The 55,413-nt window shown below is 69.3% G+C and carries 55 protein-coding genes (2 of these 55 running past the window's edge); 15 read left to right on the top strand and 40 right to left on the bottom strand.

The genetic code is table 11. The features are described from left to right. Positions 1-294, top strand: the final stretch of a protein-coding gene (locus E1161_RS10680) for a UbiA family prenyltransferase (RefSeq protein WP_132622166.1). The gene continues 666 nt to the left of window position 1, outside the view; the window shows 294 of its 960 coding nt (coding positions 667-960); its start codon lies off the left edge, out of view; its stop codon occupies positions 292-294. A 136-nt stretch (positions 295-430) separates the two neighbouring features. Here E1161_RS10680 and E1161_RS27560 read toward each other — a convergent pair whose 3' ends face one another. Then, positions 431-1,000, bottom strand: coding sequence for a hypothetical protein (locus E1161_RS27560; protein ID WP_207920174.1), 570 nt, complete (start codon positions 998-1,000; stop codon positions 431-433). A gap of 98 nt (positions 1,001-1,098) precedes the next feature. Here E1161_RS27560 and E1161_RS10670 point away from each other — a divergent pair, with 98 nt between their 5' ends. Both E1161_RS10670 and E1161_RS10665 read left to right on the top strand, forming a co-directional pair. After that, positions 1,099-2,049: a manganese catalase family protein gene (locus tag E1161_RS10670; protein ID WP_132622162.1), complete on the top strand. Its 951-nt coding sequence runs from the start codon at positions 1,099-1,101 to the stop codon at positions 2,047-2,049. 69 nt (positions 2,050-2,118) lie between these two features. After that, positions 2,119-2,577: an SRPBCC family protein gene (locus E1161_RS10665; protein ID WP_132622161.1), complete on the top strand. Its 459-nt coding sequence runs from the start codon at positions 2,119-2,121 to the stop codon at positions 2,575-2,577. 329 nt (positions 2,578-2,906) lie between these two features. Here the strand turns inward: E1161_RS10665 and E1161_RS10660 are convergent, their stop codons facing one another. Further along, the gene (locus E1161_RS10660; protein ID WP_132622159.1) at positions 2,907-3,365 is read right to left on the bottom strand and encodes a DUF6098 family protein; all 459 of its coding nucleotides are present in this window, start codon (positions 3,363-3,365) and stop codon (positions 2,907-2,909) included. 597 nt (positions 3,366-3,962) lie between these two features. On the opposite strand from E1161_RS10660, the gene E1161_RS10655 reads away from it, so the two are divergent. Further along, positions 3,963-4,622 (top strand): HemK2/MTQ2 family protein methyltransferase, encoded by a 660-nt coding sequence (locus E1161_RS10655; protein WP_132622279.1) that lies wholly within the window; start codon positions 3,963-3,965, stop codon positions 4,620-4,622. 90 nt (positions 4,623-4,712) lie between these two features. On the opposite strand, the gene E1161_RS10650 is transcribed toward E1161_RS10655, so the two are convergent. After that, entirely contained in the window at positions 4,713-5,528 is an 816-nt protein-coding gene (locus E1161_RS10650; RefSeq protein ID WP_132622157.1) for a cytochrome c oxidase assembly protein, read from the bottom strand. 44 nt (positions 5,529-5,572) lie between these two features. Next, entirely contained in the window at positions 5,573-6,055 is a 483-nt protein-coding gene (locus tag E1161_RS10645; RefSeq protein ID WP_132622155.1) for a DUF2243 domain-containing protein, read from the bottom strand. 319 nt (positions 6,056-6,374) lie between these two features. Here E1161_RS10645 and E1161_RS10640 point away from each other — a divergent pair, with 319 nt between their 5' ends. After that, positions 6,375-7,856 (top strand): FAD-dependent oxidoreductase, encoded by a 1,482-nt coding sequence (locus E1161_RS10640; RefSeq protein ID WP_132622153.1) that lies wholly within the window; start codon positions 6,375-6,377, stop codon positions 7,854-7,856. A gap of 301 nt (positions 7,857-8,157) precedes the next feature. On the opposite strand, the gene E1161_RS10635 is transcribed toward E1161_RS10640, so the two are convergent. From E1161_RS10635 to ilvD, 22 genes are all read right to left on the bottom strand, one after another. Next, positions 8,158-8,574: a DUF6292 family protein gene (locus E1161_RS10635; protein ID WP_132622278.1), complete on the bottom strand. Its 417-nt coding sequence runs from the start codon at positions 8,572-8,574 to the stop codon at positions 8,158-8,160. 483 nt (positions 8,575-9,057) lie between these two features. Beyond that, complete coding sequence (locus E1161_RS10630; protein ID WP_132622151.1) at positions 9,058-9,549, bottom strand: MSMEG_6728 family protein; 492 nt, start codon at positions 9,547-9,549, stop codon at positions 9,058-9,060. Positions 9,550-9,827: 278 nt separating this feature from the next. Next, complete coding sequence (locus E1161_RS10625) at positions 9,828-10,367, bottom strand: hypothetical protein (RefSeq protein ID WP_132622149.1); 540 nt, start codon at positions 10,365-10,367, stop codon at positions 9,828-9,830. Positions 10,368-10,460: 93 nt separating this feature from the next. Beyond that, positions 10,461-11,258, bottom strand: coding sequence for an SDR family NAD(P)-dependent oxidoreductase (locus E1161_RS10620; protein ID WP_132622147.1), 798 nt, complete (start codon positions 11,256-11,258; stop codon positions 10,461-10,463). Positions 11,259-11,446: 188 nt separating this feature from the next. Beyond that, complete coding sequence (locus E1161_RS10615) at positions 11,447-12,823, bottom strand: alkaline phosphatase family protein (RefSeq protein ID WP_132622145.1); 1,377 nt, start codon at positions 12,821-12,823, stop codon at positions 11,447-11,449. Further along, a complete protein-coding gene (gene eboE, locus E1161_RS10610) occupies positions 12,820-13,986 on the bottom strand; it encodes a metabolite traffic protein EboE (RefSeq protein ID WP_132622143.1) in 1,167 nt (388 codons plus the stop codon). Before eboE ends, E1161_RS10615 begins: the two co-directional genes overlap by 4 nt. 23 nt (positions 13,987-14,009) lie before the next feature. After that, positions 14,010-14,870: a TatD family hydrolase gene (locus E1161_RS10605; RefSeq protein ID WP_132622141.1), complete on the bottom strand. Its 861-nt coding sequence runs from the start codon at positions 14,868-14,870 to the stop codon at positions 14,010-14,012. After that, positions 14,870-15,550: an EboA domain-containing protein gene (locus E1161_RS10600; RefSeq protein WP_132622140.1), complete on the bottom strand. Its 681-nt coding sequence runs from the start codon at positions 15,548-15,550 to the stop codon at positions 14,870-14,872. The genes E1161_RS10605 and E1161_RS10600 overlap by 1 nt, the downstream gene beginning before the upstream one ends. Further along, on the bottom strand, positions 15,547-16,422 hold the full coding sequence (locus E1161_RS10595; RefSeq protein ID WP_132622138.1) for a sugar phosphate isomerase/epimerase family protein: 876 nt from the start codon (positions 16,420-16,422) through the stop codon (positions 15,547-15,549). The genes E1161_RS10600 and E1161_RS10595 overlap by 4 nt, the downstream gene beginning before the upstream one ends. Further along, the gene (locus E1161_RS10590; protein WP_132622136.1) at positions 16,419-17,273 is read right to left on the bottom strand and encodes an SCO3242 family prenyltransferase; all 855 of its coding nucleotides are present in this window, start codon (positions 17,271-17,273) and stop codon (positions 16,419-16,421) included. Before E1161_RS10590 ends, E1161_RS10595 begins: the two co-directional genes overlap by 4 nt. Then, positions 17,270-18,430, bottom strand: a complete 1,161-nt coding sequence (locus E1161_RS10585; RefSeq protein ID WP_132622134.1) for an inositol-3-phosphate synthase — start codon at positions 18,428-18,430, stop codon at positions 17,270-17,272. Before E1161_RS10585 ends, E1161_RS10590 begins: the two co-directional genes overlap by 4 nt. Before the next feature lie 85 nt (positions 18,431-18,515). Next, positions 18,516-20,582, bottom strand: a complete 2,067-nt coding sequence (locus tag E1161_RS10580) for a PQQ-dependent sugar dehydrogenase (RefSeq protein WP_235874927.1) — start codon at positions 20,580-20,582, stop codon at positions 18,516-18,518. A 161-nt stretch (positions 20,583-20,743) separates the two neighbouring features. After that, the gene (locus tag E1161_RS10575) at positions 20,744-21,694 is read right to left on the bottom strand and encodes a sugar phosphate isomerase/epimerase family protein (RefSeq protein WP_132622130.1); all 951 of its coding nucleotides are present in this window, start codon (positions 21,692-21,694) and stop codon (positions 20,744-20,746) included. Positions 21,695-21,713: 19 nt separating this feature from the next. Then, positions 21,714-22,724, bottom strand: coding sequence for a sugar phosphate isomerase/epimerase family protein (locus E1161_RS10570; protein WP_132622128.1), 1,011 nt, complete (start codon positions 22,722-22,724; stop codon positions 21,714-21,716). A 27-nt stretch (positions 22,725-22,751) separates the two neighbouring features. Beyond that, positions 22,752-23,510 carry a ThuA domain-containing protein gene (locus tag E1161_RS10565; RefSeq protein ID WP_132622126.1) on the bottom strand — a complete coding sequence of 253 codons (759 nt, stop codon included), beginning with the start codon at positions 23,508-23,510 and terminating at the stop codon, positions 22,752-22,754. A gap of 17 nt (positions 23,511-23,527) precedes the next feature. Then, entirely contained in the window at positions 23,528-24,580 is a 1,053-nt protein-coding gene (locus tag E1161_RS10560) for a substrate-binding domain-containing protein (protein WP_132622124.1), read from the bottom strand. Positions 24,581-24,612: 32 nt separating this feature from the next. Then, a complete protein-coding gene (locus tag E1161_RS10555) occupies positions 24,613-25,614 on the bottom strand; it encodes an ABC transporter permease (protein ID WP_132622122.1) in 1,002 nt (333 codons plus the stop codon). After that, positions 25,611-27,116, bottom strand: a complete 1,506-nt coding sequence (locus E1161_RS10550) for a sugar ABC transporter ATP-binding protein (RefSeq protein WP_132622120.1) — start codon at positions 27,114-27,116, stop codon at positions 25,611-25,613. The genes E1161_RS10555 and E1161_RS10550 overlap by 4 nt, the downstream gene beginning before the upstream one ends. Further along, the gene (locus E1161_RS10545; RefSeq protein WP_132622118.1) at positions 27,113-28,264 is read right to left on the bottom strand and encodes a Gfo/Idh/MocA family protein; all 1,152 of its coding nucleotides are present in this window, start codon (positions 28,262-28,264) and stop codon (positions 27,113-27,115) included. The genes E1161_RS10550 and E1161_RS10545 overlap by 4 nt, the downstream gene beginning before the upstream one ends. A gap of 55 nt (positions 28,265-28,319) precedes the next feature. Next, the gene (locus E1161_RS10540) at positions 28,320-29,504 is read right to left on the bottom strand and encodes an ROK family transcriptional regulator (RefSeq protein WP_132622116.1); all 1,185 of its coding nucleotides are present in this window, start codon (positions 29,502-29,504) and stop codon (positions 28,320-28,322) included. 810 nt (positions 29,505-30,314) lie between these two features. Next, on the bottom strand, positions 30,315-31,133 hold the full coding sequence (locus E1161_RS10535) for an SAM-dependent methyltransferase (protein WP_165939748.1): 819 nt from the start codon (positions 31,131-31,133) through the stop codon (positions 30,315-30,317). Between the two features lie 358 nt (positions 31,134-31,491). Further along, positions 31,492-33,165 (bottom strand): dihydroxy-acid dehydratase, encoded by a 1,674-nt coding sequence (gene ilvD, locus E1161_RS10530; RefSeq protein ID WP_132622113.1) that lies wholly within the window; start codon positions 33,163-33,165, stop codon positions 31,492-31,494. Positions 33,166-33,709: 544 nt separating this feature from the next. On the opposite strand from ilvD, the gene E1161_RS10525 reads away from it, so the two are divergent. The 5 genes from E1161_RS10525 to E1161_RS10505 all read left to right on the top strand — a co-directional run bounded on the left by E1161_RS10525 (position 33,710) and on the right by E1161_RS10505 (position 37,815). After that, the gene (locus tag E1161_RS10525; protein ID WP_132622112.1) at positions 33,710-34,441 is read left to right on the top strand and encodes a GAF and ANTAR domain-containing protein; all 732 of its coding nucleotides are present in this window, start codon (positions 33,710-33,712) and stop codon (positions 34,439-34,441) included. A 17-nt stretch (positions 34,442-34,458) separates the two neighbouring features. Continuing rightward, positions 34,459-35,211 (top strand): GAF and ANTAR domain-containing protein, encoded by a 753-nt coding sequence (locus E1161_RS10520; RefSeq protein ID WP_132622110.1) that lies wholly within the window; start codon positions 34,459-34,461, stop codon positions 35,209-35,211. Positions 35,212-35,631: 420 nt separating this feature from the next. Continuing rightward, entirely contained in the window at positions 35,632-35,997 is a 366-nt protein-coding gene (locus tag E1161_RS28015; RefSeq protein ID WP_235874937.1) for an ANTAR domain-containing protein, read from the top strand. A 182-nt stretch (positions 35,998-36,179) separates the two neighbouring features. Beyond that, on the top strand, positions 36,180-37,130 hold the full coding sequence (locus E1161_RS10510) for an acyl-CoA desaturase (protein WP_132622108.1): 951 nt from the start codon (positions 36,180-36,182) through the stop codon (positions 37,128-37,130). Between the two features lie 343 nt (positions 37,131-37,473). After that, positions 37,474-37,815: a hypothetical protein gene (locus tag E1161_RS10505; protein ID WP_132622106.1), complete on the top strand. Its 342-nt coding sequence runs from the start codon at positions 37,474-37,476 to the stop codon at positions 37,813-37,815. 95 nt (positions 37,816-37,910) lie between these two features. Here E1161_RS10505 and E1161_RS10500 read toward each other — a convergent pair whose 3' ends face one another. Further along, complete coding sequence (locus E1161_RS10500; RefSeq protein ID WP_132622104.1) at positions 37,911-38,339, bottom strand: OsmC family protein; 429 nt, start codon at positions 38,337-38,339, stop codon at positions 37,911-37,913. A gap of 594 nt (positions 38,340-38,933) precedes the next feature. On the opposite strand from E1161_RS10500, the gene E1161_RS10495 reads away from it, so the two are divergent. Then, complete coding sequence (locus tag E1161_RS10495) at positions 38,934-39,809, top strand: Rieske 2Fe-2S domain-containing protein (RefSeq protein WP_165939747.1); 876 nt, start codon at positions 38,934-38,936, stop codon at positions 39,807-39,809. Positions 39,810-39,925: 116 nt separating this feature from the next. Here E1161_RS10495 and E1161_RS10490 read toward each other — a convergent pair whose 3' ends face one another. From E1161_RS10490 to E1161_RS28010, 5 genes are all read right to left on the bottom strand, one after another. Then, on the bottom strand, positions 39,926-40,408 hold the full coding sequence (locus tag E1161_RS10490; protein ID WP_132622100.1) for a hypothetical protein: 483 nt from the start codon (positions 40,406-40,408) through the stop codon (positions 39,926-39,928). Then, a complete protein-coding gene (locus E1161_RS10485; RefSeq protein WP_132622098.1) occupies positions 40,405-42,789 on the bottom strand; it encodes a molybdopterin oxidoreductase family protein in 2,385 nt (794 codons plus the stop codon). Before E1161_RS10485 ends, E1161_RS10490 begins: the two co-directional genes overlap by 4 nt. A 185-nt stretch (positions 42,790-42,974) precedes the next feature. After that, positions 42,975-43,259, bottom strand: coding sequence for a hypothetical protein (locus E1161_RS10480; RefSeq protein WP_132622096.1), 285 nt, complete (start codon positions 43,257-43,259; stop codon positions 42,975-42,977). Positions 43,260-43,379: 120 nt separating this feature from the next. Then, on the bottom strand, positions 43,380-44,207 hold the full coding sequence (locus tag E1161_RS10475; protein WP_132622094.1) for an MBL fold metallo-hydrolase: 828 nt from the start codon (positions 44,205-44,207) through the stop codon (positions 43,380-43,382). 10 nt (positions 44,208-44,217) lie between these two features. After that, a complete protein-coding gene (locus E1161_RS28010) occupies positions 44,218-44,451 on the bottom strand; it encodes a hypothetical protein (RefSeq protein WP_132622092.1) in 234 nt (77 codons plus the stop codon). A gap of 194 nt (positions 44,452-44,645) precedes the next feature. On the opposite strand from E1161_RS28010, the gene E1161_RS10465 reads away from it, so the two are divergent. Further along, on the top strand, positions 44,646-46,139 hold the full coding sequence (locus tag E1161_RS10465; protein WP_132622090.1) for an ArnT family glycosyltransferase: 1,494 nt from the start codon (positions 44,646-44,648) through the stop codon (positions 46,137-46,139). A gap of 38 nt (positions 46,140-46,177) precedes the next feature. Then, positions 46,178-47,251: a glycoside hydrolase family 172 protein gene (locus E1161_RS10460; protein ID WP_207920172.1), complete on the top strand. Its 1,074-nt coding sequence runs from the start codon at positions 46,178-46,180 to the stop codon at positions 47,249-47,251. Between the two features lie 560 nt (positions 47,252-47,811). On the opposite strand, the gene E1161_RS10455 is transcribed toward E1161_RS10460, so the two are convergent. Beyond that, positions 47,812-47,985 (bottom strand): DUF2188 domain-containing protein, encoded by a 174-nt coding sequence (locus tag E1161_RS10455; protein WP_207920171.1) that lies wholly within the window; start codon positions 47,983-47,985, stop codon positions 47,812-47,814. A 260-nt stretch (positions 47,986-48,245) separates the two neighbouring features. On the opposite strand from E1161_RS10455, the gene E1161_RS10450 reads away from it, so the two are divergent. Then, positions 48,246-48,635 carry an ectoine synthase gene (locus E1161_RS10450; protein ID WP_132622086.1) on the top strand — a complete coding sequence of 130 codons (390 nt, stop codon included), beginning with the start codon at positions 48,246-48,248 and terminating at the stop codon, positions 48,633-48,635. Positions 48,636-48,678: 43 nt separating this feature from the next. On the opposite strand, the gene E1161_RS10445 is transcribed toward E1161_RS10450, so the two are convergent. From E1161_RS10445 to E1161_RS10420, 7 genes are all read right to left on the bottom strand, one after another. Continuing rightward, positions 48,679-49,329, bottom strand: coding sequence for a UdgX family uracil-DNA binding protein (locus tag E1161_RS10445; RefSeq protein WP_132622084.1), 651 nt, complete (start codon positions 49,327-49,329; stop codon positions 48,679-48,681). A gap of 362 nt (positions 49,330-49,691) precedes the next feature. Continuing rightward, positions 49,692-49,931 carry a DUF6480 family protein gene (locus E1161_RS10440; RefSeq protein ID WP_132622082.1) on the bottom strand — a complete coding sequence of 80 codons (240 nt, stop codon included), beginning with the start codon at positions 49,929-49,931 and terminating at the stop codon, positions 49,692-49,694. A gap of 184 nt (positions 49,932-50,115) precedes the next feature. Beyond that, positions 50,116-50,307 carry a ubiquitin-like protein Pup gene (locus tag E1161_RS10435; protein WP_132622080.1) on the bottom strand — a complete coding sequence of 64 codons (192 nt, stop codon included), beginning with the start codon at positions 50,305-50,307 and terminating at the stop codon, positions 50,116-50,118. Beyond that, positions 50,267-52,138, bottom strand: coding sequence for a phospholipase D-like domain-containing protein (locus E1161_RS10430; RefSeq protein WP_207920170.1), 1,872 nt, complete (start codon positions 52,136-52,138; stop codon positions 50,267-50,269). Before E1161_RS10430 ends, E1161_RS10435 begins: the two co-directional genes overlap by 41 nt. A gap of 89 nt (positions 52,139-52,227) precedes the next feature. Continuing rightward, the gene (locus E1161_RS27105; RefSeq protein WP_165939746.1) at positions 52,228-52,383 is read right to left on the bottom strand and encodes a DUF6131 family protein; all 156 of its coding nucleotides are present in this window, start codon (positions 52,381-52,383) and stop codon (positions 52,228-52,230) included. Between the two features lie 224 nt (positions 52,384-52,607). Further along, positions 52,608-53,696, bottom strand: coding sequence for a DUF1015 family protein (locus E1161_RS10425; protein ID WP_132622078.1), 1,089 nt, complete (start codon positions 53,694-53,696; stop codon positions 52,608-52,610). Then, positions 53,693-54,700 (bottom strand): NAD(P)-dependent oxidoreductase, encoded by a 1,008-nt coding sequence (locus tag E1161_RS10420; RefSeq protein WP_132622076.1) that lies wholly within the window; start codon positions 54,698-54,700, stop codon positions 53,693-53,695. The genes E1161_RS10425 and E1161_RS10420 overlap by 4 nt, the downstream gene beginning before the upstream one ends. 321 nt (positions 54,701-55,021) lie before the next feature. On the opposite strand from E1161_RS10420, the gene E1161_RS10415 reads away from it, so the two are divergent. Next, positions 55,022-55,413, top strand: partial view of an NAD-dependent epimerase/dehydratase family protein gene (locus E1161_RS10415; RefSeq protein ID WP_408011975.1) — the 5' end (the start) only. It continues 535 nt past the right edge of the window; only the first 392 of its 927 coding nucleotides appear in the window; the start codon lies at positions 55,022-55,024; its stop codon lies beyond the right edge, outside the window.

Here is a 55,413-nt window from a genome sequence, read left to right as displayed (position 1 = left end):
CCCGACCTGCGGGCGGATGCGAAGACCGGGGTGCGCGGGCTCCCACAGCGGCTGGGCCCACAGAACGGCGTGATCGTCATGGCCGCAGCACTGGTCGCCGCATCGGTGGTCCTCGCCACCGCACCGCAGGTCGCGCCGACCGCGTTCACTGCCACGGCTTCGTCGATCGGGATCGTCCTAGCTGTCGTGACAGCCGCGTTCGCGGTACGGTTCCCGCACAGCCCTACGGCGTTTCGGTGCACTGTGGTGATCGCGGTGCTCGACGTCGTCGTATTGCTCGCGGTCACGAATTGAGTGCTCTGCCCTGAAGCTCGGCCGAGTGTCACCGGAAGAGCATCGTTCTCGTGCCGCGGGTGGCGTTGTTCTGGCACTGCGGCGAGCCCAGACGAAGCACGGCAGTACCTGGATCAGTTTTCCGAGTTCGACGTCGTCATCCGACGCCGCAGCAAGCCGACGCGACCTGCCCGTGTCCGTGTTCCACGCGAGACCGCGGGCGGCGGTCGAGTTTAGGGTTGGTCGTGCCGGGAAAAGCAAGAGGAGAAGCAGTTTCCTTGATCTCATTGGAGGGCACCGTGTTGACCATTCTGCGGAAGAAGGGCGTCACGTCCGACCACATGTTCGCCGCGGGGCTGGCCTCAATCGCTCTGAGCGTGATCAGTTGGGCCGCATCGCTCAACGCGTCGGAGTCGACCGCCCGAGCAGACCGTTGGGGAATCTTCGTGGGTGAATGGGCTCCTAGCTTCTTCGCCTTGGGTGTGGCGCTTCGCGTGGATGAGAACCAGGACATGAAGGGTGGTCGATAGGACGGGTCGGCGTGCGCCTCGCCAGCTCTCACCCATTTCGACGACGCACGCAGCCTTGATCTGGTGCAGATCACGGGGGAGCGCAACAGTGGCATGGCGATCGCGGCCGCCCTGCGGCACGTGACCAGAACACGCGGTATCCGTTCATCCTCCAGAGCCCGGTTCGACCTCCCATGATCGTCGAGCAGGATCCGCATGCCTGAGATCGTGGTCTCTGAACGAACCTGCGGTTCGTCGTGAGCGTGTGCGCGCTACGGCTGAATTCGAGATCACCACAGAACTCATTTGGAGCACCATGTTCTACCACGTGCAAAGAATGATCAACGAGATCGTTCCGGACGAACCAGATCCGGGAGCGGCCAACGCTCTGCAGGAGGGGTTGGGCGGGCAATTCGGCGAAATGCGCACCATGATGCAGTACCTCTTCCAGAGCTTCAACTTCCGAGGCGCCCAAGCCAAACCTTATCGCGACCTGCTGCACGGGATCGGCACGGAGGAGATCAGCCATGTCGAGCTGATCGCCACCACGATCGCTCGCCTGACCGATGGCTCGCCTCGCTACAACGGAACACCCACTGACCTGGACGATCCCGCGGCAGGAGGAGCGACTCCACTGTCGAATGCGCTCTCCGACGGGAACATCCACCACTTCCTGGTTGGCGCGCAGGGCGCGATGCCCGTGGACGCGGTTGGCAACCCGTGGTCTGGTTCGTACGTCTACAACAGCGGGAACCTCGTACTCGACCTCCTGTACAACTTGATGTTGGAGTCGACCGGCCGATTGCAGAAGTGCCGGATCTACGAGATGAGCGCCAACCGCACCTTGCGGTCCACAGTGGCTTACCTGATCGTGCGCGACCAAGCGCACGAGAACGCCTACGCCAAGGCGTTGGAGAGCCTCGGGGTGGACTGGCGGAAGACGCTGCCGATTCCCAAGACATCGGCGGAGAAGTTCCCCGAGGTCGCCACGCTGCTCGAGCGCGGCTTGGAGAACAAGCAGTACACCTTCGACCTCGACCACCTCTCAGAGGCGGGCAAGGTCTTCCGCGGGGCATCGCCCTCGGACCCCGGCAAGTCGTTGGGCACCGCGCAGACGCCCGAAGGGGTGCCGATCGAGATCGCTGATCCGCGTCCAGAGGAGTTCGCCCCCGGACTCGACGGCGAGCTGCTGGAACTCGTGCAGGCCACCGCAGAGCTCGAGCTGGCCGAGGCCGACGAGCCTGTCCGGTACGGCCCCGTCAGCTGATTCGCGGACGACTTCGCAAGCTGACAGGCGGGTACCGAACCGGACCAACGAGGAGAACGAGGAGGGAAAATGGGGTCAGTAGCCCACTACCTGGAAGTGCGAGCGCCCGCCGAGCAGTGCTATCAGTGGTGGCGCCCGCTCACCCACGTTCCGGAGATCTTCCCCGACGTGCAACGGGTGGAACCGCGAAGCGCTGAAGCCGACACGACGCATTGGGTGGTTTCCGGGCCCGCGGGCAGGAAGGTCGAGTGGGACGCGCGGATCGTCGAGGACGAGCCAGGTCGCAAAATCGCGTGGAAATCAGTCGAGCAGGACACTGAGAAGTCCAACACCGTTTCCACCGCGGGGGCGGTTCGTTTCGACGACCACGGAGACAGCACCGGGGTAGAGGTGAGCTTGCAGTACGACGCGCCGGGGGGCGGAGTGGGCGAGGCGGTGGCCACGCTGTTCGCGGACCCTCAGCAGAAGGTCGAGCGGGCTCTCGACTCCTTCAAGGAACTCATGGAGAACAACAAGCAAGGGCGTTGAGGCGCGTTGAGGACTAGGGGGCGGGACCGGCCTCCGAGCGTGCTTGACGTCCAGAGCATGCCAGCTCAGGCGGCAGTGTCGAGCATGCCGTCCGCGGGGTCTTCGTGGCCGCCCGGTTGTTGATCCGGCTGCTGGCGAGCCGGCCACGCGGCCGCGGTTCGAGCAGTGGTCCAGTTTGGTGGCCCGCCCGTGGTCGTGTCGCCGCCTCTCACCGAACGGGGCAGTGAGAGGCGTTGGACGGGCGAGTCTTGGTGGCCCGGGCGCGCACCCCGGCTCCGCGAGCCGGAGGCACCACCCGGACCGTGTCGCCGCGAAGTGGACTGGTCCCCTCAGGTGTACCGGTCCAGCGGTCCCCAATCTCGGTGGTGGTTTTTGATCAAAGCCCGTGCTTCCTGCAGGGCATGTTCGGCCACCCAGGCGATCGCCCGCTCGCAGCGAACGAGTGGTTCGTTGTCAGGACCCCGTGCGACCTCCACGCCTCGCAGCAGCCATGCTCGTACGTCGGGCTCTGGGCGGCGCTCGCGCAGGTGTTCGTAGTCGTAGAGCCTTCGCGCGACCCACAGCCGCAGTGATCGGTCGCCCCACCACGACTCGACCTGCAACGGGTTCGCCGAGAGCCCCGGGAGCTCGACGCCGGTGAGCTCGTCACTGCTCGTAGAGCCCGCGTCGATCGCTGGCCCGCGCGACCAGCGCACGTAGAGCCCCATTCCCCGCGCTTCGAGCAGGACGGCCTCGACCAGTTGGTCGAGATCGCGCACCACCGGAAGCTCTTCGTGCTCGTGGTTCATCCTAGGTGGTTACCCGTCTCTGCTGCGGCACAAAGCGCCTGCTCGACGGCCAAGGCCGTGGGAGCCCGGAGGAACGTGCGGCGGGGCGAGCGCCGAACGCCCATCACAGGCGCCTCCGGCTCGTCCCGAAGGCGCATTGCTCGTCGTGCACGCGGGAGGCCCGTCCGGTGAGTTCGCGCAGCGTCCTCGACGAGTTCCTCCGCGCCGGTCCCCATCCTCATGAACTCGAGCTCGACGATCGTTTCCAGCGGCGAACTTCCGACCGATCGCCCGATCGAGCTTCATCGTCCAGTCGTTCGACTTCGATCGCGGCGGCTTTGACCGGGTAGAGCGGAAGCCCAGGACACGCGTGATGACAAAGAAAATTGCCGTGCAACACGCCCACGATGCCCTCGCAGGCCTCATTCCCGCGCGCTACGCATTTCCCCCTCATCCACCGATTCCCAAGGCGCCGGGCACGGCCCCGACTCCGGATCGGCACCACACCGGGGGCCAAGGGCTCCCACCCACGGCGACGGTGGCACTCGCCGCGCATCCTCGTGAGCACTTCGAGGAGCCCATGTTTCAAACCGGGTTCGCGGTGGGTAGTGAATGACGATGTGGCTGCTCAGTTCGCCAGGGGTGTACCGGCCGCAGGGCGACACCTACCTGCTCGAGGACGTCCTGAGGCGAACGGGTGTGTGTGCCGGTTCGCACGTGCTTGACGTAGGAACGGGCACGGGTGCGCTCGCAGTGGCCGCAGCGCGGTGCGGTGCCAGAAGCGTGACCGCGATCGATGTTTCCGCACGCGCCGTGCTCACAGCTCGGGTCAACGCGCGGATCAGGGGGCTTGCCGTCGAGGTGCAGCGGGTTGAGTCGCTCGCGGTGCTGGCCTCGCGCAAGTTCGACCTCGTGCTCTCCAATCCCCCTTACGTCCCTTCGTCAACCTCCGCTCCGCCACAACGCGGCGCTGCGCGCGCATGGGAGGCGGGACACGACGGCCGCGCGGTGTTGGACGTGTTGTGTTCCGAAGCACCAGGCATGCTCAGTGCGCGCGGCCAGTTGCTCCTCGTGCAATCGTGCTTGTCCGATGTCGACAAGACGGTGACCGGTCTACAAAGATCGGGCTTGGAAGTGTCGATCGTCGCGCGCCGGTGCCAGCCGTTCGGGCCGGTGCTGCGGCAACGAGTGCGCTACCTCGAGGAACGAGGGCTCATCGAGCTTGGCCAGCGCACCGAGGAGTTGGTGGTGGTCCGCGGTGTCAGAGCTCCATCCTGACAAGGCGGACCGTGTGCCGCGTTCGGGTGGTACCTCGACGCGCCCGCTCTACCGACGAGATGGTCGAGGTGAGAACAGCGAGTGACGGGCTCAGGGAGAGCGGAGGGTTCTGCTGCTCGCGGTCTTCTTTCCAGCTCCCAGCTCCGACCGGACAGGTCGGTGCGGGCCGGAAGCCGCTCGGGGGTTGATCCAAGCGCGGCACAGGAGCACGAGCAGCAAGATCTCCACTGGTGCGGAGCCGTAGTACATGAGCTCGCCGCCGGCCTGCGCCTGTTCGGCGCTCACGCCCTCGGGAGGCGCGGCGTAGACGGTCTTCGCCAGGACGTTGTGCGCGGCCACGGCCACCACCAACGTCGTTGCGCGCCAGGCGGCGTGAGAGCGGTGCGGCGCGGGGTCGGGGCCACCGAGGACGGCGAAGGTGAACACGAAGCCGGCCGCCAGCACGTGGAAGTGGACTGCGGCGTGCACCCACGCTTCTGCCTGCATCGCCGCGTACACGCTGGTTCGGTAGAGGACCCACAGACCGCCGATGTTGAGCAGCGCTGCGATCGCGGGTCGGGTCAGCACCCTCATCGGCGTCGAGCCCATGCAGCGGGCCAAGGGCCGAGCCGCGCTCACCGGTAGCACCCGCAAGGCGAGGGTGACGGGCGCCGCCAGAACCATCAGCAGGGGAGCGAGCATTCCGAGCAGGATGTGTCCGGTCATGTGGATGACGAAGTCGTGGTGGGCGCGCTCCGCGAACGGCCCCACCAGGGTTCCTGCGGCGCACGACCACCCAGCAGCCCACAACGCCGAGCGGTGTGTCGGCCACTGGACGCCGCGGTTCCGCAGCATCGCGGTCGCGATCGCATGTCCTAGGACGGCCGTGCCCGACACGAGCACGACCAGGTATTCGCCGATGCTCATCAGCACCGCACCGGGATGGGATGATCACGCATCGACAGCGCTTCCTAGCGTGCTGGGTCCTCGCGGTGGCGGAGCCATATCTGGACCCACCACGCGATCCCGGCCAGTAGCAGGACGGCAGCGATGGCGTTCCACGCGAGGTCGTAGGGCGTCAAGTCCACCCCGTAACGGATCTGGTGCAGGTTCAGGAGCTTGTGCTGGACGAGGCCGTCGTAGAGTTGGAAGAACCCGGCTCCGGTCAGCCAGCCAGCCGCGAAGGCCGCGAAGCGGAAGGCACGTTCGCGGCGCAGTGAGGCGACCACGAGCAGGGAGGCGACGGTCGCGAACCAGCTGAACGCGTGGAAGAGGCCGTCAGAGACCAAGCCGACGCCGCTGGTCGAACGGTCGTAGAAGTGGTGCCAATGCAGCAGCTGGTGGAAGACCACTTCGTCGATGAAAGCCACTGCGCCCAGACCCAGCAGAACTCCCGCGAGCACGTTGCGGCCGTGAGGCGTTCGCCGGATGGCGTCGGGCGCGCGTGCCTTCACGTCTCCGCCTCCTCGTCGAGCTCCGGGGCCTGCTGCAGGACCACTGGCTCAATGGTTACCCCCGTGGTTGTTCGCGTAACCGCGAGTGCTGATCGGTGGGGGTCTGTGCTCAGCGGGCGACGCGGACGGGCGCCGGCATGGAACAGCGGGAGTTCGGGGGACCGGCTAACGCGTCCACCGCAGGCTCGTGACGCCGGCCAGTTCTTCACCGGGGAAGCACCGAAGCGCCGAACGCGAGGCACCACGTGGTTTGGGAATCGGTGCGGCGGGGGAATCGACTGCTGGAGCGTCGGTGCGCGGAAGAAGGGTGCTGTGACACGTGAGTTCCCCATGGTTGCAAGCGCGGCACGCCGAGCACCCCCCGCTGCGCGAGGCGCAGTCGTTCGATGTCGCGGTGATCGGCGGTGGCATCGCGGGGATGACCACCGCCTTGCTGCTCAAGCGGACCGGGGCGACGGTCGCCGTGCTCGAGGCCGACCGCGTCGCCTCCGGTGCGACGGGCCACAACACGGCCAAGGCGACCGCGCTGCAATCGACGATGTACTCCACGATCCGACGGCACCGCGGTACCGAGGCCGCACAGGTCTACGCCGCCGCGAGCGCTGCGGGGGTCGAGGAGATCGCGAGGCTGGCCGGACCCTCCGAAGCCCAGCGCAGACCCGCCTACACCTTCGCGGTCGACGAGAGCGGTGCGCAGGCGGTGGAACAGGAGATCGACGCGGCGCGGGAAGCGGGCTTGCCTGTGGTCGCCGACGAACTCTCCGAACTCCCGTTCCCGGTCACCGCTGCTGCCAGACTCGACGACCAGATCGAGTTCGATCCAGTGCGCCACACCCGCGCCCTGGCGGGGCAGGTGGATGGCGAGGGGTGCGCCGTCTTCGAACGCACCAGAGCGCTCCGGCTGACCGAGGGTTCGCCGTGCCAGATCGACACCGACGGCGGCACGCTGACGGCCGACCGCGTCGTGGTGGCCACGCACGCTCCGGTCTGGGATCGCGGGTTGTACTTCGCGAGGCTGGAGGTGCAGCGGTCGTACTGCATCGCAGCACGGCTTCGCGAAGAGCCACCACGGGGCTTGTCGATCACCGCCGGGGAACCGATCCGCTCGCTGCGCCCGCGTGGCGACCAGCTCGTTGTCTGCGGCGAAGGGCACGAGACCGGCAAGCACGCAAGCGGCGACGACCCCTACTCGCGGCTGGAAGCATTCGCCCGCGAGCACTGGTCGGTCGCCGACATCACGCACCGGTGGTCGGCGCAGGACCTGGTTCCGACCGACCGCTTCCCGATGGTCGGTCGGTACTTGCCGCGATCGTCGCGGCTGTTCGTGGCTACGGGTTTCATGAAGTGGGGGCTCACCGGCGGGACCTTCGCCGGGAAGGTTCTCGCCGACCTGCTGAACTCCGATGAGAACCCATGGTCGGAAGCCCTCTCCCCAGCACGGCTGTCACCGGGGTCGTCGTGGCTGCACCTGGCGCGGCACAACCTCAGTGCTGGCGCGGACTTCGTCGCCGACCGGCTCGCGCCCGCGACGGCGACCGATGTGCGAGAGCTGCGGCCCGGTACCGCAGCGGTCATCCGGGAAGGCGCGGACCGCACTGGCGTCTACCGCGACGAAGAGGGCTTGCTGCACTGCGTCTCGATGCGCTGCACGCACCTCGGATGCCTGGTGCGCTTCAACAGCGCGGAGACCACCTGGGACTGCCCTTGCCACGGAAGCCGCTTCGCGGTGGATGGCACGGTCCTGGAAGGCCCCGCGGTCAGACCGCTACCGGCCAAACCGCCGCCCCGGCCACCCGGCTGAACAACCGGCGGGGTCGTGAGGAGTTAGATCTCGCGCCGGTGTTCGGTGTCGCACGACGGGTGGTCCTGCGGACGACACTGCAAGGCTGGTGTGGAACACCAGCTCGGTCCGCTTCTCCTCCGCCTCGAGGCGACCGGTGCCCGGCGCGCGGACATGCGCGCGGGCCACGCCCGGAACGGTGAACTTCTTAGCCGGGGCCACACCTGCTAACCCGGAAGCGATGCGATCGCAACGAGGGTAGGCAGAGCCTCGTCGAAGCCGACCTCACCGGCGTCGGCAGCAGGTGCACGACCGGCCGGACCTAACCCCCTTCGCAGTCGAGGAACCGCGCAAGCCGCGCTTCCAGATCGTCACTGGCGTTCGGCAGTCGAAAAGCAGGTGCCGTGAACGTGCCAGGGCTCCTGCCGCGGACCGCGTCCCGCAGGAAGGTCTGCACGGTCCGCGGGTCCGGCAGGATGTCCTCGCCCAAGTAGGCCAGCGGAGTCGTATCGCCCGTCCCGCTCGTCTCGACCCGCAGCGCCCACCCAGCCACCTCGTCCCAAGTGAGCAGGAGGGGGCAATCCACCAGCGTCGGCACACGCGAGTTCACCATGACGATTACCGTGGCCAATCCACCGTCGACATCGACGTCCACCTCGTCGACCTCGTCGGTCATGTCGTCCGCAACGCGGCGGACGTAGTTGACCAGACCGCCGACCGCAGGGCTAGCCGTATCCATCGAGTACCCCCAAACAACGAGTTCGTTCATCCACCTCGTGCCCCGTGCTCCAAAGAAGGCCGACGGACTTCATCCCGGTTACCTCGCCCGCGGAAGCGGGAAACGCCCCCTGAAGGGTGAAACCAACCATCGGTCGCCCAAGTTGCGACGTGCCCGCGGCGAAGACGGAGGCCTGCCGCTCCGCCGAGGCCAGCTACGCGGAGGAAACGGCGGTGTGGCCGTCGGTCACCGAGTGACGGTGCGGAATCGCTCGAGCGACGCGATGCCTAGCGTGGGTCGCGGACGTTGACCGCTCCTCCGACCGGGCGGTGACTCGGCGAGCTGAACGAATCCGAGCGCCACTGCGGAGGAGGGCGCTGAGCCGGCGCGGACAGCGCTCGTCCCCGACTTCGGGATCACCGCGGCCGGAAGTAGGCTCGTTCTCCGTTCCCGCTCTCGATCGAAGTTGCTCACCAGCGGAGCATGGAAGCGGTGCACGCCGTACTACGGTGGCGATCTGCGGCCGTACCTCCGAGTGCGGTCGGAGCCCGGCCACACGTAAGGCAGGTCGTCGGCAACTCCCGTGAAGAACCTGCGGTAGTGGTCGGGATCCTTGCGGAGCAGTGCTGACCGGTGGCTGCGGTGGAAATCGGGATCACCCAGCCACGGCGGTAGTTCTGCGGCTTTCGCCAGCTCTTCCTGCGATCGCACGGCGGTCAACCCGGTCGCTGTCTTCCAGTCCTCGCGTATGCTCAGTTCGCAAGTGTCGGGTCTGCCCGTTCTCGTCCAAACACCGCACATCGTGATGCCGTAGCAGCTCAACGCCTCCTCGTACCCCGCCCACATCGCCACTACCGGGTGGTGCTGCCAGCCGTAACCGACGATGGTCAGCGCACGGAGCACCTGCAATGCCTCGACGCGTTGCTTTCCGAGCCGACGAGCATCGAGCACCTCGGCCGAGTCGGCGAAATCCGGGTAGGGCAGGAACGTTTGCATACCTGCGGTGTGCCCGGTGCGCCTCGCTGACAATCCTCTGCCACCGCACGTACCCCTGGACGAATACTCCGCTGCGCGCTGCGTCTGCACGGCGGCCCACCGGAGTGGTGCGGACAGCGCTGCTCGGCAGCGGTCCTCCCGCCGAGCCAGAGGCGCTTCCATCACGTCGCACACGCGATCGTCGGCGCTCGCGGATGTCCGCTCCGTGGTGGCTGAGAGGCGAGTAGGGCACGGGGCAGCGGAACGTCCCGGCCAGGGCCTCGGCGTCGCCAGGGCGGTCAAGGCCGGCCGCTGGCGGAGGCCGGGAAGCGGGGCCACACCTGTGAGGCGACCTCGTCGTGCAGGTCTTCGAGCTCGGCGAGCTGCTGCTGGGCGCGATCGAGCAGCGTTCGCAGGTGCCGCGGGTCGAGGTCGGGTTCTCGCTCGGCAGCCGAGAGGAGGGTGCGCCAGCAGGCAATCTTGCCCTGCACTCCGATCTGGAGGGCTTCGACCTCGATCAGCGCGCTCAGCGGGGAACGCCGGAGCACCCCTGCGTTCGGCTTGAACCGGCCCGCCTTCTCGCCCAGCCACGCCGCGAAGATCTTGAAGTGCGCCCTTTTGGCACCGAGCGCGGCCATGATCTCCCGCAGGCTTCGGCGATCGGCGCGGATCTCCTCGGCCAGCGCCCTGACGCGTGCCGAGACGTCGGGCGCTCGACGCCGGTTGGCACGCGCGGCGCGAAAGGCCAGCTCGACGCCAACGGTAGCACCGGCGAGGTGGTCGTTGAGGTAGATCGACAGCAACTTCCGCCGTGAGACGTTCGCCGGGGATGCTTCCATGATCGAGCCCTTCTCAGCCGGTGCGGGTCTGACCTCGAAGAACGTGCTGTCGCGACGAGCTGGGGTGCTGGGGACGAGGCTGTGGCGGCCCGGTCATGACCGGCCCGTACCGGGAGCGCTCATCCGGCGGTGGACCGCGGCCATCAACCGCTCGGGAACCACCCGTGAGATCGCGACCTGCACCAGGTTGCTGCGCGAGCCGGCGACCACGGAGTCGCGGCCGGCGACCATCGCCGCGTAGCCCTGACGCGCGACGGTCACGGCGCTGTCCTTGGGCCCGGCTCCGATCCGGGTGTCGAGCATCCGCGCTCGGTGGAAGAACTCGGTATCGGTCGGCCCGGGTAGCAACGAGGTGACAGTCACACCGGTTCCGCGCAGCTCCTCGCGCAACGCCTGCGCGAAGGACTGCACGAACGCCTTCGAGGCGTTGTAGACGGAGAGGTAGGGCCCTGGTGCGGTCGCTGCGATCGACGAGGTGAACAGCACCCGGCCGTGGCCTCGTTCGACCATTCCGGGAACGAGCAACTTCGCCAGGTGCACCGTGGAACGCACGTTGAGGTCGACCACTCGCAGTTGGTCGTCGAGGGTGGTGTCGCCTGCGAAAGATCCGCCGGAGCCCACGCCTGCGTTGAGCACCAGCGCATCGATCGGTCGACCGGTCGATCTGGCACGCCCGGCGAGTTCCTCGACGCCGCCGCGCTCGGTGAGATCGACCTGCACGGTCTCCACGCTCGCGCCGATCCGCTCCATCTCGCGCGCGGTGTCGTGCACCTGGGAGTTCTCGGCGGTCAGCAGGAGGTCGTGGCCGTCCTGCGCGAGGCACCGCGCCAACTCCCGGCCGATACCGGTCGATGCGCCGGTCACGAGGGCCAGCGGGGTGCGGGTGTCCACGACTGTCCTCCCAGGTGTTCAGCGGCACGGGCCATACTCGGGTAGCCGAGCACGTTGCGGCTCAAACACCTCGGGACCGAGCGGCTGAGCGGAGTCCTGGGTCCGTCGAGCGGGTCGACGTCACCTCGTGGCATCCCGGGGAAGTGCGGGTGCGTGCGGGGCGGGCGGACTTCTGCTGGGTTTAGGGCTCATCTCGTCGACTGCGGAATTCCCGCCAGGTCCAGGATGAGATCGCGAACTGAGGATGCGCTCATGCGATCCCGTCTCGAGGACGGGTCGTCGCACAGCAGCACCGGGCCCTCCAGCGGGTCGTCGGTCAGTCGGCCATGTGTGCCCTCGACCCAGCGTCCGCTGGTCGGCACGACGTTCATGGCGTAGCGGAGGCCGAGCTTCTTGCGGGCGAGGCCGAGCGCGGCGCGGAGCTTCACGGTGCGGTCGGCGGGGTCGAGGAACAGTTCGGCCGGGTCGTAACCGGGTTTGCGGTGGATGTCCACGCCGCGTGCGAAGTCCGGGGCTCGTGCGTCGTCCAGCCAGTAGTAGTAGGTGAACCAGGCGCGTGGTTCGGCGACGAGGACCAGCTCGCCGGCGCGGGGGTGGTCGATGCCGAAGTCGTGTTGCGCTGCTCGGTCCAGCACCAGGTCGACCCCGGGAAGGTGCTGGCAGAGCTCGCGCACCGGTGCCAGATCGGCGTGGTCCCGAACGTAGACGTGCGCGACCTGGTGATCGGCGACCGCGAAGGCGCGCGACGTCCACGGGTCCAGGTATTCCATGCCGTGCTGGGTGTAGACCCTCAGCAGGCCCGCTTCGCGCAGCGCGCGGTTGATGTCGACGGGTTGCGAAGCGGGGGTGATGCCGTACTCGCTCACCACGACGACCGTCGCGCCCTGCTCCTGCGCGTCGTCGAGCAGCGGTGTCACGGCGCGGTCGACGTCGCGCACGGCCGCGAGTGCCTGCGGGCTGTCGGGTCCGTGTCGTTGCAGGTCGTAGTCGAGGTGCGGGATGTAGGCCAGGGTGAGATCGGCTTCGGGCAGCAGTCGGCGGGTGGCCGCGACGATCCACTCGGTGGAGCGCAGCGACGCGGTCGGGCCCCAGTAGTGGAACAGGGGGAACGGGCCGAGCGCCTGGGTGAGTCGCTCGTGCAGTTCCGGTGGCCAGGTGTAGCAGTCCGGGGACTTGCGCCCGTCGGCGTGGTAGACGGGCCTCGGGGTGATCGTCCAGTCGGTGCTGGCTCCCATCGCGTACCACCAGCACACGTTGGCGGCGCGGTAGCCGGGGCGGGCGCGTCGGGCCGTCTCCCACACCTTCTCGCCGGTGATGAGCCGGTTGTGCTGGCGCCACAGGTAGACCTCACCGAGATCGCGGAAGTACCAACCGTTGCCGACGGCGCCGTGCTCGCGCGGCGGCAACCCGGTGAGCATCGTGGACTGCACCGAGCACGTGACCGCGGGCAGCACGGTCTCCAGCGGCGCCTGCCAGCCCTGTTCGGCGAGCCGTTGCAGCCGAGGGGCGTGTTGGAGCAGGCGCGGCGTCAGCCCCACCACGTCGAGGAGCAGGACCTTGTTCACGAGGGCTCCAATCCGGCGCGTCGCATCGCCTGGGCGACCCAGCGCAGTTCACCAGCCAAGCCGGCTGTCAGTTCGGCGTCGTCGCGCGGCCGCTGGTGCTTCGGCAGCACCGACCAGGTGTAGGTCTCCACCTCGACGTGGTCGGTGAGTGCGGTCGGGCCGCCGAGCAGGGCGTTCAGGGTGCTGTCGAGGTCGTCTCGGGTGGACACCAGTGGTGGCTGCGGGTGCCGGTGGATCGGTACGTGGAAGTGCACCCGCCAAGCCCCGTCGCCGCGCAGGGCTCGATCGCCGTTCAGCGCCTCCGGGAGATCGTCGAGCGCGGTGATCCCGGCGGGCCCGCATTGCCGGATCTGGTGCATGAAGCGGTCTTCGGCGTAGCCGGAGAGCGCGTGCCGGGTGGCCTCGTCGACGGGCGCGGACGCGTGCAACGCCGTGGACGCCTGGGTTTTCACGATCGGGATCCCAGCTTCGGTGAGGCGCCGCACCGAGTCGGCGGGGTCTTCGAAGCCCACCGCGAGGTGGCAGGCGTCCAGGCACAGCCCGACGTGGTCGGCATTCACCTCGTTGAGCAGGTCGATCACCTCGTCGGTGGTTTCGACGGTGCAACCCGGCTCCGGTTCCAGCCCGACGCGGATGTGCCTGCCGGTTGCGTCTGCCAGCGCGGCGAGCCGTTCGCTGAGCTGGCGCATCAAGTCGACGGCGCGTCGTCGCCGCTCGGACGACCACGGTTCCCGCCACGCGAGTGGCAGCGTGGAGATGCTTCCGCGTGCGACGTCCTCGGGAAGCAGTCGCGCCAGCACCCGCGCGCAGTTCAGCGTGTAGTCGAGGCGACGTTCGTCCGTCCAATCTGGGTGGTAGACAGCACGTTTGACGGAGTCGGCGTGGAAGTGCTGGTACGGGAACGCGTTGAGCGTGACGACTTCGAGACCGTTGATCGCCAGGGCGTCCCGCAGCTGGTCGAGGTCGGGGTGGTCGGCCAGGTGCGCGGCCAGCGGCGCGGGCAGCCACAGGCCGACGCCGAGCCGGTCGACACCGAGTTCTGCGCGGATGCCGCCCCCGAAGACCCGCAGCTGGCGCAGCAGTCCTCCCAGTTCCTCGGCGGGGTGCACGTTCGTGCAGTAGGCGAGGTGGATCGTCGTGCCATCGCGGTGGGTGAAGCGCATGTCAGGGTCCCCCGTTGGTCCGTTCACCGCGGGCGTTGCCCGCGCAGCACCGAGTTGCCCTCGAAGGTCGCCGTGCCGTCCGCCTCGACGGGGTCGAGCAGCAACCGCCCGCTCTGGGCGTAGAACTCGACCGGGTTGCGCCACAGGACGCGGTCGACCTCGTCCTCGCCGTATCCGGCGTCGAGCATGGCTCTGCCTGTTTTGGCGGTCTTGAGCGGATCGCTGCGCCCCCAGTCCGCCGCGGAGTTGACGATCATCCGGTCCAGGCCGTGCTCGGCGAACATCCGAACCATGCGGTGTTCGTCCATCTTGGTGTCGGGGTAGATGGAGAACCCCATCCAGCAGCCGGTCCCGGCCACGAGGTCGACGGTGACCTCGTTGAGGTGGTCGATGAGCACGCGCTCGGGTGGTAGGCCAGCGGCGGCGACCAGTTCGAGGCTCCGCCGAGTACCCTCCGCCTTGTCCCGATGCGGGGTGTGCACCAGCACTGGCAGCTCGTGCTCTGCCGCCAGTCCGAGCTGCCGGGCGAACACCTCCTCCTCGTCAGAGGTCATCGAGTCGAACCCGACCTCGCCGACGGCGACCACGCCGTCCTTGGCGAGGTAGCGCGGGAGGGCGTCGAGCACTTCGCGGCAGCGCGGGTCGTTCGCTTCCTTGGGGTTGAGCGCGATCGTGCAGTGGTGGCGGATTCCGAACTGCGCCGCTCGGAACCGCTCCCAGCCCACCAGCGCGTCGAAGTAGTCGTAGAAGGACGCGGCGCCGGTGCGCGGCTGGCCACCCCAGAAAGCCGGTTCCGTGACGGCGCGAACGCCGGCGGCGTACATGGCTTCGTAGTCGTCGGTGGTGCGCGAGCTCATGTGGATGTGCGGATCGAAGATGCGCATCATTCCTCCTCGTCCTGCCCTGCCGGTGGGTCGCGGTGATCGGTCCGCGCTGTCGCGTTGCCTGCGCACAGCTGCAGCAGGCGCTCGGCGTCCTGCGGCACGGGTCGTCCGGCAGCGAGCCGTTCTGCGATGTAGGCGCTCGCCATGCGCGACAGCTCGGCGTCGCCTCGTTCGGCGACGCCGACGACCGCGTCGAGCGGCACACCGGTGAACAAGGCCTTGAGCACACCGTGGCGCCAGGTGTGGTCGTCGAGGTGCCGCATCGCGTACGTTCCCAGGGCTGCTGCGATCAAACGGGAGTCGTTGCAGCGCAACGCGTCGCGGACCAGCGGGAGCAGCACGTCGCCGAGTTCGAGGTGATCGAGCGCGCGCAGCACCGCGCGTTTCTCCTCGGCATCGCCGTGCCGGTACAGCGCGGTGATCTCGACCGTCAGCTCGGAGGGTCGCCATCGGCGCTCCGCGGCCCGCAGCAGGGCGATCCGGACCTCGTCCTCGACCCGGGGTGTGATCAGCCCGTCGGGATCGGCGGGGTCGACGGGGCCGCGGGCGATCGCTCTGGCCGCGGCGGGGAAGAGCACCGCGATCCGGGCCGGGTTCGTCGTCACCTCGGTGATCAGCTCGTCCAGTCGCGCCTGCGCGGCCGGGGCGAGCCAGTCGGTCGGGTTCTGCGCGGGTTTCATCCGGGAGCCCCCATCGCGGTCGCGCGGGCATGCTCGGCCGCGGCCGCCGCGGCGCGCAGCGCTTCGGACGAGCGCGCGGCGACCGCGGGCGCGGCGTGGGAGTGGCGGGGGAGCTCGACGCTGACCAAGCCCCGGTACTCGACGTCGAGGAGCGCGCCGAGGGTGGCCGCGAGGTCGACGTCACCGTCCCCGAACTCCAGGTGCTCGTGCACGCCGGGGCGCATGTCATCGGCCTGGACGTTGCCGAGGAGGTGGCCCACGTGGTGCACGCAGTCCTGCGGTGGCGCCGGTTCGTTGCACACGCAGTGCCCGATGTCGAGGGTCACGGCGAGGTGGGATGGATCGCCGAGCCTGCGGCGCAGTTCGTGGACACCGGCGAGCGTGTCCACGAACATCCCCGGTTCGGGTTCGAACGCGCATCGCACGCCTCGTCGTTCCGCCTCGCGCAGCACCTCGGCGACCCCGCTGCTGAGCCTGTCCCACCCCTGCTGCGCGGACACCCCCTCGGGCAGCGTGCCGGACCAGAACGACACCGCTTCCGCGCCCAGCTCTTCGGCGATCCGGACCGCGTGCCGGAGGTACTCGATGCGCCTCTCCCGGTCGGTGTCGGAGACCAGCGTCGGTTCGTGCTTGTGCCAGGGGTTCATGACGTAGCGGGCGCCGGTTTCGATCACGACGGCCAGTCCTCGTGACTCGAGCTGACGGCGGACGGCGTCGGTGCGCGTGGCGAGATCGGGTGCGAACGGGTCCAGGTGCGGTTGGTCGAGGGTGAGCGCGACCCCGTGGTAGCCGAGATCCGCCAGAACCGCCACGACGTCTTCGAAGCGGTGTCCTGCGAATCCGTTGGTGCCGTAGCCGAACCGCAGGCTCATGTCGTCGACACCACCTTCGACGCCAAGCGAGCCAGCGGACCGGCGCTGAGCAGTGCGCCGGCGACGCCGAGCGCACCGGTGCCCGCGACGAGTGCCGCTTGCAGTCCGATGACGCCGCGCACCCCGACGCCCGTCGCGGTGCGGACGGTGTCCGCGTCCGGGTGACGCGCTGCCCTGGCCTGGGCCCCACCGACCGCCACGGCGTATCCGGCAGCGCACGCGATGCCGGCGGCGTTCGCGCGGCGGGAGGAGCCGGGCAGCAGTGCGGCCGATGTCGCGGCAGCGGAGGTGGTCGCGAGCGCCGCCCAGCCCGCTCCTGGCGAGCCGCCGTGAACCTCTCCGCGGCTCAGCCAGGTGACCCCGAGGGTGTGCCCGGCGACTGCGCATGCGGGAAGGACGGCTCGCCGGTGCCCTCCGGAGCCGAGCAGGACGTCGAACCCGCGGGCCAGTGCCATGACCACCGGCCCGGCGCGGGTCGGTTTGGCCGCGAGGTCGTAGGCCCAGGCCGCGGCGGCCACCGGCACGGCGGCCCGCAGCGCGGTGCGGCCGCCTGCGACCCCGGCGATCCCCAAACCGGCCGCGGTCAGCCCGGTGGCCAGGGCAAGGGCGGTGCGGGGTCGGACCCGCCCGGACGGGATCGGTCGTTCGGGACGTTCCCTCGCGTCCAGTTCCCGGTCGGCGTAATCGTTGAGCGCCATGCCTGCGAGGTAGAAGCAGCAGGAGGTCACCGGCATGGCCCAGCTGCGCTTGCCGTGAGGCCAGCCCGCGGCCGCGGCCCCGACGAGGCTGTCGCCGGGAGCGGTGAGCACGGCGGGCAAGCGGACGAGCTCGGCGAGGTCCCGGGCCCTCATCGCTGCTCCCCGGAGCCGATCTGGCCGCACCAGTCGAGCAGCGCGCGCCATTGGCCGGCCAGGTCGTGCGGGGCGTCCCCGGCGGGATCCTTGAAGAAGAAGCCGAGCGCCTCGACGCTGCCGACGACGCCTGCTTGGTGAGCCCGCGCCATCAGTCTGGCCAAGTCGAGCACCAACGGGGCTGCGAGTGCCGAGTCGCACCCCTGCCAGGTGAACTGCATCGACATCTTGGTGCCGAGGAATCCTTCGAAGGACACGAGATCCCAGGCCGTCTTCCACTCGCCGAGGTCGGGGAGGTAGTCGATGTGCATCGGCCCGTCGATCGGATGTCCGAGGATGGATCCCAACCCCTTGTTCTTGGAGCGGGTCTTGCTCTCCGCTGTGACCGGGTCGGCGAGGGATCGACCGTCCCCACCTCCGAGCAGGTTGTACGACGCCCAGGAACGGACGCGCAGCGCGCGGGTGGCGAACATCGGCGCCAGCGCCGATTTGATCAGCGTCTCGCCTGTCTTGCCGTCCGTGCCGGCCCACGGCAGCTTCGTGCGCTGCGCGAGCTGGTCGATCGCGGGCAACCGCGGCCCGGGGCTCGGGGTGAACGCGACGAACGGACAGCCGGCGCGCAGGGCCGCGTAGGCGTAGACCCCGCTGGCAGGCAGCGGCGACCCGCCCGCGGCCAGCGCTCGATCCAGTGCGTCCAGATCGCGGTGCTCCGGCGTGAGCTCCAGCGGCGGTTCGGTCGTGGACACGTCGATCACGATCACCCGGTCGAGCCCGTGCGCGGCGCGGAAACCGGCCACATCGCGGCTGACCTGCTCGATCGCGTCGCGTTGGAAGCCTGCGTTGGAGGTGATGCCCGGGCGGACCCGGGCGTCGACCTCCACCAGCCCGCTGTGCACCGCCCGGGCCAGCTCGTGACCGAACACCCCGTCGTCGGCGAGGGCCTCGGCGCGCTTGGGCAGCGCGTCGCCGACGACGTCGTGCCCGCCGATGAGCAGTTCGTCCACGCCCGGCGGTGTCGCCACCGCCACCTCGGGGAGGTCGGCGACACAACCTGTGCGCGGGGCCACCCCCGCTGTCATGGCGAGCGCGCCCACGGTGGCGGTCGTGGCCACCGAGCCGCGAGCGCCGATGAACCACAGTCCGGTCCTAGGTGCCATCTCTCCCGTGCCTCCCTCGGTGTTGCGGGGTGGTTCGGGCCCCGGATGCGGTCGCAGCGGCGACCGCATCCGGGGCAGGTGCTGATCAGCTCGTCGGCTGCAGAACGACCTCGTGCTCACCGGTCAGCGACGGCAGCCCGTCGACGCCCGGGTCGGTGTAGGTCGCCTGGAACACCCCGCGCAGGTTGTCGGTCTCGGGGTCGTGGCCTTCCGGCACCGTGGTCTGGATCGACCCGGAACAGCCGGAGGCGGTCGTCTGCGGGTGGCCGTGGTCGTCGTGCCCGAGGATGTAGGTCACCTCGACCTTCGAGCAGTCGACGGGCTGGTCATCGGTCACGGCGACCTCGTAGTCGATGACGTCGCCGAAGGAGAACTGCTGCCCGTCGACCGGCGTGACGAACTGGACGGTCGGCGCGACGTTGCCGACCACGACGTCGACCTCGGCGAGGCCCGTCTTGCCGGTGTTGGGCCCGCCCGTGTCGGTCACCCGCAACATCGCGGTGTAGACGCCGTTGTCGGTGTAGGTGTGGGTCGGGTTCGGTTCCCGCGAGTCGACCGTGCCGTTGGAGTCGAAGTCCCACTCGTAGAGCAAGCGGTCCCCGTCGGCGTCGCCGGTGCCCTCACTGGAGAACGACACCGCCAGCGGCGCTTGCCCGTTGGTCGCGCTGGCCGAGGCCTTGGCTTCCGGGGTGTGGTTGCCGCCGGGACCGATGTAGTCGATCCGCGACAGCGCCGCCTCGGGGTTCTCGCCGAAGTAGCCCTTGCCGTAGTCGAGCACGTACAGCGCCCCGTCGGGACCGAACTCCATGTCGATAGGGCCGGACAGCGGGATCGAGGGAAGCACGTCCTCGATGCCGGTGAGCGCTCCCGAGTCGTCCAGGCGGAAGCCCTTCATGTAGTCGCGGGTCCACTCGTAGAACAGCGGCATGCCGTCGTAGTGCTGCGGCCACGCGACCGTGGCGCGGCCTCGACCACCGTCGTAGTGGTAGACGGGTCCGGCCATCGGGCCGAGGCCACCTGCTCCGAGCTCCGGGAACTGCTCGGATTGGCCGTAGCCGTACCACACCTGCGGCTGCTCGACCGGTGGTAGTTGCGTGAGACCGGTGTTGTTCGGCGACTCGTTCACCGGGGCCGAGCAGTCGAACGGGGCGCCTGAGGTGCCGGTGGCGAAGTCGTAGTCGATGTAGGGGAGTTCGGCTGTCGCGCAGTAGGGCCAGCCGTAGTTGCCGGCCTCGCGGGTGGCGAACCACTTGCCGGTGCCGGCAGGGCCGCGGTTCGGGTCGGCGTTCTCGGCGTCGGGCGAGTAGTCGGCCACGTAGAGCTCGTTGGTCGTGCGGTCGACCTCGATGCGGAACGGGTTCCGCAAGCCCATCAGGTAGATCTCCGGGCGCGTGCTGGGTGTGCCCGGTGCGAACAGGTTCCCGTCCGGGACGGTGTAGGACCCGTTGTCACCGACCTTGATCCGCAGCACCTTGCCGCGCAGGTCGTTGGTGTTGGCCGACGAGCGCTGCGCGTCGTAAGCGGGGTTGTGCCCCTCCCGCTCGTCGATCGGTGCGTAGCCGCCGGATGCGAACGGGTTGGTGTCGTCGCCGGTGGACAGGTAGAGGTTGCCGTTGCCGTCGAAGACGATGTCGCCCCCGACGTGGCAGCACAGACCTCGGTCCACACCGACGTCGAGGACCTTCTGCTCGGTGGACAGGTCGAGCTGGTCGCCGTTGAGCTGGAAGCGGGACAGCTGCACGGTGCCCTCGAAGGCCTGGAACTGCTCGGGCGTGCCGAACTCAGGCGCGTCACCCTCGTTGATGTCCGGTGTGGAGGGGTCGTCGGTCGGCGTGTCCAGCGGCGGCGAGTAGTAGAGGTAGACCCACCGGTTCGTGGTGCCGTTGAACCCGGGGTCGACCGCGACGCTCTGCAGCCCTTCCTCGTCGTGCTGGTAGACCTCCAGCGTGGCCGCGACGGTGTTGCGGCCGGTGTCCGGGTGGTGCATCCGGACTTCGCCCTGTCGGGTGGTGTGCAGGACCCTGCCGTCGGGGAGGACGGCGAGGTCGATCGGTTCGCCGGGGTGGTCGTTGAGGACCACCTTCTGGAACTCGCTGTCCGGCGGCGGGCCTTCGGCGGCCACCGCGGGCGCGCATGTCAATGCGGTGGTCACGGCGGCCACCGCCGCCAGTAACGGGACACGTCGCATGGCAACCTCTCATCGGTTGGCTGATCGTGCGGGTGCGAACGCAGCCGTGCTGATGCCGCCGCCGAACCGCTTCCGCCGGCGGGATCGTCGTGCTGCAGGAGGGGAGTGCGCGGTGTCGGTGCCGCTCAGGTGCTCAGCTGGCGCAGGTAGCGGTAGCCGACGTCGGCGGTCTGCTGCGGAGTGACGTCGGGAGTGTCGTTCTCCACGATGTACTCCAGCACCGCGTGCGCGCGGAAGATCCGGGCGAAGTCGATGTGCCCGGTGCCCAGGTCGGCCATGTCGCCGTCTTCGGGGTGCCGGTCCTTGACGTGGTACTGCAGCACCGCCTGCGGTGCGGACCGGATGACGTCGATGGCGAAGCCCTCGGGGTCGTTGGCGCCTCGGCCGCTTTCGATGCCACCGCGCACGGCCCAGTAGAGGTCGAGTTCGAGGTGCACCAGCGCCGGGTCCAGCTCGGAGGTCAGCACCTGCCACGGCGTCACGCCGCCCAGGTCGGTGGTGAACTCGTGCGCGTGGTTGTGGTAGCCGTAGCGCAGCCCGGCCGACCTGGCGGCCTCGGCTTCGTGGTTCATCTGCTCGGCCCACCGCTTCCAGTCGTCCCGGTGGGGTGAGTCCAGGTACGGCACGACCAGGAACGACTGTCCGAGGGTGCGGGCGTTGTCGATCTTGGTCTGCAGCGACTCCTCGCTGTCGGCGATCCCGTCGTGGCTGGAGGTCGCCGAGACGCCGATGCTGTCGTAGAAGGCCCGCAACTCGGCGGCGGTGCGGCCGAAGTAGCCGAGCGCCTGCTCGACCTTGGGGTAGCCGATCCTGGCGAGGTGGCGCAGGGACTCGTCGAAACCAGGATCTCCGTCGAGCGCCGCGCGCATGGTCCACAGCTGGATGCTGATCTGCCCAGGGGGCACCAGTGGCGCGCCGACCGGCTTGGGAGTCGCGTGAGCGGCCGGGGCGGCTGCGCCCGCTGCGAGCACGCCGGCGCCGAGTGCGCCGGCGGTGCGCAGCGCGCTGCGCCGGGTGAGTCGTGTGGCGCCCAGGGACTGGGCTAACGCTGCTTCACCGTTGAAACCGAAACACATCGTCCTGCACTCCTTCGTCCTACTGCTGTGGAGAACTGAAGGCCGCGTCGAATGCCGCGTCCGGTGGGTCGAAGAGCTGATCGCGCACGAAGCTCAGCGCTTCCGGGGCGCCCCGCAGGCGATCCATGCCCGCGTCCTCCCACTCGATGGAGATGGGGCCCTCGTAGCCGATCGAGTTGAGCACCCGGAAGCACGCCTCCCAGGGCACGTCACCGCGCCCGGTGGACACGAAGTCCCAGCCGCGTCTGGGGTCGGCCCACGGCAGGTGCGATCCCAGCCTGCCGTTGCGGCCGTTGCCGAGGTTGCGCTTGGTGTCCTTGCAGTCGACGTGGTAGATCCGGTCGGCGAAGTCGACGAGGAAACCCACAGGATCGATGTCCTGCCAGATCATGTGGCTGGGATCCCAGTTCAGGCCGAAGCCCTCCCGGTGACCGATGGCTTCGAGCGTGCGCGCGGTCGACCAGTAGTCGTAGGCGATCTCCGAGGGGTGCACCTCGAGGGCGAACCGCACGCCTTCGGCGTCGAAGACGTCCATGATCGGATTCCACCGGTCGGCGAAGTCCTGGTAGCCGGCCTCGACCAGTTCAGCGGGCACCGGCGGGAACATCGCGACGTACTTCCAGATCGCCGAGCCGGTGAATCCGACGACCGTGCGCACGCCGAGCTTGGCGGCGACCCGCGCGGTGTGCTTCATCTCCTCTGCGGCGCGCTGCCGCACGCCTTCCGGATCGCCGTCGCCCCACACCCGGTCGGACAGGATAGCGCGGTGGCGGGCGTCGATCGGATCATCGCAGACCGCCTGCCCTTTGAGGTGGTTGGAGATCGCCCACACGCCGAGTCCGTACCGGTCGAGGACGTCCACGCGCGACTGGAGGTAGGCCTCGTCCTCCACCGCGCGCCAGACGTCGAGGTGATCGCCCCAGCAGGCGATCTCGAGGCCGTCGTAGCCCCACTCCGAGGCGAGTCGGGCCACCTCCTCGAACGGCAGGTCGGCCCATTGCCCGGTGAAGAGCGTGACCGAACGTCCCATCTGCTCACTCCTCGTCTGCGGGAATTCTCAACACGGAGCGCGGTCGAGGGCGACGCGGATGCCGCCGAGGACGTGGCGCATGAAGTCGGGCTCGGAGTACGACTCGTCGGTGTGGCCACCGCCGGTGTAGAAGGCGCGACCGGCGTCCACCGCGTGGCACCAGGCGATGGGGTGGTCTCCGCCCATGGCGGTGTCGCCGGGATCGTAGGAGCGCTCGTCCAACGCGGCCAGGACGTGCACGTCGGGGCGCGGGTTGGCGCGGAAGTTGTACCACTCGTCGGTGCGTTCCCAGCGGTTCGGCAGGTGCGCGGTGGAGTCGTTGCGGTGGTCCTCGACGCGGACCGTGGCGGGCTGGATGTGCGGGTGCCCGGCGAAGTACGCGCCGACGAGTTCGCCGTAGAACGGCCAGTCGTACTCGGTGTCCGCCGCGGCGTGCACGCCGACGTACCCGCCGCCGGTGCGGATGTAGCGTTCGAAGGCGTCCTGTTGCGGCTGGTCGAGCACGTCGCCGGTGGTGGACAGCCACACGACCGCGTCGTAGCGGGCCAGCTCCTGGTCGGTGAACCGCGCGGAGTCCTCGGTGCGCTCGACGTGGAAACCGTTCTGCCGTCCCAATTCCTGGATCGAGGCGATCCCGGGCTCGATGGAGGCGTGCCGATATCCCGCGGTCTCGGAGAAGACCAGCACGGTGGGCTGGTCGGCGGGTTCCGGCGCCACCGCCCAGGCGGGGGCGGCCATCGTGCCGGCCAGGAGGGTTCCCAGGAGGGCGAGTCTGGTGGTTCGCATGTCGAACTCCTCTCGATTCAGGAGGCGAACCCGACGTCGAGGTACTGGTCGACGTTGTCCCGGGTCACCACGGCCGAATAGGTCGTCACCGAACGCGGGACCTCGTGCTCGGCGAGGTCGGACACACCGCGCGCTTGCGCGAGCAGCCGCGCCAGCGAGATCGCCGAGGAGCACATCGACGGGCTGTAGAGCACGGTCGCGCGCACCACGCCGTTCCCAGCCCTGATCCGGTCCATCATCTGCCGCGAGCCCGCGCCACCGACCATGAAGAACTCGTCGCGCCCGGCGGCCTCGACGGCTGAGACCACCCCGATGCCCTGGTCGTCGTCGTGGTTCCACACGGCGTCCAGGTGCGAAGCGGCCTGCAGCAGGTTGGTGGCCTGCCGTTCACCGGTCTCGGCGGTGAACTCGGCGGCCACCCTGCGCGTGACCCGCAGCCCGTGCCTGGCCAGCCCGTCGCGGAATCCCGCGCTGCGCTCCTGGGTCAGCGGGAGCGAATCGGTGCCCGCGATCTCGGCGATCACCGGGTTGGTCACGTTGGCCCGCCCGAGCTCGGCGGCGATGTAGTCGGCCGCGTTGACGCCCATGCCGTAGTTGTCGCCTCCGATCCACACCCGGTAGGCCTCTGGCGAGTCGAAGACTCGGTCCACGTTGACCACCGGGATCCCCGCCCGCGTGGCGCGCAGGGCCACGTCGGTCATCGCCTTGCCGTCGGCGGGGAGCACCACGAGCACGTCCACCTTGGCGTTGATCAGCGTCTCGACCTGGGCGATCTGCTGGCTGACGTCGGAGCCGCCCTCGGTGGGGCGGAACGTGACGTCCGGCAGCTCCTCGGCCTGGGCGCGTGCGTAGGTGGTCATCGCCGCCATCCAGCCGTGGTCGGCGGCCGGCGCTGAGAACCCGATCGTCACGTGCTTCCCGGGAGCGGCGTTGTCGCCGCCCGCGGCCACGGCGGCCTGGTTCTCCTGCTGCGGCGGGGTGTTGGCCAGGCATCCGGTCAACACCGCGGACGCACCGATGGCCGTTGAGCCGAACAGGAGTCTTCGGCGGGACGTTTCGGGCACGGACATGGTTCCTCCACGACACGAGGTGGGGTGGGTTGTCAGCGGGCGTCGGCCCGGCGCCAGGATCGCGCCTGGACCAGCACGGCGAGCACGATGATCGCGCCCTTGGCGATGTTCTGGATGTCGGTTTCCAGGTTGTTGAGGGTGAAGACGTTGCTGAGCGTGGTGAAGATGAGCACGCCCAGGAGAGTTCCGCCCATGCTGCCGCGTCCGCCGGAGAGCAGGGTGCCGCCGATGACCACGGCGGCGATCGCGTCGAGCTCGTAGAAAAGACCGTTGGTCGAGGCACCGGAAGTCGTTCGGGCCACCACCATGAGCGCGGCGATGCCGCAGCACAGGCCCGCGAGCGCGAACACCAGGGCGGTGTGCCTGCGGACGTTGATCCCGGCCAGCCGGGCCGCTTCGGCGTTGCCGCCGACGGCGAGCGTGCGACGGCCGAACGTGGTGCGGTTGAGCAGGACCCAGCCCGCGACGAACACGATCGCGAAGATCCAGACCAGCACCGGCACGCCCAGCACGTGCCCCTTGAACAACGCCCCGAAGCCGGGGGCGTCGACGACCTGGGTCTGCCGTCCGCTGATGCGTTCGGCAAGGCCGCGCGCAGAGGCCATCATCGCCAGCGTGGCGATGAACGGCACCACACGCCCGTAGGCGATCAGCAGCCCGTTCACCAAGCCGCAGCCGGCGCCCACCAGCAACGCGCACAGGACCATCACGCCCGCGCCGTAGGACTGGGTCGCCCACGTCGTCATCCACACGCTGGACAGCGCCACGATCGAACCGACCGACAGGTCGATGCCGCCGGCCGAGATGACGAAGGTCATGCCCACGCTGACCACGCCGATCGCGGCGGCCAAGCGCAGGATCGTGGAGATGTTGCCTTCCGTGAGGAAGGCGTCCGGCCTGGTCGCGTAGCCGACCACGCACAGCGCGACGAGCACGAACAACAGCGCGGTCAACCGGATGTCCGCGCGCGACCACCAACGGCCGAGCCTGGACGCCGCGGTCGTGGTCGGTGCGGTGAGGGTGCGTTCGCTCATCTCGACGGTGCCTCCATGACCATGTCGAGCACGTGGGACTCGGTGATCTCACCTGCCGCGGCGGTGTGCACCACGGCGCCGTCGCTCAGCACCAGCACCCGGTCGGCCAGTGCCAGCACCTCCGGGATGTCGCTGGAGACCACCACGATCGCCAGCCCGTCGGCGGCGAGCTGCCGGATGAGCGCGTAGATCTCCGCCCTCGCGCCGACGTCAACGCCCCGGGTGGGTTCGTCGAGCAGGAGGACGCGGCACCCGCGCAGGACCCATCGTCCGATCACGGCCTTCTGCTGGTTGCCGCCGGAGAACGTGGCGATGGACCGGGCGGGGTCGGCCGGGCGGAGCTGGAGTCGCCTGGCCACCTCGGTGGTACCGGCGTGCTCGGCGCCCCGGCGGGTGAATCCCCACCTGCTGTGCCGGGCCAACGACGCCAGCGTCACGTTCGCCGCCAGCGCCATCTGCGGGAGCAGCGCTTGGCCCTTGCGTTCCTCCGGGGTCAGTCCGATACCGGCGGACACCGCCGCGCCGATGCTGCCGGTGCGAACCGGGCAGCCGTCCACGAGGACATCGCCGGAGTCGGGTGCGCGGGCGCCGAAGATCGTCTCCAGCACTTCGCTGCGACCGCAGCCGACCAGACCCGCCAAGCCGACGACCTCGCCCGCGTGGGCGGTGAAGCTCAGCTCCTCGAACTCGCCGCGCCGCCGCAGCCCCCGCACTTCCAGCACCGGCCGATCGGTCGCGGTGCTGCCCCCGGCCTCCAGCTCGGGAGGGGCCCCTCCCGTCATCAGCGCCACCAGCTCGCTGGTCGAGGTCTCCGCGACCGGTAGCCCCACTGCGACCGTGCGGCCGTCCTCGAGCACGGTGACTCGGTCCGCGATGCGCCGGATCTCCTCCATGCGGTGGGAGATGTAGACGACGGCGACACCGTCGGCGGTCAGTTCCCCGATGATCCGGAACAGGTTGTCGACCTCGCCCGCGGACAGCGCCGCCGTGGGCTCGTCCATGATGATCAGCTTCGCCTCGTGCCCCAGAGCGCGGGCCATCGACACCAGCTGCCGCGCCGCCGCCGACAGATCACCGACGGGCCCGTCGGGGTCGATCTCCGGATGCCCCAGCCGGGCCATCAACTCCGCTGCCGCGCGCCGAGCTCTGCCTCGCTGCGTGAAGCCCGCGGTGGCGGGTTCGCGGCCGAGGACGATGTTCTCCGCCACGCTCAGGTCGGGCACGAGGTCGAGCTCCTGGTACATCGCGGCGATTCCGCGCCGCAGCGCCGCAACCGGCGAGCCGAGCGCGACGGACTCACCACGCCACTCGATCGAGCCGCCGTCGGGGGGATGCGCTCCCGAGAGCACCTTGATCAAGGTGGACTTGCCGGCACCGTTCTGCCCGAGCAGGCAGTGGACCTCGCCTGATCGGACGTGCAGGTCGACGCCGTCGAGCGCGCGCACACCGGGGAATACCTTGACGATGCCGGACATCACCAGCAGATCGGTGTTCTCGGTCATCTGTCCTCCTGGAGGACCGGTGTCCACCGGCTGTGCTGCGCAGCGCTGCGTTGCACGGCGTCGAGCACCCGCTGCACCTGCAACCCGGCGGAGAAGTCCGGGCTCGGCGTCGAGCGGTCGGACACCGCGGTGATGAAGTCGCGCAGCTCGTGGACGAAGGTGTGCTCGTAGCCGAGCACGTGCCCCGGCGGGTACCACGCTTCCAGGTAGGGGTGCTGCGGTTCGGTGGCCAGGATGCGACGGAAACCCGCGACGTCCGCGGGGTCTGCGCCGTCGTAGAAGGCCAGTTCGTTCATGGACTCGAAGTCGAAGGCGAGAGTTCCCTCGCTCCCGTTCACCTCGATGCGAAGGCCGTTCTTGTGGCCGGTGGCGTACCGGGTCGCTTCGAAGGTGCCCAGCGCGCCTTCGCGGAAGCGGGTGGTGAACATCGCGGCGTCGTCGACGGTCACTGGCCCGGTTCGTGCTGGGTCCTCGGGTAGCGGCCGCTGGTCGACGAACGTCTCCACCGAGCCCGACACCGCGACGATCTCGTCAGCGACGAGGTGTTGGGCGAGGTCGACGAGGTGCGCGCCCAGGTCGCCCAAGGCCCCGGAACCGGCGCGTTCGGCGCGCAGCCGCCAGCTCAGCGGTGCCTGCGGATCGACCAGCCAGTCCTGCAAGTAGTTCGCGCGGACCTGCCGAACCTCCCCGAGTCGTCCCTGCTGCACCAGCGATCGGGCCAGGGCGAGCGCGGGCACCCGCCGGTAGTTGAACCCGACCATGGCCATGATTCCGTTGCGCCGGGCGCGGTCGGCCGCCTCGGCCATCGCCTCCGCCTCGGCGACCGAGTTGGACAGCGGTTTCTCGCACAGCACGTGCTTGCCGGCTTCCAATGCGCCGACCGCGATCTCGGCGTGGCTGTCTCCAGGCGTGCAGATGTCGACGATGTGCACGTCGTCGCGCATCAGCACCGTTTTCCAGTCATCTGTGCACTCCCGCCATCCCAGCCGCGCGGCCGCTGGCGCTGCGGTGTCCCTGCGGCGACCGCAGAGCACGACTCGTTCCGGTCGTGCGGGAAGGTCGAAGACCCGTCCCACGGTTCGCCACGCGTGGGAGTGGACCGCGCCCATGAACGCGTGACCCACCAGTGCGACTCCGAGTGTGTTCATCCGTCCTCCTGGTTCCCGCGGAGCCGCGATGCGGACGTCCGCCGAGCAAAGGCGTTCACGGCTCCGGGGAAACGCCGAGAACGTGATCGCTGATCATCGCTGCGGCGCCGAGGATTCCAGCGCTGTCACCGAGTTCGGACAGCACGATCGGAAGGCTGCTGGTCGCCAGCGGGGTCGAGCGCCGGTACAGCTCGCTGCGGACTTCGGCCAGCAGCACGTGTCCGAGCTTCGACACGCCTCCGCCGACGACGATCATCGCGGGGTTGCAGAAGTTCACCAGACCGGACAAGACACGTCCGAGTCGACGTCCGCCGTCGCGGACCAGGCCGAGAGCCTGCGGGTCCCCGGCGCGCATGGCGAAGCCCACGTCCTCGGCGGTGAGGACCTCGCGGTCGACGAGGAGGTCGCGCAGCCCGGGTGATTCCCCGCCTCGGGCGAGAGCGGTGGCGTCCCGCGACAGCGCCGCGCCGCTGAAACATGCCTCGAGGCAACCGGTTCGGCCGCACCGGCACACCGGTCCGGTGTCGTGCAGGGCGATGTGCCCGATGTCCCCGGCGCTGCCGTTGCTGCCGCGCAGCACTCGATGTCCGGTGATGATGCCGCAGCCGATGCCGGTTCCGATCTTGACGAAGAGGAAGTCCGCCACGGACTGGGCGAGGCCGCTGTACATCTCGCCGACGGCCATCAGGTTGACGTCGTTGTCGACCAGGACCGGGCAGTCGAACTGCTGCATGACGTGCTCGCGCACTGGGAAGCGGTCCCAGCCCGGCATGATCGGTGGGGAGACGGTGAAGCCGTCGCGGAAGCTGACCGGTCCTGGCACGCCGACGCCGATGCCGTCGAGCGTCGGCAGGTGCCCACCTGCGCGCAACTTCCCGATCATCTCCACGGCACGGGCCAGGATCGGCTCCGGACCGGCTTCGATGTCGATGACCTCGCTGGTCTGCGCGACGATGTCGAGCCGGCCGTCGATGACGCCGACGTCGAGCGATGTGGCACCGATGTCCACTCCGACGAACCGGAGTCGTCCGGACAGCTGCACCAGTCCCGATCTGCGACCGCCTCGTGACTCGGCCTTGCCGGCCCGTTCGACGAACCCCATCTCCTCCAACCGGGCCAACTCCTGCCCGATCTTGGAGCGCGAAAGCGAGAGTTGCGCGGCCAATTCCACGGCCGATTGTGGTCCGTTGCACCGCAACGATTTCAGAACCCTGGCTTGGTGAGCGTTTTCCGGTTGCACCGGCTACTCCACTTCTTGCACAGAGCGAATGAAGTTCGTCACAGAGTAAGGGAAATGCGGCATTTGCGGTCAAGGGTGAAGCAACGTTGTCACCCCAACGGCCGCATCGCGCCCCTCGAGCCTCCCGGGCGCCGAGTGGTCCGGCGCTGCAGGGGCAAGCGGTCCACTGCCGAAACTGCTCCGTCGCAGCGGAAATCGGCGCGACCTGGGCAAACGGCCCGAGTAGGCCTCGGAGGGGGCGTGCATGACAAGGGCCGCGAGTCCTCACCGGCGGCGCCGAACGCAGCAACGCGCCCACCGGCTGGACGGCGCTGTTGCTACTGCGCCATTCGCGCACCCGGAAGGGGGCCGTCCGGATGTCCCGCCTGGTGCTCGAGCACGAGACGGTGGGAGTCGGTCACGAGCTCGTCAACGAGTTCCCGGTTGATCGGGTCGCCTGACCCGAGGGTGTTCCAGTGCTCCTCGCGCGTGCCTGGAGCAGCACTGCGCCCTCCTTGGCGGGTCGGCCTGGGTCGGCGGGCCGGGTCTGTTCCGGGGAGGGTGGCTCGTGCGGGCTGTGGAGCCGCGGCGCCGAGAGCGGTCACATCAGCTGCGCCGTCTCGGCTGACCTCTTCCGGAGAGGCGATCGGCCGCAGCGCCGTGACGCGCGCATGCCCAACGGCGCGACCCGTCCTCGACCGACACGAGGGCGGGCATTGGGTGGTGATCGGCGAGCACGAGATCGTGCTCCGGTGGCCGGAGCGTCGGTCGACCTCCCGCTGGTCCCGTGCAGGGCTGGCATCGACCGCCGACGTCGTCCGCCGGCACCGGTCACTTGGTGTCGGTGTGTGCGATGGCGGCGTAGACGCAGGAGTGCTGCGGTTCGACGTCGCTTTCGCTCGGGCGCCAGTTCTGGGCGAAGACGAGGCCGGGGTCGACCAGGCGGGCGTTGCCGAGCAGGGCGAGGACTTCGTCGTGGTCTCGTGCGTGGGTGGGGGTGGTCATGGCCTGGCTGAGCCGGGCGGCTTCGCGTCCGTCGATGACGGGATCGTCGGCGGTGATGTGCGAGAGGACGTGCACGCTGCCAGCCGGGAGCCTCTCCCAGTACTGGCGCACGAGTTCGGCGGTGTGGGCGGTGTCCGGGAAGTACTGCAGGACGAGCAGCGTCAGCAGGGCGATCGGGCGGTCGAAGTCCAACAGGTCCGTGACCTCGGGGGCGCTGCAGACCTCGTCGACGTTGCGCAGGTCGCCTTTGAGGATCGTGGTGCGTGAATCGCCGCGCAGCAGGTTGCGGCTGTGGGCGACTGCGACCGGTTCGTTGTCGACGTAGGCCACCCGCGCGTGGGGGTTGCCCCGCTGGGCTACTTCGTGGACGTTGCCGACGGTGGGGATGCCGGACCCGAGGTCGAGGAACTGGTCGATCCCGTTGGCCGCGCACCACAGGACCGCGCGGCGCAGGAAGGAGCGGTTGGCGCGGGCAGCGGCGGGAACCCCGGGTACGGCACCGACGATCTTCTCACCGACCTCGCGGTCCACGGCGAAGTTGTTCGCTCCACCCAGCCAGTAGTCGTACACCCTGGCCGCGCTGGCGCTCGACAGGTCCAGCTCGGCGAGCTCCCCGGGATCCATCGATGGGTCATCCAGCGCCACGGCTCTCTCCCTCGCGCGAGTGGGTCGTCGCGGCTGATCATCCGCGACGAACCCGGGATTGCACAACGACACGCGCGGGAACTCGGTAAATCGGGATCTAGTCGTCCGGATCGCGGTGCGGCGGTGGTCGAACATCAGGTCTTCGGCGGCAGAGGTGCCGGCTCGAACCGGGCGGTTCCCGTCCCCTCGAACCCGTCCCGGGGTGGTGGGGCGTTGCCTGGATGACGTGTGCGCGGCTGCGGCTGCACGCGCCTACCGGGTGCACCGCGGGCGGCACGTGCTCTGGGCACGTCCGCCTCCGCGCAGCACCTGATCCAGTCGTGCGGAGCGGTCGCCGAACGTCCATGTGGACGGACGCTCAGGAGCAGACCGCTCCCGTGGCCGCGGAGCCGACCAGCTTCGAGTACTTCGCCAGCACGCCCGTGCGGTGCCCCGGGGTGGGCGGCGTCCAGTCGTTCCGCCGCTTCTCCAGCTCTTCCTGCGGGACGTCGAGGTCGAGGGTCTTGGTGGCCATGTTGAGCACGATCGGGTCGCCGTCTTGCACCAGCGCGATCGTGCCGCCGTCGGTCGCTTCGGGCGCGACGTGCCCGATGCACAAGCCGGTCGTCGCTCCGGAGAAGCGGCCGTCGGTGATGAGCAGCACGTCCCTGCCCAGCCCGGCGCCTTTGATCATCCCGGTCACGGCGAGCATCTCCCGCATCCCGGGTCCGCCGCGCGGACCTTCGTACCGGATCACCACGACGTCGCCGGCGACGACGGTGCCGTTGGTGACGGCGTCGAGGGCGCCCTGCTCGCCGTCGAACACCCGGGCGCGCCCGCGGAATTCGGCGGCGTCGAAACCCGCGGACTTGACCACGGCACCGTCCGGGGCCAGCGAGCCGCGCAGGATGGTGATTCCGCCCGTCGGGTGGATGGGGTCGCTCATCGCGTGGATGACGGTCCCGTCGAGGTCTGGCGGGTCGATCTCGGCGAGGTTCTCCGCGACGGTGCGGCCTGTGCAGGTGAGGGCGTCACCGTGCAGCAGGCCGGCGTCGAGCAGGGCCTTCATCACCACGGGCACCCCGCCGACCTGGTCGACCGTGCTCATCACGTGCGCGCCGAAGGGCTTGACGTCGGCCAGGTGCGGGACGCGGTCGCCGATGCGGTTGAAGTCGTCGAGCGTCAGCGGCACCTCCGCCTCGGCGGCGATCGCGAGCAGGTGCAGCACGGCGTTGGTCGACCCGCCGAACGCGAGGACGACGGCGATCGCGTTCTCGAACGCCTCCCTGGTCAAGATCTGCCGGGCGGTGATCCCCTCTTCCAGCAGCCGGATCACCGCCTCGCCCGAGGCGCGAGCGATGCCGTCGCGCCGCCGGTCGACGGCGGGTGGGCTGGCCGAGCCCGGCAGGGCCATGCCCAGCGCCTCGGCCGCGCTGGCCATCGTGTTCGCCGTGTACATGCCGGCGCACGCACCCTCGCCTGGGCAGATGGCGCGCTCGATCTCGGTGAGCTCCTCGCGGGTGATCAGGCCGCGGGCGCAGGCCCCGACGGCCTCGAACGCATCGGCGATGTTGACCTCGCGACCGTCGATGTGCCCGGGAAGGATCGTCCCGGCGTAGACGAAGACCCCCGCCAGGTCGAGCCGGGCAGCGGCCATCAGCATGCCGGGCAGGGACTTGTCGCAGCCGGCGAGCAGGACCGTGCCGTCGAGCCGCTCGGCCTCGACGACCGTCTCCACCGAGTCGGCGATGATCTCGCGACTGACCAGTGAGTAGTGCATGCCGACGTGGCCCATGGAGATGCCGTCGGAAACCGAGATCGTGCCGAACTCCATGGGGTAGCCGCCCGCGTGGTGCACGCCCTCCTTCGCCGCCTGTGCCAGGCGCTGCAGTGACAGGTTGCAAGGGGTGATCTCGTTCCAACTCGACGCGATCCCGATCTGCGGCTTGACCAGGTCGGCGTCGCGCATCCCGACGGCGCGGAGCATGCCGCGTGCGGCCGTGCGCTCGATGCCGTCGGTGACCTGGCGGGAGCGAAGCCGGGAATCGGACATCATGCCTCCTCGGTGGGGGAGAACGGGACGACAAGGCCTACGATCGCAGTCCGCAGACGCGCGGGCACGCCTCCCCCCGAGTTCGCACCGGGTCCCGGTCGAGGTCGTGGAACAGTTCCTCAGGACCAAGCCGGAGCGCACGTTGAGCAGGTCCCCCGCACCAGGCACTCGGAGCCACGACCGAGTGCTCACTGACCAGGCAGAATGGCACACGCGGAGTCTGAGGTCGGGGTTTGCCGATCGAGGTGGTGTTGACGGCCGCCGACTGGCTGTTTCGGGTGTGGGAGCACGCTGACCGATTACCGGATCACCGTCCGTCACCGATCGGGCGGCCAGCGTAGGGTGGGGTACTGCGGGTGCTCGAGCGCCGCGTGTTCACGCCGCTTCGGGCGGACACGGGTCCGACCCGGCGACGAGCAGGAGGCGCAAGCCGGTGGCTCTTCCGGCCGCGGAATCGGTCGTCAGCAACGAGTCTTCCCGCAGCGGTGGGGAAGTCATGCAGGTGCGGGCTCGAGCCTGACCTACCCGACCATGGAGTTCCGCAATGGCGCAAGGCAGGCGACGCCAGTTGGAGGCCGCGCTGGTCGCACACGGATCCTCAGTCGACGTGGACGCCGTGTGCGCTTTGTGCGTGTCGCACCTGTCGGTCTCCGGCGCGGGGGCAACGGTGCTCACGCGGATCGGTGAAGCAAGCGGGGACGGACTTCGACGTGGATTGGTGCACGCCACCAACGAGATCAGCAGTGGGCTCGAGGACCTGCAACTGACGGTGGGGGAGGGGCCTTGCCTGGATGCGTTCGCCAGCGGCGGACCGGTGCTGATCTCCGACCTGGCGGCGGAGACGACCCGGTGGCCCGGGTTCAGCCCAGGCGCGTTGAAGCTGGGCGCGGCGGCGTTGTTCTCCTTCCCGCTCGAAGTCGGCGTGGTGCGGCTGGGTTCGCTGGATCTGTACCGCGATGTGCCCGGGCCGCTGTCGGGCGAGCTCTTGTCCGATGCGCTGATCTTGGCCGATCTGGTCACCCAAGCGATAGTTCATGAGCTCGACGGCCACGCGATCGAGGACCTGAGCTGGCTCGACGACCCGCACGCTGAGGTGCACCAGGCCTCGGGAATGCTGCAAGTGCAGCTGGACAGCAGCACGGAGGTGGCTTTGCTGCGCCTGCGTTCCTACGCCTACACCCACGAGCTGCCGATCACCGAGGTGGCTCGCCAGGTCGTGAGCCGGAAGCTGCGGTTCAGGCCCGACGACGATCCCACCTCATCGGCCGGCATGTGAGGAGAACAACGAAACCGATGGCTACCGAACGAGAACAGCGACTTGCCCAGACCTTCGTGGCGCTGTCGGACACGCTCGTCGACGACTTCGACGTGATGGACTTCCTGAGCCTGCTGGCCGAGAGGTCTGCGGAGCTGCTGGACGTCACCGCGGTAGGGGTGATCCTCTCCGACCAGCGCGGCGGATGGCGCCCCATGGCGGCGACGAACGAAGACGCGCGGTTGCTGGAGCTGTTCGCGATGCAGACCCGCGAGGGCCCATGCCAGGACTGCATCCGCGACTCAGCGGTGGTCACCAGCTCCGACCTCGCGAGCGAGCGCAGTCGCTGGCCCGAGTTCGCCGAGGCCGCCGTGGCGAGCGGTTTCCGCGCTGCCGCTGCGGTGCCCATGCGGTTGCGCCGCGAGACCATCGGAGCGCTGACCCTGCTCAACCGCGAGGCGGTCGGTGTGAGCGGAGCCGATGCCCAACTCGGTCAGGCGCTCGCCGATGTGGCCACCGTGGGCATCCTGCACCAGCGGGCGGCGCTCAGGAAGGAGACGGTGTCCGAGCAGCTGCAAGCCACACTGCACCACCGCGTGGTGATCGAACAGGCCAAAGGGGTGCTCGCGGAGAGCGGTGACCTGTCGATGCAGCACGCGTTCGAGCTGCTGCGCGACTACGCGCGGGCCAACGGCCAAGGCCTGACCGATCTGGCACGCAGCGTCGCCGACCGGACCATCCAGCCGAGCAACCTGCTCGCCACCCACCACGAGCAGCGGCTGTCGCGATGAAGGGCGTCCTCGCCGAGGAGCAGTGCGGCCACATGCACTCGAAGAGGTGACTGGCGCCGCACCCGAGGACCTGGGCCAAGCCTTCGTCGAACTGGCGGACAGCTTGGTCACCGACTTCGACAGCGCGGACCTCATGCACCGGCTCACCGAGCACTGCGTGGAACTGCTCACCGTGGACGCAGCAGGTCTGCTGCTGGCGGAGCCTGCCGGAGAGCGCCCCAGCTTGCGCCTGGTGGCATCGTCGACCGAACACACCCGCGTGCTGGACCTGTTCCAGTTGCAGGAGGAGCGGGGACCCTCCTTGGAGTGCTACCGCACCGGTAGGTCGTCAGCGCCCCCGTCGATGACGTTCGGCGCCGCTGGCCGCGCTTCGCCACTGCAGCGGAAGAACTGGGGTTCGCCGGGGTGCACGCGGTGCCGATGCGGCTGCGCGAGCAGGTCCTGGGTTCGCTCAACCTGTTCCGATCGACACCCGGGTTGGCCGCGACCGACCTCCGCGTCGCGCGTGCACTGGCCGACGTGGCCACCATCGGCCTGGTGCAGGAGCGCACGCTGCGGCGGCACGAGACGTTGAGCGAGCAGCTCCAGATCGCGCTGAACAGCAGGGTGAGCATTGAACAGGCCAAGGGCGTCATCGCTGAAGGCCTCGGCCCGGGCGTGGAAGAAGCCTTCGCCGCGCTCCGCGGTCACGGTCGCCGCCACGGTCGCAGGCTCAAGGACGTGGCCGAGTCCGTGGTGGACGGATCGTTGCAGCTCGACGACCTGCGGACACTCCCGCGCAGGTGACTCCCGCCAGTTCGAGCTGAGAGCGCCGATGACGCCCACGGGAACGTCCTGAAACCGACATCCGAGTGGCGGCTGAGCGGCCGGTAGGAGCGTAGGCTGGAGCATGTTCGCCCCGGTCCCCGGCGATGTCCGAAGCATGTTGCCCGCACGAGAATGTTGCCCCGTACCGGGAGAGGGTTTCCATGAGTTCAGCACTTCCGACGCGGACGTCTCGATCGGACGCCGCAACACCGATGATCGCCGGCCGCACTCCCGTCAGCCAGGTCGTGCTGATCGCGCTGTTCACGATCACGCCACTGCTCGCGCTGCTCGCAGCAGTGCCCTTCGCCTGGGGGTGGGGCCTGGGTTGGTGGGACATCGGACTGGCCCTGTTCTTCTACTACGCCAGCGGCCTCGGCGTGACGGTCGGGTTCCACCGACTGTTCACCCACCGCGCCTTCAAGGCCAAGACGCCGCTGCGAGTGGGATTGGCGATCGCGGGCAGCTTCGCCATGCAGGGCCCGGTGATCCAGTGGGTTGCCGACCACCGCCGCCACCACGCCTTCGCGGACAAGGAAGGTGATCCGCACTCGCCGTGGCTGTACGGCACCGGACCCATCGCCGTCGCGAAGGGCTTCTGGCACGCCCACATGGGCTGGCTGTTCAACCGGGACCAGACCAACCTCGCCCGGTTCGCTCCTGACATGCTCAAGGATCGCGCTCTGACCTGGGTGAACCGGATGTTCCCTGTGTGGACCCTCGCGACGCTGGTGCTGCCCGCCCTGCTGGGCGGCCTGATCACCCAGTCCTGGTGGGGTGCGCTGACGGCCTTCTTCTGGGCCGGGCTGGTGCGAGTCGGGGTCCTGCACCACGTCACGTGGGCGGTGAACTCGATCTGCCACATGGTCGGCGAACGCCCTTACGCTTCCCGCGACCGAGCGGCGAACTTCTGGCCGCTGGCGATCGCGTCCTTCGGCGAGTCTTGGCACAACTCGCACCACGCCGACCCGTCTTGTGCGCGGCACGGAGTCGGTCGCGGCCAACTCGACACCTCAGCTCGGGTCATCTGGGCCTTCGAGAAGCTCGGTTGGGTGGATGAGGTCCGCTGGCCCACCCCGCAGCGGCTCGCCAAACGCACCTTGCGCGACGCTTGATCGTTGCGTCACCGCTCCGCTCGCGCAGCTGAGGACGACGCGCGCCTCCCGTCGCCCACCGCCACCTGCGACTGGCAGCGCCGAGCGGCCAGAACTCAGTCGGTGGCAGCGGTTGAGCGACTGATCTCCCACCGGCCGAACGGAACGACCTGAGCGGGATGTTCGCGCCAGGTCTGTCGCAGTCGTTGCCTTCGTGTTGCGCGCAGGGGAGTTTCGAGAGCACGGCGCAGCGGGCACGACATGAGTGGCGTCAACGCTACCGGCGTGCGTGGTACGAATGGCGATGGTTGATGGGTTCGCGAGCCGGTTCGCACCCGTCCTTCGATCGAGAGGAACGAGCCCGATGAGCGACCAGACACCGGAACCCGACATCGAGCAGCTGACCGTCTGGCGCAGCGTGCTGGACGCTCTGGGCCAGCTCGACGCGGCCTGGGAGAGCGCCCTGGATTCCTCCGGTGAGGACAACGGTGGCGGCGGATCCCTTCCGCGCTTCCCGGACGAGCTGGTGGTCTCCCTCACGAACGCGGGGATGAAGGGTGCTCAAGCCCTGACGGGTATCGCCGGTGCCCTTGACGAGCGCTCGGCCCAGGACTTCTCGGAAGTCGTCGAGTCCCAGACCGACGTCGAAGCCCGCTGGAACGCCGCCCGCGACCAGGTCGGCGAGCCCGATCGGAACGGGAGTTGATGCGGACCGAGTTCACCACCCGGCCCGCTCGAACAGGGGTGCGGGGCTGACGGGCTGCCGCCGCGCCGCTCAGCGGACGACGGCAGCAGGCGGCTTCAGGAGGCCAGCGAAGCCGAGAGGGAGATCGTCGTGCCCGCCAGTGCCTGGCTCACCGGGCAGTTGGCCTTGGCGTCCTCGGCGGCCTTGACGAAGGCCTCCTCGTCGCCTCCGGGCACCTCGCCCCGCACCGTCAGGTGGATGCCGGTGATGCCGTCGCCAGGCTTAAAGGAGACCTCCGCGCGCGTTTCGAGCTTGGTGGGCGGAGTGCCGGCCTGGCTGAGCCCGTTCGACAGCGCCATGGAGAAGCAGCTCGAATGCGCGGCGGCGATCAGCTCCTCGGGGCTGGTCTTGCCGTTGGCATCCTCCGCGCGGGACGGCCAGGACACCGGGTACTGCCCGACACCGGAGGAGTCCAGGGCTACCTCGCCGGTGCCTTCCAGCAGGGTGCCCTGCCATACGGTGTGCGCGGTGCGTGTTGTGGCCATGCCGGTTCCTCCCTCGTCGAACGGTGAGGCTCTCCGATTGGTGAGCGCCACCCAGCATCCGACCACACCTGACGCTCGCACGCGCGGGGCGAGCTGTGCGCGGACGCGTCGGCTCGGTCGTGATCGGCGGGGGGTTCGTCGGAAACACCGGTTGGGGTGGAGTCGAGCACGCCGCTCACCGGCACCGCTCACGGAGTCGTGGCTTCCGTTCGACCGGCAAGCGCATCGTCGGTGATCCCGGCACGGCCACTCGGGCTGTCGAGGTCGTCGGCTCCGTCGCGTGGCGACCGCTCGACGCCGACGGCTGACGAGCCATGGATCCGCCAACGGTGAGGACCTGCTCGAACGTGTGCGTGAACGCGGTGTCGGGCTCGTCACGGCAGTCGCGGCTGGCTCGAGTGCTCGCAACCAGGTCCGGCGGCTCGGCGACGCCCTCGTCGTCTGCCTGATCAGCACGGCGGGCGGTTCGTCGAATGCGGGCCAGCGCCCTACGACCCACTATGGGTGGGCGCCCTGCTCGCGCAGGCGCCCACGCCAGTGTTCGCTCGATCTCGATGTGGTGAGCCGGAGCGGATGTCGAAGAGGGAGATGCCGATGCCACAGCAGGAGATGCTCGGACGACGGTTCGCACGCCGACTGACCTGGTTGGACCCGGTCGAGGACAAGATCCAACCGCTGATGCGCGGTGCGCTTCGGAAGAGCATGCCGTTGCGGAACTTCCTCGACGGGACCTGGCTGGGCGCTCCGCTGCACCCCGCGTTGACCGACGTCCCGGTGGGAGCGATGACGACGGCGCTGATCCTCGATGTCGCGGAGTCGGTTTCGGGGTCGCAACGGTGCGGCGTGGCAGCGGACGGCGCGCTGTCGGTGGGTGTGCTGGCGACCCTTCCTGCGGCGCTGACCGGTACCTCCGACTGGCGCGACCTGCTGGGCGAGTCCAGGCGGGTCGCGAGTGCGCACGCCTTGCTCAACGTCGGCGGCCTCGTGCTGAACATCGCGTCCATCGTGGGACGCGTGCAGGGGCGTCGCCGATTCGCCAAGGCGAGTGCCGGAGCAGCGTTCGCGCTGTCCTCGATCGCGGCTCACATCGGGAGTGAGTTGAGCTATGGCATGGGTGTCCGGGTCAACCAGGACTCGGCGCACGGCGGACCTGCGGAGTTCACCGAGGTCCTCGCGGAAGGAGACCTCGCATCGGACGAGCTGAAGCGGCTGGAGGTCGCCGGTGAGCCGGTGCTGCTCGCGCGCTCGCGCACGGGCACACCGATGGCGATCGCGGCGGTCTGCAGTCACGCCGGCGGCCCGCTGGAGGAGGGCGAGCGGGACGGTGATCGGGTGATATGCCCGTGGCACGGCTCCTGCTTCGAGATGGAGACCGGCGAAGTCGTCAATGGACCCGCTGTCTTCGCGCAGCCGCGGTACGAGACCCGTGTGCGAGCCGGTCGTATCGCGATCAGGCGCGCTGATCGCTGAACGTTCCGACCCGGTCGGCCGACACCGTTGACCGCGCCTCGATCGGCGCCTCTACCGCGGGAGTCGGCGCGCGACTCGCAGCGGTGGCCGTGCGTCGTCGGTGCCCGGTGAGGAAGTCAGCTCGCCAGTGCCTGCGGGGTCAGCGTTTTGAGCATCGAGTCCAGCCACTGGCGCTGGCGCACCACCTCGGATCGCGTGACCGCGGCGGTGTCGACGAGATCGGCGTCCTCGATCGCTTGCGCGCGTTGAGCCACCATCTCCCAGTACAGGTTGACCTCGGTGGCGTGCAGGTACGCGCGACGCAGGTCCGCGACGAGCTTCAAGCTCTGCGGGAGCTGACGATCCGACACGTCGGCAGCGAGTCGCGCGAGGTGGACCCGTGCCCAGGCCATCAGCCCGGGTCCGCGGGCCAGTCGCAGCCCGTGCCGTCGGGCATCGGAGCTCAGGTCCTGGAGGTGGCGACGCGACCACGGTGCGAGGTCCTTCGCCACGTGGTGGACCTCGGCCTCCGCTCGATGGCGATCGGCGAGTTGTTCGAGCGAGAGCGCGAACGTGGCCTCGGTGCGGTGCAGTCGTCGCATCGTACGTGTGAACGTCATCGGGGTTCCCGACCGATCTCCTCGTCGACCACCGTTCTCGCACCCGTGGTGCGGGTGGTGGCGGTGGCCTCGGCCCCAGTCCGGCGGACCAGCGCGATCCCGGTCTTGAACAGCGGTTGCTTCGAGGCGGGGTCCCAGTCGGTTGGGGTCAGCTCGTTCGCCGACCGGGGGTCCTGGCTGTCCCAGTTGCCGTAGTGGAAGGGCAGGAACACCACGCCGTCCCGTATCCCGCCGATCCGCGCTGCGGCGACCACCCTGCCCCGTGGTGAGGTGATCTCGACCTCGTCGTTCTCGGCGATCCCGAGATCAGCTGCGTCGGCCTCGGAAAGCTGCACCCACACCTCGGGTGCGGCGTCCTGGAGCTGCGGCGCGCGAGCTGTCTTGGTCCTCGTGTGGAAGTGGACGAGGGTCCTGCCGGTGATCAACCACAACGGGTGCTCGTTGCTCGGTACCTCGTGGGGTGGGAGGTAGGCCGCTGCTCTGATGAGCGCTTTCCCGTGGGGGTTCATGGCCTTGTACTGCTCTGGTTCGTTCGGGGCGCCGGTGAGCAGGTCCTTGCCGTAGCTCTCGCAGGTGTCCGGGTGGGCCCAGAACTTCCCGTCGGTGTAGAGGCGTTCGGTGCCGGTGGGGCTTTCGGCGGTGCACGGCCACTGGATCCCCTCGGACTCCCGCAACAGCGCGTAGCTCATGCCGCTGTAGTCGCACGGACGGCCGGCGCTGGCCCGCTTCCACGCTTCGAACGCGGATTCGGCGTCGTACCACGCGGGCAGTGGTTGGTCGCTGCGGTCGCGGAAGTCCATGCGCCTTGCGAAGTCCAGGAAGATGTCGAGATCGGGCCTCGCATCACCAGGCGGTTCGACTGCTTTCTCGGACAGGTGGACGGTGCGGTCGGCGTTGGTGAAGGTCCCGAGCTTCTCGCCCCACGCCGCGGCGGGGAGGACGACGTCGGCGTGCTCGGTCGTTTCGGTGGGGAAGATGTCCTGCACGACGAGGAAGAGGTCCGGCTGGGACAGGATCGATCGGATCCGCGCGAGATCGGGGAGCGACGCCGCGGGGTTCGTGGCGCTGACCCACAACATGCGCAGACTGCCTTGCTCGGCGTAGCGCATGATCTGCATGAGGTGGGTAGGAGGTGCGTAGTGGGGGATGTGGGTCGGCGACACGTTCCACAGCGACGCCAGTTCCTCGATGTGCTTCTCGTTGGCCCAGTTGCGGAATCCGGTGAGGTCGCCGTCGGCGCCGCATTCCCTGGTGTTCTCCGCGGTGGGTTGACCGTTCATCTGCAGGACTCCGGCACCGGGCTTGCCGATCATGCCCCGCACGAGGTGGATGTTGTTCACCTGCACCGACGCAGCTGTGGCTTGGTGCGATTGGTAGAAGCCCTGCAGCACCGTCGAGACCAGTCGGTGGGAGGTGCCGATCAGTCGAGCTGCCTCCTCGATCTCCTCCTGCGGGACGTCGCAGATCCGTCCGGCCCATGCCGGGGTGCAGTCGCGCACCTGCTCCACGAGTTCGGAGTAGCCCACCGTTCGATCGCGGACCCACTGCTCGTCCACCCACCCGTTCTGGATGATCTCGTGCAGCAGGGAGTTGACCAGAGCGACGTTGGTTCCCGGTAGCGGGGCGAGGTGCACGGTCGACGCTTCGGCAACGGGCGTTCGCCGGGGATCGACGCAGACGAGCGCCGGCGGGTCGGGTCCGGCGAGTCTGTCGAGGACCCGGGTCCAGAGCACCGGCTGCGTCTCGGCGACGTTGTGGCCGTACAACGCGATCACGTCGGCGTGATCGATGTCGGTGTAGGAGCCGGGCTGACCATCGCTGCCGAATGATTCCTTCAATGCCGTGGCAGCGGTGGACGTGCACAGTCGGGTGTTGCCGTCGAGGTGGTGGGTGCCGATCGCACCACGCGCGATCGTGGCGAGCGTGTAGTACTCCTCCAAGAACAACTGGCCGCTGGTGTAGAAGCCGAGCGCGCTGGGTCCGAAGCGGTCGAGCAGCAGCCTGGTGTGCTCGACGATCCGGCTCATCGCGTTCTCCCACGTCGTTTCGACGAGTTCCCCGCCTTCGCGGACCAGCGGCCGGGTGAGCCGGTCGGGGTGGTGGTTGGCCTGCCATCCGAAGAGGTCCTTCGGGTCCAGCCTTCCGCGGTTGATGCGGTCGTGCTCGCGCCCGCGCACCCCCACCATGCGCCCTCGGCGGACGGCGATGTCGAGGCCGTCACCGTTGGAGTGCAGGACCGACGCTGTCGGTACCCAGTCCTCGACGTCGTCCTCCGCCACTCCCGCCGCGAGATGGGTGTCCACCCTGGATGGCCACGCACCACCCGCGGCGAAAGGGGTTCGCGCGCCCCACGGTTGCGATACACCATCTCGTGCGGCCATGCGGGTGCTCCTGTTCGACCTGTGGAGGAGGGCCGACGCCCTCGGTTCCGCCACGCGCGGGCGCTTCGCGACGCGATCGCCAGCCGCCGGTGGCCGACGCAGATGGGCCTGGCCTCATCGCCCATCACCGGACCACACGACTTGGGGGTGTGCGGTTGGGGTTCGGGAACCGCGCGGACACCGCTTCAGTCCGAGGAGACGACCTTGAAGAAGGTGCTGTCCCCGCCGTCGGACTTCTCGAGCTGGTAGAGCAGTCGCAGGCCCTCGGCGTCGAACTCCTGGAACCACGTGTTCCGACTGATGTGCTCCAACGACTCCTCGCTCGCACCACCGGGGAAGTCGAACCGCAGCACGCCCGCGGCGTCCTTGTCGTCGTTGGTTCCCCGCACCGTGGCCGGCACGCCGTCGTGCTCTTCGACCCACCGGCGGATCTCGTCGTGGTCCGAGGTCGTACGGGTTTCGGCGCCCATGGGAAGTCCTCCAGAAACGCGTCGATCGGTTCTTGACGTGAAGTACCCGTCCGCGGCGACGTGGAAACTCGCCGCGTGTGGCGACCGGAGCCCCCACGAGCCGAGCCGAAGTGGACGGCATCAGACGGTCTTGCGCGCGGGCAGCGGGAGGTCGAGTGTCATGCCCGGTAGCACCCACTCCACGCCCGGAATCCCGCGGCGGGCGACTTCGACCTGGAACTCCGAGAGCGGCGAGGTGAACAACCCGTAGTCATCGTGGTGTACCGGTAGCGCCTGCAGCGGGCGCAGCAGCTCCAGGAGGTCGGCGCCTTCCTGGCCGTCCATGCTGATCAAGTGCCCGAGGATCCGCGTTCCTCCGAGGTGCATGACGGCGAGGTCGATGTCCGGGCACCGATCTCGGATCTCGTGGAGGTCGTCGTGCAGGACCGTGTCCCCGCTCAGGTACAGCCGGAGCCGGTGCCCGGGTCGCTCGTAATCCAGCAACGTCCCCATGACCGGTGGCGCGACGACCCCCACCAGCCCGCGTGCGTGCCGGGCCGGCAGCGAGGTGACCGTGAGGCGGGCACCGTCCTTGGTCGTCGACCACTTGCTCCACCGCGGCATCGGCACCGACTCGGCGAAACCCCGCTTGTGCAACCGGCCCGCTGCGTGCGGTGTGGTGAAGATGGGCAACGCCCGGTCGAGCTCCCGCGCCGCGACCCGGTCGAAATGATCTCCGTGCAGGTGCGACAGCAACACCGCGTCCAATTCGGGGAGTTCATCGATCGTCATCGCCGGATTGGTGCGGCGCCGCGTGACGATCCCGTGCCCGACGTGGACCCACTGACCTCGCCGCACGAAGTTCGGGTCGGTGAGGAGCCTGAACGGCCCGAGCCGGAGCAGCGTGGTCGCCGTGCCCACGAATGTGACCGCGCATTCCGCGGTGCTTCCCGCAGTTCCGTCAGGCATCGGTGCCTCCTCACCTCACCCGCGAAGGCGGGCGGTTCCCCTCGGGGCGTTCGGGCGCGTCCGGTACTTCCGGGGCGTCCGGTTGCTCAGGGTCGGGTGCCTGCGGTTCTTCCGGGGTCTCCGGCTTGTCCGGGAACTCGGGCTTGCTCGGTGTGGTCGGCTTGTCCGGGCTGGTGGGCTTTTCCGGTCGTTCAGGTTGCCCCGGGTCTCCCCGCCAACGGTCGAGCAGCGGCGTGCTGGACATGGTTTCCTCCACCCTGGACTTTGGTCCTCACCGGTTACCCGCGCTCACCGGCCGGTCAATCCCGCTCGTGCTCGATCGCGTGGCGAGTTCTTGGGCTGCGGTCGCCGGCCCCGTCGGGACGGGAGCGCATCACCGCGCCGCCTGCCGATGAGCAGCGCGCATGGGATCGGTGCCGCCGTGGGTAGGGCGTGGTGGTGGACTCGCTTCGACCGCTGCACCGCGCACCGGCCTCGCGGCCGCCGGTGGCGTGGTCGCGGTTGGCCTCGATCGCGGGGTGCCTGGCCGTGCTGCTCGCATGGCTCAGCTGGTTCCGCGAGTGGTACGGCGACGAGCTGTACCTGCTCGCTGCCGGGCATCACCTGAGCTGGGGCTACGCAGACCAGCCCGTGCTGATGCCCCTGCTGGCGCGCGTCGGGGAAGTCGCGCTCGGCGGTTCGCGCATCGGCGTGCGGATGCCCGCGGTCCTCGCCGCGGTCGCCGGGGTGCTGATCACCGGTCTCATCGCGCGGGAGTTCGGGGGCGGCCGGGGGGCGCAGAGCCTCGCCGCGGCCACGTACGCCATCTCCCCGCAGACGCTCAACAGCGGGAGCCTGCTGCAGACCCAGGCGGTCGACGCGATCGCGTGGGCGGTCACGACGTGGCTGGTCGTGCGGTGGGTGCGGCTTCGAGACGGGCTTTCGCTGCTGCTGATCGGAGTCACGGGCGCCGTTGCCGTTCAGGGGAAGTACCTGATCGTGGTGCTGTGGGCCGCTTGCTTCCTCGCCGCGGCGCTGATCGGGCCGCGGGAGGTGTTCCGGCGGCCGGCGCTCTGGGTGGGCGCCGGTGCCTCGATGCTGGCGATGGTGCCGTACCTGCGCTGGCAGCACCGGCACGACTGGCCACAGCTCCGGCTGGTCGGAGCCGTGCGCGAGGAGACGGCGGACACCGCGAGCGGGCCGCTGGCGTTCTTGCCGTTGACCGTGCTGGTGGCCGGGGTGATCGCCGGTGCCGTGCTCTTCGTCTACGGGCTGTGGCGGCTCCTGCGGTCGACGGCGCTGGCCGAGCACCGGTTCCTGGGCTGGGCTTGCGCGGCGGTCGTGGTGACGTTCCTGGTCACCGGAGGCCGCTACTACTACTGCGCCGGGTTGTTCCCGCTGTGCTTCGCAGCAGGTTCGGTCGAGCTCCTGCACCGCACGGCCGCGACACCGCGGCGGGCTGCGCTGATCGGCCTGGTGTGGCCGGCATCAGCGGTGCTGGCCGTGGTGGTGGTCCTCGTTCCCAGCCCGGTGCCGGGTACGGGAGTGGTGACCGCACCGGCGGCGCGCGGCAGCGCGGGATGGCCCGAGCTGGCCGATGCGGTCGCGCTCGCGTACCAGCGCTCTCCCGCCGGGCGCGGTGCACCTGTGATCACCAACCACTACTGGCAAGCCAGTGCGCTGGACCGGTACGGCCAGCAGCGCGGTTTGCCCCGGGCGCACAGCCCGCACCGCGGTTACTGGTTCTTCGGCGTCCCACCGGACGCGGACACCGCGCTGTTCGTCGGCGCCGACCCCGGTCCGCTGCGGGCGAACTTCCGCAGCACGCGCAAGCTCACCACCTGGCGGGGCGGACTCGGCCACGCGGGCATCAGCACTGACGTTCCGATCTGGTTGTGCGAAGGTCGCAACGCCCCGTGGGACCAGGTGTGGCCATCGTTGTACGAGCCGTGATGGGAGGCGTGGTGGACGAGCTCTGGAAGCTTCCGAACATGCGCACGCGGTCGGTCTCCCCCGAGAACCCGACCGGGGCGAAGGGAGGGGGAGCGCGGGCGGTCGAGGGCACCGGTGCATCGGCGGCCCGCGAGCTGGGCGGCGGTTGGAAGGTCTCGCCCTCGATCGAGCTGGCCGCCGGTCGAACCGCGACGCTGGCCGACATCACCGGTCCCGGCGTGATCCAGCACATCTGGTTGACCACCGACGTCGCCAGCGTGCGGCAGCTGGTGCTGCGGATGTACTGGGACGCCGAAGGAGATCCGTCCGTCGAGGTGCCGCTCGGCGACTTCTTCTGCAACGGGTGGGCGGAGCTCGCGCTGGTCGACTCGGAGGTCGTGGTCGTCGCACCGGCGGGCGGGTTCAACAGCTACTGGCCGATGCCGTTCCGCAGGCGCGCCACGATCACGCTGGAGAACACGACGCGCCGCAGCGTTCCCGTCTACTACCAGGTGACCTACCAGGAGACGGACCTGCCCGAGCGGGTCGGCTCCTTCCACGCGAGCTGGCGCCGCAGCAACCCGCTGGGCGATCCGGCGGTGCACACGATCGTCGACGGCGTCGGCGGCACCGGCCGGTACGTCGGGACGTACCTGGCCATCCGACCGGGTGCTCCGGGCTGGTGGGGCGAAGGCGAGGTCAAGTTCTACCTCGACGGTGATCAGGAGCACCCGACGATCTGCGGGACCGGCACGGAGGACTACTTCGGCGGAGCCTGGAACTTCGACGTGGGAGGCCGCTACGTGACCTACTCGACCGCGCAGTCGGGGCTGCACCAAGTGCTGCCCCCGAAGGAGGTCTACCGGCCGCACCAGCGGTTCGGCATGTACCGCTGGCACCTGCGCGACCCGATCTGCTTCGAGCGGGACCTGCGGGTCACCGTCCAGGCGCTCGGGTGGAAGGCGGGCCGACGCTACCTGCCGCTGGTGGACGCCGACATCGCCACGACCGCGTTCTGGTACCAGACCGAACCGCACACCCCGTTCCCGCCGCTACGAGCCCAGCAGCACGCGCGGCCCGGCTCCGGTCGGCTCACCGCTCGAACGTGGGAACTCCTGAAGCGCTTCGCGTAGGGCTCGGCAGCAGCCACATCGCGGGCCCGCCCCGCCTGGGTGTGCGGAGACCGCGCGATGCGACGCTCGGTGACCTCCGAGCACACGAGGACGCTCCGATGCGGTTCCTCCTGGGCAGGAATAGTGGTTCACGGCAGTGGGAACTCGGGAGCATGTGCACGTGGCGGGTGCGCCGACATCCCGAGGGAACCTGGCAGGTCCTGACGCCGGGAGGTACTCAGGCGTGCGCGCGAAGCGCCAGCCAGACCGTGGCCATCAGCAACGCTCGAGCGCTCATGGAGTACGAAGGCGCACGCTTGCTTCGGATCGAGGGGAGTGCCCGCGTCGACGACGACAGCGATCGCGATTCGCTTCCCGGTGACGGAACCGTTCCGGGGTTGGTCGCCACTTGATGCGCTCGTGAGCCCTGCTGTCGAGGACTTCTCAGGTCAGCCGTCGGCCAGCCCCTCGCTCTACCGCGTGCTCACCGCTCTCCCGCTGTGGCAGCGCGATCACGTCGTGTGCGTGCCGCGTGCGCGGTGTCGGCGGCGATCGGATGCAACAGCGCCGCGTGCCACCACCTACACGGTTCGCCGGTCCTGGACCTGACCGGAGAGGCCGTGGATGATCACCGCTCCACCTCCGTCGTGGCGAAGCTGCGAGCACGCCTCGTCGATCGCGTCGCATTGCCGCGGCACGTGGAAATCAACGCCGTCACCGGTGACCTTCCAGCCACCTCCGCGCTGATCCGGCACCACGTGACATTCACCCGTTTCGCTTCGTCCTGCAGGCACGACTCCCGCTCCCCGACGTCGAGTCAACTTCCACCGCTGTGGTTCCCGGTCGCGGCGCGTCACAAACACCTGGGAGCGCCACGGAGTCGGGCCGGTCGCCGACCACCGTGGAAGCGGTGGCCGCGCCGTTGATCCGCTGCGGTTTCGAGACGGCGCGTTGGGGGTACTCACCGTGCTGAGTGGTCTGGGAGGAACTCAAGACGAGGCGCCGGGAGGATAGCGTGCACGTACGCGACCTGGGTGACGTCACCGGCACCGAAGACGATGTTGAAACCCCGAACTGGCGCAGCAAGCGCCTCCTGCTCGCCAAGCACGGAGCAGGCTTCTCGGTGCACGAGACGACCCTCCAAGCGAACACCGTCAACGACTTCTGGTACGCCAACCACGTCGAGGCCGTGTTCATCACCCACGGGGAAGGCGAGCTCACGGACCAGGAGACCGGGAAGACCTACCAGCTCCGGCCCGGAACCGTTTACCTGCTCGACGGACACGAGCACCACCAGCTGCGCCCGACGACTGAGATGCGCGCGGTGTGCGTCTTCAACCCGCCGCTCACGGGCAGGGAGGTTCACGACGAGGACGGCGTGTACCCGCTGATCACCGATCGCTGAGCGCGCGAAGGGCGAGGTGAGTCCCCGACGGGGTGGCGGCCCATCAGCAGAGAGCGTCAGCCGCGGTGCGGAGGTCGTTCCGGAAGTCGAGGTACGCGGCCTCCCGGTCCGAGGATCGCAAGACCGACGAGGGGTGCACAGTCGCGAGGACGGAGTCCGGGCTGCGCCCGCCGAGCTCGAAGCCCGCCGGGAAGTCGAGCAGGACCCCGCGGTCGCGGGTGACGCGGAAGGACTCGCCGAACAGCGCTTTGGCCGCGGTCGCGCCCAGGCAGACGACGAGTTCGGGCTTGACCAGACGCAGCTCGGCGGTCAGCCAGGGCGTGCACGCGCGCACCTCGCCCACGCTCGGCTTCTGGTGGATTCGCCGCTTCCCCCTCTCCGCGGGCACGAACTTGAAGTGCTTCACCACGTTGGTCAGGTACACGTCGTCGCGGCGCAGGCCGGCTTCCCGGAAGGCCTCGTCGAGCGTGCGGCCTGCGGGGCCGACGAAGGGGTGGCCCTCCACGTCCTCGGAGGCACCCGGCTGCTCACCGACGAGGAGGACCCGGGCTCGGGTCGATCCCTGGCCGAACACGGCTTGGGTCGCGTTCTCGTGGAGGCCGCACCCACGGCAGGCCTGGACCGCGCTCGCCATCGCGGGCAGGCCCCCTTTCGCGGGCACGAACGCCTCGGCTCGGGCTTCTCGTGGTGACATGGCCCCTCCCGTTCGTCCGCGACCCCTCCGGCGCGGTCGGTCCCGTCCGAGTACCCGACCGCGCCAGTGGCACACGAACAGCCACGTGCGGTCGATCCGCAGGCGAGCGCGAGAACGGGTGGTGGAGGAAGCCCCCGATCCGTCGTGCCTCGGGTTCCTGCCACGACTTCCTTCTCAAGCGATGGCTGCACGTTGATCCGGTGGGAGCCGGTTCCGCTTGGCGGGGTTCCCAAGCCGGGTCAGTGCCCGGAGCGCGGGCCGAGCAGGTCGTAGGTAACGGCGGTGACGACGCCGAAGACCAAGTGCGAAGGCTCGTCTGACAACGTCTCGAGCGGTGCCCGATCTCCGAGAGCGGCGGGAGTTCACATGAGCAGGGCGATGGCGAGGTAGGTGAACAAGCCCGCCACCAGGAGCACCAGGACGGCCAGCACGGTCAGCCACGCCCACTTCGTCGCGTGCGCACCGGCCCGTTGCTCGTGGGACAGGCCGCTGGTCGCTTGGGCCGACTCCGGCGGCGTTTCCCCGGGCGGAACGGACCCGCCAGGTTGCAGCCCGGGAGTGCGGCGTGGCTCCGGATCGGGCTCGGAGGGCTGTGATGACATGCCTGACGGGTAACCGGCACGTGCGCGGGCGAAACGAGACCCTCCGCGGCGCGCGAGGAGGACGTCGGTCACCTCCCCGAACTCGCTCTTCGATGGCGGCCGGTCTCGCCGGAGCACCGCGGTCCAGTCGCCGCCGTGCGGCCGGAGACCTCCAGCGGGCGAGACGGGGTCACGACCGGTGCGGTCATTGGCCGTTCTTCTGCACGTAGCCGCGCACGAACGTCTGAGGATCCTCCTCCAAGACGTCGTCGATGTCGTCCAGGAGATCGTCGGTCGTCTCGTCGAGCCGCTCACGCCGCTGCTGCCCGGACGTGGCCGGTCCCCTCTCGGCTTCTTCATCGCCCTTCGCTGGCGTGCGTGGCCGCTCCCGGTGCATCGTCACCTCCGCTGGTGGGTACGAGTGGCTGCGATTCACGGCAGCTTCCTTGCGCAATACCCGCCGCCGTGCGCGGGCAATCGGATTCAGCGGAGAGCTCGCCGTCCGCCGCGGCCCGCCGCGTGGCACGTCGATCGAGCGAGACCTTTTGCGGTGACGGCGGTTCACCCTCCGCTTCCGCCCGGGGCTCATGATTGGAGGTTTCGCGGGCGGACGTTGGGGCTCGACTCGCTCCGAACCGGTCGCGAGACCAATCGGCCAGCCGGGCCCGCATCGGACGGCCATCGGGGTCCATCATCAGTCGGCCCAGGGGGATCGCCCACAACCGCGTTGCCGTGGACTTCGCGCGCCGGGGGTGTCTGCGCAACTGCCCCCGAGGCCGAGGTGTCCTCCGCCCCGATTCGTGCCACGCGTCGAGTTCTGCGGCGGCGCTGCGCATCACCTCGACGCCGTTCTCGGGGTCGGTCAGTCCTGAGTTGTCCCCGGCCTCCCGTCCCAGGTGCTCTCGCCACAGCCGGAGGCGCAGTTCGCGCGCGAAGCCGGTCGTCGGTTGCCTCTCGTCGAGCACCGCTGCGGTCAGTTCGGAGTCGTAGGTCCAGGAACGGCGGTTGAGGTTCGCCGAGCCCACGGCTGCCCAGCTGTCGTCCATGACGCACACCTTCGAGTGCAGGTATGTCGGGAGTTCTCTGTCATTCTCCAGCTCGAAGACGTCGACGCGATCGCCACCGGCGGCGTACAGCAGGCTCAGCGCCTTGTCCTGCGCGGCATCGCAGGTGGCGACTTCCACGGCGCCGCCCTTCTCGGGCTGAGCGGGTACCACGGCGATCAAGCGCAGCTCGGGTTCGCGGCGCAGTGCCGCGGCGAAGGCATCAGCCACCATGGGTGACCAGAGGAACTGGTCTTCGACGTAGACGAGTCGACGGGCGCGCTGGAGGGCTTTGGCGTAGCCCCTCGCAACGCTGCGTTCTCCGCTCCTGGCGAACAGGTACGGAGGGTGCTTCCTCGGGTAGGTTCGCAGCAGCTGCACCGAGTGCGGGCCACTGGGAGGCGGTGCGGGCAGCTGTTCGGGAAGTTCGCCCGCCTCGGGTTCGCCGGGACCGAAACGGCGTCGGAGTCGGGAGAGCGGTCCGCGCAGGCGGATCGCAGCGTCCTGCCAGCGTTCGCGGAAGCAGTGCTCGACGTCGGCCACCGCGGGACCGCGCACCTGCAGGTGCGCGTCGTGCCAGGCCGGTCGCTCGCCGTAGCAGTCGTTGTCGATGGAGAGCTGAACGTCGCTGTCACCACGATGCTCGTGCGCGTCCAGCCGGCTCGGGCACGGGTCGATCCCGCCGAGGAACGCGATGTCGGTCTCGGGACGTCGCGGGCGCCGGATCACCAGGAACTTCTGGTGGTGGCAGCCCGCTGGGCGAACTCGCTGGTCCAGCACCACGTTCGCGCCCGCCTCCCGCAACGAGGAAGCGAAATCGCGGTTGGCGGAGACGAGATCGTGGTCGAGGTCCAGGTACGGCCACCACAGCAGCGCGTGGACCGAGGCTCCGTCGCGCAGAACGCGGGCGAACTGCTCCCTCATCGACGTTCCCGGTCCGTCGAGGTGCTTGTCCTGATCGACGATCCACGCCGAGAGGTAGACCTGGTCACCGGCGTGGACGTCGGCCAGTTCAGCGGCGAGCCGGGGGAAGTACTCCGCACCGTCGATCAGGGGGTGCGCGAGGTTGCCCTCGGACCACGCGATGTGCCCCGGGCCGAGGCCGTCGAGCTTCGACCACGGGTTGCCGCGCTCGGCGTGCGTCAAGAACCACTCGGCCGGGGCAGCTCTGCTTCTTCTGATCACGTTCCTTCCAGAAGTGTCGGTGGGGCACCGGGTTTCGTCGACCGCTCTCCCCGAAGCCGGAAGAGTCCTGCGACGTGCGTCGTGGTCGTTCAGAACCAGTGGCGTCGCCCGCCGATGGCGTGGCCTGCGCTGCCGGCGATGGCGAAGACGGCGCCGAGGACGACGGCGACGATGCCGAGCATCCAGATGATCTGAACACCGGTGAGGTAGCCGACGATGAGGAGCACGACTCCGAGCGTGATCATTGTTGTCCGTCCTTTCCCGGTCGGTTTGTGCGTTGTCCAGATCTACCCACCTCGATCAAGTTCTACGCATCACCGGCGGGGTGAGGAAGATCGCCTGGCGGATGACGCGACTCCCCACGGGAGATGAGGGGAGAACCGAGCAAGTCGTGCTGACCGCTCCGGCGCGCCTGCTCGACTCGGGCAGAGCGCTCAGGTGACCCCCGGACCGGCGCGGACATCACCGGTCACGTCGGGTCGGTCAACTCGCGCAGGAACAGTCCGGGAGCGGGTTTGGGCGCGAACCACGTCGATTTCGGTGGCATCACGAGGCCCGCGTCGGAAACCGCCATGATCTGCTCGACGCTGGGCGGGTGTGCTACGAGCAGCACCGCCCCGTCGGAGGGATGGCGACAGCTCTCGGGCGGGCCGTTGCCGCACGAGGTCGGCGTGATCCCGAGCTCGGGCAGCACTTGCTCGTCGAGCGCGACGATGTCCAGCGATGCGCGCACGTGCTCGTTCGGAGCGTGCGGTCGCAGCTTCAACCGGTGGCGCTCGTCGGCGAAGCGCACCACCACGACACCCGGCTCCGGGATCGCCGCCGAACGCTCCTCCCACCTCTCCGCCACCGCCAAGGATTTCAGCTTCGCGAGCACCCCTCCGGCGGAGTCGCTGGGAACGGGCAGGCAGCGGTGGTAGCCGAAGACCCGCATCTCGTCGGTGGGGAACAGCGCGGCGAGCGTGAACGCGGTCGGGTGGTTCGGGCCGAGGTGGTGGCGCGTGGCGTGGCGCAGTGCCGCGGCCATCCGGTGGTGGCCGTCGGCGATGTAGAGCGCCTCGACCCCGCGCAGGCCCACCTCGGTGGTCCGCGCGAGACCGGGGTCCCGCGAGATCCACGCCGTGTGCCGCGTGCCGTCTCCGGCGGTGAGGTCCACGACGGGCTCGGCCGAGGTGACGCTCTCGGTCACCGACCGCAGGGCCCGGTCGGGGGAGTGGGCGAGCGTCACGGGCATCCGCTCGATCCCGGAAGCCTCGGTGTGCTCCTCCAGCAGCCGTTCGCGGTCGGGTTGGGTCGCCTCGTGCGGTCGGATGCGACCGGCCCGGTACTCCTCGACCGAGACCTCCACGACGATTCCGGTCTGCTGGTGGCTCCCGTTCGCGATGCGGTACACGACCACGGCCGGACCGGGCATGTGCTCGTACCGAGCCGGGTCGAGCGGTTCCCGGGTACGCGTCGCACTGGCCGGGCGCTCGTCGCAACGGCGGTCCAAGCGGAGACCGCGCGGCAACCTCGCGATGACTCCCGCGTCGGTCGCCTCGGTGCGTGGGGTGCTCATGTCCGGTCGTTCGCTGGCAGGGACGGGGCGAACTCGCGGGGCGGCTGCGGGTTCACGCAGTGCAGGACCGTCCCCGCCGCGTACTCCTCGATCACGCGCACGGCCTCGGCGGCAACCGCCTCCTGTGCCTGTTCGGTCGACGCTCCGATGTGGTGGGTGCCGCAGACGTTCGGGTGTGCGGCGAGCCGGGATCGGAAGGTGCCCGTGCTGGTGGCGGGTTCGTCGGCGAAGACGTCGATCCCGGCCCGCACTCCCTTGGCCTCCATCGCCTCGATCAGCGCATCCTCGTCGATCAGGTCTCCGCGCGCGGTGTTCAGGATGATCGTGCCGGGTCGCACCTGGGCGAGCAGGTCTCGGTCGACGAGCCGCCTGGTCGTGTCGGTGGCGGGAACGTGCAGCGACAGCACGTCGCAGGTGCGCGCGAGTTCGGGGAGGTCGTCGACGAAGGTGATCCCGATGTCCTGGGCCCGCTCCAGGGTCTCCCGGTCGCGGCCGGGTTTGGCCACGGCGTGCACCCGCGTTCCGAACGCGCCGACTCGCTCGGCGAACGCGAGGCCGACCTGACCGAGCCCGACGACGCCGACGTCACGACCGTAGATCCCACGCGCGTGCGAGTAGCGCTTCTTGTCCCACCTGCCCGCGCGCATGTCGGCCACGTTGTTCGCGATGTCGCGGTCGATGGCCAGCAATAGCGCGCAGGCCAGCTCGGCGACCGCGATCGCGTTGCGCCCGGGCACGTTGCACACGTGGACCCCGAGGCGAGAGGCGGCGTCGCTGTCGATGGTGTTGGTCCCCGAACCAGCTCTGATCACCAGTCGCAGCGCGTTGCCGGATTCCAGCGCCTGAGCTGTGACGCGGGTGCTGCGCACGACCAGCGACTCGTACCCGGCGAGCTCCGCGGGCAGTTGGTCGGCGGTCATGTCCGGCTCGTAGTCGCAGTCGTGCGCCGCGGCGAGCCGGTCGCGGTGCTCCTCGGGGAAGGCGTCGGCGATCAAGATCCTCATCGGACCCTCCAGACGATCAGCGCACCGCGCGGTGCGGTGGAGACGCGGACATCCGTGTTGCTCACTGCGCACCTCGGTGCTGATGACGCAATGGTGCGGCTGGCTCTCCAGGCGCGTCAACACCTCGTTCGGGGCACTGTTCGAATAGCCTGTGGCGTCAGTGGTGACTGAAAGCAATCGTGCCGCACTCCTCGCGCCGCCACGGCATCCCGTCGACCGCCGCCGGAGAGTTTGCTGACCGGGAAGAAGGGGGAACTCCGGTGAGCGTCCGGAGGGACGAGGGGAGTGGTCGCGGTGTCGTGGGCGTTCGAACGTGCTGTGGTGACCGGTGGAGCAGGATTCCTGGGAGCGCCGGTGTGCGCGGAGCTCCTGCGCCGCGGCGCGGTGGTGCACTGCCTGGACAACTTCAGCAGCAGCGGAGCCGAGAACGTTCGGGAACTGCAGTCGGACCCCCGGTTCGAACTGGTCGAACACGACATCTCCCGCGAACCCTGGCACGCCGAGGACGTCGACCTCGTCCTGCACCTGGCCTCTCCCGCATCGCCGGTGGACTACCTGCGCATGCCGGTGGAAACCCTTCAGGCGGGCAGCAACGGCACCGCGCACGCGCTGGGCTTGGCCGAGCGCGCCGGTGCGCGGTTCCTGCTCGCCTCCACCAGCGAGGTCTACGGGGACCCGCTGCAACACCCGCAGCGCGAGGACTACTGGGGCAA

This window comes from Saccharopolyspora aridisoli (assembly GCF_004348445.1).
Lineage (GTDB): Bacteria > Actinomycetota > Actinomycetes > Mycobacteriales > Pseudonocardiaceae > Saccharopolyspora > Saccharopolyspora aridisoli.
Note: the sequence above shows the minus strand (reverse complement) of the source record. Positions and strands in the feature narration are given on the sequence as shown.

What these genes read in the sequence shown, in the direction of transcription:
- ilvD (WP_132622113.1), bottom strand. Translation starts at nt 33,165, where the DNA reads ATGTCCGATTCCCGGCTTCGCTCCCGCCAGGTCACCGACGGCATCGAG.
- E1161_RS10505 (WP_132622106.1), top strand. Translation starts at nt 37,474, where the DNA reads ATGAGCGACCAGACACCGGAACCCGACATCGAGCAGCTGACCGTCTGG.
- E1161_RS10585 (WP_132622134.1), bottom strand. Translation starts at nt 18,430, where the DNA reads ATGGCACCTAGGACCGGACTGTGGTTCATCGGCGCTCGCGGCTCGGTG.
- E1161_RS10575 (WP_132622130.1), bottom strand. Translation starts at nt 21,694, where the DNA reads ATGTGTTTCGGTTTCAACGGTGAAGCAGCGTTAGCCCAGTCCCTGGGC.
- E1161_RS10485 (WP_132622098.1), bottom strand. Translation starts at nt 42,789, where the DNA reads ATGGCCGCACGAGATGGTGTATCGCAACCGTGGGGCGCGCGAACCCCT.
- E1161_RS27105 (WP_165939746.1), bottom strand. Translation starts at nt 52,383, where the DNA reads ATGATCACGCTCGGAGTCGTGCTCCTCATCGTCGGCTACCTCACCGGT.
- E1161_RS28010 (WP_132622092.1), bottom strand. Translation starts at nt 44,451, where the DNA reads ATGTCCAGCACGCCGCTGCTCGACCGTTGGCGGGGAGACCCGGGGCAA.
- E1161_RS10665 (WP_132622161.1), top strand. Translation starts at nt 2,119, where the DNA reads ATGGGGTCAGTAGCCCACTACCTGGAAGTGCGAGCGCCCGCCGAGCAG.
- E1161_RS10600 (WP_132622140.1), bottom strand. Translation starts at nt 15,550, where the DNA reads ATGAAACCCGCGCAGAACCCGACCGACTGGCTCGCCCCGGCCGCGCAG.
- E1161_RS10555 (WP_132622122.1), bottom strand. Translation starts at nt 25,614, where the DNA reads ATGAGCGAACGCACCCTCACCGCACCGACCACGACCGCGGCGTCCAGG.
- E1161_RS10440 (WP_132622082.1), bottom strand. Translation starts at nt 49,931, where the DNA reads ATGTCATCACAGCCCTCCGAGCCCGATCCGGAGCCACGCCGCACTCCC.
- E1161_RS10495 (WP_165939747.1), top strand. Translation starts at nt 38,934, where the DNA reads ATGCCACAGCAGGAGATGCTCGGACGACGGTTCGCACGCCGACTGACC.
- E1161_RS10480 (WP_132622096.1), bottom strand. Translation starts at nt 43,259, where the DNA reads ATGGGCGCCGAAACCCGTACGACCTCGGACCACGACGAGATCCGCCGG.
- E1161_RS10595 (WP_132622138.1), bottom strand. Translation starts at nt 16,422, where the DNA reads ATGAGCCTGCGGTTCGGCTACGGCACCAACGGATTCGCAGGACACCGC.
- E1161_RS10425 (WP_132622078.1), bottom strand. Translation starts at nt 53,696, where the DNA reads ATGAGCACCCCACGCACCGAGGCGACCGACGCGGGAGTCATCGCGAGG.
- E1161_RS10545 (WP_132622118.1), bottom strand. Translation starts at nt 28,264, where the DNA reads ATGAACACACTCGGAGTCGCACTGGTGGGTCACGCGTTCATGGGCGCG.
- E1161_RS28015 (WP_235874937.1), top strand. Translation starts at nt 35,632, where the DNA reads ATGCGGCTGCGCGAGCAGGTCCTGGGTTCGCTCAACCTGTTCCGATCG.
- E1161_RS10630 (WP_132622151.1), bottom strand. Translation starts at nt 9,549, where the DNA reads ATGCAAACGTTCCTGCCCTACCCGGATTTCGCCGACTCGGCCGAGGTG.
- E1161_RS10635 (WP_132622278.1), bottom strand. Translation starts at nt 8,574, where the DNA reads ATGGATACGGCTAGCCCTGCGGTCGGCGGTCTGGTCAACTACGTCCGC.
- E1161_RS10660 (WP_132622159.1), bottom strand. Translation starts at nt 3,365, where the DNA reads ATGAACCACGAGCACGAAGAGCTTCCGGTGGTGCGCGATCTCGACCAA.
- E1161_RS10650 (WP_132622157.1), bottom strand. Translation starts at nt 5,528, where the DNA reads ATGAGCATCGGCGAATACCTGGTCGTGCTCGTGTCGGGCACGGCCGTC.
- E1161_RS10525 (WP_132622112.1), top strand. Translation starts at nt 33,710, where the DNA reads ATGGCGCAAGGCAGGCGACGCCAGTTGGAGGCCGCGCTGGTCGCACAC.
- E1161_RS10570 (WP_132622128.1), bottom strand. Translation starts at nt 22,724, where the DNA reads ATGGGACGTTCGGTCACGCTCTTCACCGGGCAATGGGCCGACCTGCCG.
- E1161_RS10420 (WP_132622076.1), bottom strand. Translation starts at nt 54,700, where the DNA reads ATGAGGATCTTGATCGCCGACGCCTTCCCCGAGGAGCACCGCGACCGG.
- E1161_RS10565 (WP_132622126.1), bottom strand. Translation starts at nt 23,510, where the DNA reads ATGCGAACCACCAGACTCGCCCTCCTGGGAACCCTCCTGGCCGGCACG.
- E1161_RS10460 (WP_207920172.1), top strand. Translation starts at nt 46,178, where the DNA reads ATGCGCACGCGGTCGGTCTCCCCCGAGAACCCGACCGGGGCGAAGGGA.
- E1161_RS10605 (WP_132622141.1), bottom strand. Translation starts at nt 14,870, where the DNA reads ATGCGCATCTTCGATCCGCACATCCACATGAGCTCGCGCACCACCGAC.
- E1161_RS10475 (WP_132622094.1), bottom strand. Translation starts at nt 44,207, where the DNA reads ATGCCTGACGGAACTGCGGGAAGCACCGCGGAATGCGCGGTCACATTC.
- E1161_RS10445 (WP_132622084.1), bottom strand. Translation starts at nt 49,329, where the DNA reads ATGTCACCACGAGAAGCCCGAGCCGAGGCGTTCGTGCCCGCGAAAGGG.
- E1161_RS10670 (WP_132622162.1), top strand. Translation starts at nt 1,099, where the DNA reads ATGTTCTACCACGTGCAAAGAATGATCAACGAGATCGTTCCGGACGAA.
- E1161_RS10550 (WP_132622120.1), bottom strand. Translation starts at nt 27,116, where the DNA reads ATGACCGAGAACACCGATCTGCTGGTGATGTCCGGCATCGTCAAGGTA.
- E1161_RS10560 (WP_132622124.1), bottom strand. Translation starts at nt 24,580, where the DNA reads ATGTCCGTGCCCGAAACGTCCCGCCGAAGACTCCTGTTCGGCTCAACG.
- E1161_RS27560 (WP_207920174.1), bottom strand. Translation starts at nt 1,000, where the DNA reads ATGCGGATCCTGCTCGACGATCATGGGAGGTCGAACCGGGCTCTGGAG.
- E1161_RS10655 (WP_132622279.1), top strand. Translation starts at nt 3,963, where the DNA reads ATGTGGCTGCTCAGTTCGCCAGGGGTGTACCGGCCGCAGGGCGACACC.
- eboE (WP_132622143.1), bottom strand. Translation starts at nt 13,986, where the DNA reads ATGCGCTTCACCCACCGCGATGGCACGACGATCCACCTCGCCTACTGC.
- E1161_RS10500 (WP_132622104.1), bottom strand. Translation starts at nt 38,339, where the DNA reads ATGGCCACAACACGCACCGCGCACACCGTATGGCAGGGCACCCTGCTG.
- E1161_RS10590 (WP_132622136.1), bottom strand. Translation starts at nt 17,273, where the DNA reads ATGAGGGCCCGGGACCTCGCCGAGCTCGTCCGCTTGCCCGCCGTGCTC.
- E1161_RS10510 (WP_132622108.1), top strand. Translation starts at nt 36,180, where the DNA reads ATGAGTTCAGCACTTCCGACGCGGACGTCTCGATCGGACGCCGCAACA.
- E1161_RS10435 (WP_132622080.1), bottom strand. Translation starts at nt 50,307, where the DNA reads ATGCACCGGGAGCGGCCACGCACGCCAGCGAAGGGCGATGAAGAAGCC.
- E1161_RS10490 (WP_132622100.1), bottom strand. Translation starts at nt 40,408, where the DNA reads ATGACGTTCACACGTACGATGCGACGACTGCACCGCACCGAGGCCACG.
- E1161_RS10625 (WP_132622149.1), bottom strand. Translation starts at nt 10,367, where the DNA reads ATGGAAGCATCCCCGGCGAACGTCTCACGGCGGAAGTTGCTGTCGATC.
- E1161_RS10520 (WP_132622110.1), top strand. Translation starts at nt 34,459, where the DNA reads ATGGCTACCGAACGAGAACAGCGACTTGCCCAGACCTTCGTGGCGCTG.